Origin of the sequence: Wolbachia pipientis, assembly GCA_023052945.1 — a bacterium.
Classification (GTDB): domain Bacteria; phylum Pseudomonadota; class Alphaproteobacteria; order Rickettsiales; family Anaplasmataceae; genus Wolbachia.
In genome coordinates this window covers 173,015-230,685 of record CP095495.1, presented here as the reverse complement: position 1 = coordinate 230,685, position 57,671 = coordinate 173,015, and the positions used below count along the sequence as shown (strand labels likewise).

At 34.5% G+C, this 57,671-nt stretch carries 46 protein-coding genes, 1 tRNA gene and 8 pseudogenes (2 of these 55 running past the window's edge); 25 read left to right on the top strand and 30 right to left on the bottom strand.

What is annotated here, in order from left to right; translation table 11 throughout:
- From ruvB to smpB, 5 genes and pseudogenes are all read right to left on the bottom strand, one after another.
- Window positions 1-381, bottom strand: partial view of a Holliday junction branch migration DNA helicase RuvB gene (ruvB, locus tag MWH06_01055; GenBank protein ID UPA55280.1) — the 5' end (the start) only. Its footprint begins 600 nt before the window's first position; only the first 381 of its 981 coding nucleotides appear in the window; its start codon is at window positions 379-381; its stop codon lies off the left edge, out of view.
- A pseudogene (ruvA, locus tag MWH06_01050) lies at window positions 378-950 on the bottom strand (Holliday junction branch migration protein RuvA). The gene ruvB and the pseudogene ruvA overlap by 4 nt, the downstream one beginning before the upstream one ends.
- 908 nt (window positions 951-1,858) lie before the next feature.
- Window positions 1,859-2,673, bottom strand: a pseudogene (locus MWH06_01045) (transposase).
- Between the two features lie 218 nt (window positions 2,674-2,891).
- Complete coding sequence (lgt, locus tag MWH06_01040) at window positions 2,892-3,683, bottom strand: prolipoprotein diacylglyceryl transferase (GenBank protein UPA55279.1); 792 nt, start codon at window positions 3,681-3,683, stop codon at window positions 2,892-2,894.
- A 6-nt stretch (window positions 3,684-3,689) separates the two neighbouring features.
- On the bottom strand, window positions 3,690-4,139 hold the full coding sequence (gene smpB, locus MWH06_01035) for an SsrA-binding protein SmpB (GenBank protein ID UPA55278.1): 450 nt from the start codon (window positions 4,137-4,139) through the stop codon (window positions 3,690-3,692).
- A 98-nt stretch (window positions 4,140-4,237) separates the two neighbouring features.
- Here smpB and MWH06_01030 point away from each other — a divergent pair, with 98 nt between their 5' ends.
- Window positions 4,238-4,759, top strand: coding sequence for a Na+/H+ antiporter subunit E (locus MWH06_01030; GenBank protein UPA55277.1), 522 nt, complete (start codon window positions 4,238-4,240; stop codon window positions 4,757-4,759).
- On the opposite strand, the gene MWH06_01025 is transcribed toward MWH06_01030, so the two are convergent.
- Window positions 4,752-5,168 carry a hypothetical protein gene (locus tag MWH06_01025; protein UPA55276.1) on the bottom strand — a complete coding sequence of 139 codons (417 nt, stop codon included), beginning with the start codon at window positions 5,166-5,168 and terminating at the stop codon, window positions 4,752-4,754. The two genes, MWH06_01030 and MWH06_01025, sit on opposite strands and share 8 nt — an antisense overlap.
- Before the next feature lie 373 nt (window positions 5,169-5,541).
- Here MWH06_01025 and MWH06_01020 point away from each other — a divergent pair, with 373 nt between their 5' ends.
- Both MWH06_01020 and purN read left to right on the top strand, forming a co-directional pair.
- A complete protein-coding gene (locus MWH06_01020) occupies window positions 5,542-6,357 on the top strand; it encodes a transposase (GenBank protein ID UPA55275.1) in 816 nt (271 codons plus the stop codon).
- Window positions 6,358-6,557: 200 nt separating this feature from the next.
- Window positions 6,558-7,124, top strand: a complete 567-nt coding sequence (purN, locus tag MWH06_01015; GenBank protein ID UPA55274.1) for a phosphoribosylglycinamide formyltransferase — start codon at window positions 6,558-6,560, stop codon at window positions 7,122-7,124.
- Here the strand turns inward: purN and MWH06_01010 are convergent.
- The 4 genes from MWH06_01010 to ribF are packed head-to-tail and all read right to left on the bottom strand — an operon-like array spanning window position 7,118 to window position 11,199.
- Window positions 7,118-8,437: an insulinase family protein gene (locus tag MWH06_01010; GenBank protein ID UPA55273.1), complete on the bottom strand. Its 1,320-nt coding sequence runs from the start codon at window positions 8,435-8,437 to the stop codon at window positions 7,118-7,120. The two genes, purN and MWH06_01010, sit on opposite strands and share 7 nt — an antisense overlap.
- Entirely contained in the window at window positions 8,424-9,764 is a 1,341-nt protein-coding gene (locus tag MWH06_01005) for an insulinase family protein (GenBank protein UPA55272.1), read from the bottom strand. Before MWH06_01005 ends, MWH06_01010 begins: the two co-directional genes overlap by 14 nt.
- 29 nt (window positions 9,765-9,793) lie before the next feature.
- Window positions 9,794-10,270 carry a signal peptidase II gene (gene lspA, locus MWH06_01000; protein ID UPA55271.1) on the bottom strand — a complete coding sequence of 159 codons (477 nt, stop codon included), beginning with the start codon at window positions 10,268-10,270 and terminating at the stop codon, window positions 9,794-9,796.
- Window positions 10,267-11,199: a riboflavin biosynthesis protein RibF gene (gene ribF, locus MWH06_00995; GenBank protein UPA55270.1), complete on the bottom strand. Its 933-nt coding sequence runs from the start codon at window positions 11,197-11,199 to the stop codon at window positions 10,267-10,269. The genes lspA and ribF overlap by 4 nt, the downstream gene beginning before the upstream one ends.
- Window positions 11,200-11,267: 68 nt before the next feature.
- Between ribF and grxC the strand changes: the two genes are divergently transcribed.
- Both grxC and MWH06_00985 read left to right on the top strand, forming a co-directional pair.
- On the top strand, window positions 11,268-11,618 hold the full coding sequence (gene grxC / locus MWH06_00990; GenBank protein ID UPA55269.1) for a glutaredoxin 3: 351 nt from the start codon (window positions 11,268-11,270) through the stop codon (window positions 11,616-11,618).
- A gap of 115 nt (window positions 11,619-11,733) precedes the next feature.
- On the top strand, window positions 11,734-12,606 hold the full coding sequence (locus MWH06_00985) for a hypothetical protein (protein UPA55268.1): 873 nt from the start codon (window positions 11,734-11,736) through the stop codon (window positions 12,604-12,606).
- A 216-nt stretch (window positions 12,607-12,822) separates the two neighbouring features.
- On the opposite strand, the gene MWH06_00980 is transcribed toward MWH06_00985, so the two are convergent.
- Complete coding sequence (locus MWH06_00980) at window positions 12,823-13,638, bottom strand: transposase (GenBank protein ID UPA55267.1); 816 nt, start codon at window positions 13,636-13,638, stop codon at window positions 12,823-12,825.
- Window positions 13,639-14,397: 759 nt separating this feature from the next.
- Here MWH06_00980 and era point away from each other — a divergent pair.
- Together era and MWH06_00970 are read left to right on the top strand one after the other, a co-directional pair.
- A pseudogene (era, locus tag MWH06_00975) lies at window positions 14,398-15,281 on the top strand (GTPase Era).
- Window positions 15,274-16,093, top strand: a pseudogene (locus tag MWH06_00970) (3'-5' exonuclease). Before era ends, MWH06_00970 begins: the two co-directional pseudogenes overlap by 8 nt.
- Before the next feature lie 43 nt (window positions 16,094-16,136).
- Here the strand turns inward: MWH06_00970 and MWH06_00965 are convergent.
- Complete coding sequence (locus tag MWH06_00965; GenBank protein ID UPA55789.1) at window positions 16,137-16,634, bottom strand: hypothetical protein; 498 nt, start codon at window positions 16,632-16,634, stop codon at window positions 16,137-16,139.
- On the opposite strand from MWH06_00965, the gene MWH06_00960 reads away from it, so the two are divergent.
- Window positions 16,602-17,417: a transposase gene (locus MWH06_00960; protein UPA55266.1), complete on the top strand. Its 816-nt coding sequence runs from the start codon at window positions 16,602-16,604 to the stop codon at window positions 17,415-17,417. The genes MWH06_00965 and MWH06_00960 overlap by 33 nt on opposite strands.
- On the opposite strand, the gene MWH06_00955 is transcribed toward MWH06_00960, so the two are convergent.
- Entirely contained in the window at window positions 17,414-18,127 is a 714-nt protein-coding gene (locus MWH06_00955) for a lipase family protein (GenBank protein UPA55265.1), read from the bottom strand. The genes MWH06_00960 and MWH06_00955 overlap by 4 nt on opposite strands.
- Before the next feature lie 111 nt (window positions 18,128-18,238).
- Window positions 18,239-18,388: a hypothetical protein gene (locus MWH06_00950; protein ID UPA55264.1), complete on the bottom strand. Its 150-nt coding sequence runs from the start codon at window positions 18,386-18,388 to the stop codon at window positions 18,239-18,241.
- Between the two features lie 374 nt (window positions 18,389-18,762).
- Between MWH06_00950 and MWH06_00945 the strand changes: the two genes are divergently transcribed.
- The 4 genes from MWH06_00945 (at window position 18,763) to MWH06_00930 (ending at window position 22,970) form a co-directional block, all read left to right on the top strand.
- On the top strand, window positions 18,763-20,700 hold the full coding sequence (locus tag MWH06_00945; protein UPA55263.1) for a porin: 1,938 nt from the start codon (window positions 18,763-18,765) through the stop codon (window positions 20,698-20,700).
- A gap of 127 nt (window positions 20,701-20,827) precedes the next feature.
- Complete coding sequence (locus MWH06_00940; GenBank protein ID UPA55262.1) at window positions 20,828-21,118, top strand: GIY-YIG nuclease family protein; 291 nt, start codon at window positions 20,828-20,830, stop codon at window positions 21,116-21,118.
- Window positions 21,119-21,285: 167 nt separating this feature from the next.
- Window positions 21,286-22,086, top strand: coding sequence for a DUF2163 domain-containing protein (locus MWH06_00935; GenBank protein ID UPA55261.1), 801 nt, complete (start codon window positions 21,286-21,288; stop codon window positions 22,084-22,086).
- Between the two features lie 68 nt (window positions 22,087-22,154).
- Window positions 22,155-22,970 (top strand): transposase, encoded by an 816-nt coding sequence (locus MWH06_00930; protein ID UPA55260.1) that lies wholly within the window; start codon window positions 22,155-22,157, stop codon window positions 22,968-22,970.
- A gap of 848 nt (window positions 22,971-23,818) precedes the next feature.
- On the opposite strand, the gene MWH06_00925 is transcribed toward MWH06_00930, so the two are convergent.
- Window positions 23,819-24,634, bottom strand: a complete 816-nt coding sequence (locus MWH06_00925; protein ID UPA55259.1) for a transposase — start codon at window positions 24,632-24,634, stop codon at window positions 23,819-23,821.
- Between the two features lie 363 nt (window positions 24,635-24,997).
- Here MWH06_00925 and MWH06_00920 point away from each other — a divergent pair.
- The 6 genes and pseudogenes from MWH06_00920 (at window position 24,998) to MWH06_00895 (ending at window position 31,173) form a co-directional block, all read left to right on the top strand.
- Window positions 24,998-26,313: pseudogene (locus MWH06_00920) on the top strand (IS110 family transposase).
- A 54-nt stretch (window positions 26,314-26,367) separates the two neighbouring features.
- Entirely contained in the window at window positions 26,368-27,456 is a 1,089-nt protein-coding gene (locus MWH06_00915) for an IS481 family transposase (protein ID UPA55258.1), read from the top strand.
- Window positions 27,457-27,677: 221 nt separating this feature from the next.
- Window positions 27,678-28,367: a P44/Msp2 family outer membrane protein gene (locus MWH06_00910; protein UPA55257.1), complete on the top strand. Its 690-nt coding sequence runs from the start codon at window positions 27,678-27,680 to the stop codon at window positions 28,365-28,367.
- 141 nt (window positions 28,368-28,508) lie between these two features.
- On the top strand, window positions 28,509-28,667 hold the full coding sequence (locus MWH06_00905; protein ID UPA55256.1) for a hypothetical protein: 159 nt from the start codon (window positions 28,509-28,511) through the stop codon (window positions 28,665-28,667).
- 271 nt (window positions 28,668-28,938) lie between these two features.
- Window positions 28,939-30,165 (top strand): tRNA (N(6)-L-threonylcarbamoyladenosine(37)-C(2))-methylthiotransferase MtaB, encoded by a 1,227-nt coding sequence (gene mtaB, locus MWH06_00900; GenBank protein ID UPA55255.1) that lies wholly within the window; start codon window positions 28,939-28,941, stop codon window positions 30,163-30,165.
- A 66-nt stretch (window positions 30,166-30,231) separates the two neighbouring features.
- Entirely contained in the window at window positions 30,232-31,173 is a 942-nt protein-coding gene (locus MWH06_00895) for a P44/Msp2 family outer membrane protein (GenBank protein ID UPA55254.1), read from the top strand.
- 7 nt (window positions 31,174-31,180) lie between these two features.
- On the opposite strand, the gene MWH06_00890 is transcribed toward MWH06_00895, so the two are convergent.
- Together MWH06_00890 and MWH06_00885 are read right to left on the bottom strand one after the other, a co-directional pair.
- Window positions 31,181-32,686 carry a secretion system protein gene (locus MWH06_00890; GenBank protein UPA55253.1) on the bottom strand — a complete coding sequence of 502 codons (1,506 nt, stop codon included), beginning with the start codon at window positions 32,684-32,686 and terminating at the stop codon, window positions 31,181-31,183.
- Window positions 32,687-32,819: 133 nt separating this feature from the next.
- Window positions 32,820-34,184, bottom strand: coding sequence for an ankyrin repeat domain-containing protein (locus MWH06_00885; GenBank protein ID UPA55252.1), 1,365 nt, complete (start codon window positions 34,182-34,184; stop codon window positions 32,820-32,822).
- A 1,179-nt stretch (window positions 34,185-35,363) separates the two neighbouring features.
- Here MWH06_00885 and MWH06_00880 point away from each other — a divergent pair.
- Window positions 35,364-36,685: pseudogene (locus MWH06_00880) on the top strand (IS110 family transposase).
- Between the two features lie 81 nt (window positions 36,686-36,766).
- On the top strand, window positions 36,767-38,014 hold the full coding sequence (locus MWH06_00875; GenBank protein UPA55251.1) for an IscS subfamily cysteine desulfurase: 1,248 nt from the start codon (window positions 36,767-36,769) through the stop codon (window positions 38,012-38,014).
- Window positions 38,015-38,478: 464 nt separating this feature from the next.
- Here MWH06_00875 and MWH06_00870 read toward each other — a convergent pair whose 3' ends face one another.
- The 3 genes and pseudogenes from MWH06_00870 to MWH06_00860 form a co-directional block, all read right to left on the bottom strand.
- A complete protein-coding gene (locus MWH06_00870; protein ID UPA55250.1) occupies window positions 38,479-39,456 on the bottom strand; it encodes an LD-carboxypeptidase in 978 nt (325 codons plus the stop codon).
- Window positions 39,456-40,073, bottom strand: coding sequence for a lipoyl(octanoyl) transferase LipB (gene lipB / locus MWH06_00865; GenBank protein ID UPA55249.1), 618 nt, complete (start codon window positions 40,071-40,073; stop codon window positions 39,456-39,458). The genes MWH06_00870 and lipB overlap by 1 nt, the downstream gene beginning before the upstream one ends.
- Before the next feature lie 265 nt (window positions 40,074-40,338).
- Window positions 40,339-41,153 (bottom strand): annotated as a pseudogene (locus MWH06_00860) (transposase).
- A gap of 117 nt (window positions 41,154-41,270) precedes the next feature.
- On the opposite strand from MWH06_00860, the gene MWH06_00855 reads away from it, so the two are divergent.
- Window positions 41,271-42,407 (top strand): phage portal protein, encoded by a 1,137-nt coding sequence (locus tag MWH06_00855; GenBank protein ID UPA55248.1) that lies wholly within the window; start codon window positions 41,271-41,273, stop codon window positions 42,405-42,407.
- Between the two features lie 54 nt (window positions 42,408-42,461).
- On the opposite strand, the gene MWH06_00850 is transcribed toward MWH06_00855, so the two are convergent.
- Window positions 42,462-44,996 carry an AsmA-like C-terminal region-containing protein gene (locus MWH06_00850; protein ID UPA55247.1) on the bottom strand — a complete coding sequence of 845 codons (2,535 nt, stop codon included), beginning with the start codon at window positions 44,994-44,996 and terminating at the stop codon, window positions 42,462-42,464.
- 391 nt (window positions 44,997-45,387) lie between these two features.
- Window positions 45,388-46,875 carry a murein biosynthesis integral membrane protein MurJ gene (murJ, locus tag MWH06_00845; GenBank protein ID UPA55246.1) on the bottom strand — a complete coding sequence of 496 codons (1,488 nt, stop codon included), beginning with the start codon at window positions 46,873-46,875 and terminating at the stop codon, window positions 45,388-45,390.
- A 150-nt stretch (window positions 46,876-47,025) separates the two neighbouring features.
- On the opposite strand from murJ, the gene MWH06_00840 reads away from it, so the two are divergent.
- Both MWH06_00840 and MWH06_00835 read left to right on the top strand, forming a co-directional pair.
- Window positions 47,026-47,101, top strand: a tRNA-His gene (locus MWH06_00840).
- A 73-nt stretch (window positions 47,102-47,174) separates the two neighbouring features.
- Entirely contained in the window at window positions 47,175-47,549 is a 375-nt protein-coding gene (locus MWH06_00835; protein UPA55245.1) for a hypothetical protein, read from the top strand.
- Window positions 47,550-47,848: 299 nt separating this feature from the next.
- Here MWH06_00835 and MWH06_00830 read toward each other — a convergent pair whose 3' ends face one another.
- From MWH06_00830 to MWH06_00810, 5 genes are all read right to left on the bottom strand, one after another.
- Window positions 47,849-50,155, bottom strand: a complete 2,307-nt coding sequence (locus tag MWH06_00830) for a hypothetical protein (GenBank protein ID UPA55244.1) — start codon at window positions 50,153-50,155, stop codon at window positions 47,849-47,851.
- 110 nt (window positions 50,156-50,265) lie between these two features.
- Entirely contained in the window at window positions 50,266-51,600 is a 1,335-nt protein-coding gene (locus MWH06_00825; GenBank protein UPA55243.1) for an alanine:cation symporter family protein, read from the bottom strand.
- Window positions 51,601-51,875: 275 nt separating this feature from the next.
- Complete coding sequence (locus MWH06_00820) at window positions 51,876-52,379, bottom strand: hypothetical protein (GenBank protein UPA55242.1); 504 nt, start codon at window positions 52,377-52,379, stop codon at window positions 51,876-51,878.
- Between the two features lie 307 nt (window positions 52,380-52,686).
- Window positions 52,687-54,336 carry a chaperonin GroEL gene (groL, locus tag MWH06_00815; GenBank protein UPA55241.1) on the bottom strand — a complete coding sequence of 550 codons (1,650 nt, stop codon included), beginning with the start codon at window positions 54,334-54,336 and terminating at the stop codon, window positions 52,687-52,689.
- Between the two features lie 100 nt (window positions 54,337-54,436).
- Window positions 54,437-54,718 (bottom strand): co-chaperone GroES, encoded by a 282-nt coding sequence (locus tag MWH06_00810; protein ID UPA55711.1) that lies wholly within the window; start codon window positions 54,716-54,718, stop codon window positions 54,437-54,439.
- 182 nt (window positions 54,719-54,900) lie between these two features.
- Between MWH06_00810 and MWH06_00805 the strand changes: the two genes are divergently transcribed.
- Both MWH06_00805 and dut read left to right on the top strand, forming a co-directional pair.
- The gene (locus MWH06_00805; GenBank protein ID UPA55240.1) at window positions 54,901-55,707 is read left to right on the top strand and encodes a folate-binding protein; all 807 of its coding nucleotides are present in this window, start codon (window positions 54,901-54,903) and stop codon (window positions 55,705-55,707) included.
- A gap of 142 nt (window positions 55,708-55,849) precedes the next feature.
- Window positions 55,850-56,311, top strand: coding sequence for a dUTP diphosphatase (gene dut, locus MWH06_00800; protein ID UPA55239.1), 462 nt, complete (start codon window positions 55,850-55,852; stop codon window positions 56,309-56,311).
- Window positions 56,312-56,529: 218 nt separating this feature from the next.
- On the opposite strand, the gene nusB is transcribed toward dut, so the two are convergent.
- The 3 genes and pseudogenes from nusB to yidC all read right to left on the bottom strand — a co-directional run.
- Window positions 56,530-57,012, bottom strand: coding sequence for a transcription antitermination factor NusB (nusB, locus tag MWH06_00795; protein ID UPA55238.1), 483 nt, complete (start codon window positions 57,010-57,012; stop codon window positions 56,530-56,532).
- Window positions 57,012-57,440, bottom strand: a complete 429-nt coding sequence (locus tag MWH06_00790; GenBank protein UPA55237.1) for a 6,7-dimethyl-8-ribityllumazine synthase — start codon at window positions 57,438-57,440, stop codon at window positions 57,012-57,014. The genes nusB and MWH06_00790 overlap by 1 nt, the downstream gene beginning before the upstream one ends.
- Window positions 57,418-57,671 (bottom strand): annotated as a pseudogene (yidC, locus tag MWH06_00785) (membrane protein insertase YidC); it runs 1,437 nt beyond the window's last position. The gene MWH06_00790 and the pseudogene yidC overlap by 23 nt, the downstream one beginning before the upstream one ends.

Here is a 57,671-nt window from a genome sequence, read left to right as displayed (position 1 = left end):
TTCCATAGCAGTATATAAAACTTCTTCGATGCTGCGGTTTAATCTATGGATTTCGTCGATAAATAGAACATCTTTTGCATTTAAAGTGGTAAGCACTGCAGCCAAGTCCCCAGCTTTGCTAAGTAAAGGACCAGAAGTTGCGCGAAAGCTGACCCTTAACTCTTTAGAGACAATTTGCGCTAAAGTTGTTTTGCCAAGTCCTGGAGGACCGTACAATAAGACGTGATCTAAGGCTTCAGTTCTCGTCTGTGCAGCGTTTATAAACACTTTTAAATTTTGTATTAAGTCTTTTTGCCCGACAAAATCATCAAGTTGCTCAGGCCTGATGTTGATATTGCGCACATCTTCAGTATGTTCTTTATCGCACGATATTGATTTCATAGTGTTTTAAGTGCCATACGAATAATATCCTTAGTGTCCAGGTTTGGCGATTCATCTTGTATTTTTTTTATCGTATCACAAGCTTTCATTTTTTCATACCCAAGATTGATCAAAGCTGAAAGGGCATCTTCATTGATTGGATGAAAATTATTGTTATTTATTTCTAATTTACTCACTTTGCCACTTAATTCAGTGATGATTCGATTTATGAGTTTTAGGCTTTAGCCACTCATCTTGAGTGCTACTTTATCTTCATTCATAATTGCCAAAAATAGCTGTTCTGGAGTTAATTTACTCAAAATTGACATTGCAGTTTTGTAGCTAACGCCGCTTACTTTAACAAGCAACCTCAAGCACTGCTGTTCTTCTTTGCTTATGAAACCATATAGCTGAGCAACATTTTCTCTGTTATTTGCATAGGTTTCGATAAGTAATTTAACTCTACTTCCGATGGAACATGCATTTAAAGTTTTGGCTGAGAGATACACTATATAGCCAACATCATTCACATTCAGGATTATGTGATCACTGCGCACTTCATCAACTATTCCGCTTAGATTTCCTATCATTTTTAGTACTGTATAGAGTTCAGTTTAAATACTCTCAGATCTTAGGTCAAGCAAACGAACATTATAACAGAGAGCCAAGTAGCTCATAGAAACGAAAAACTTCCTTGACACATTTTGCCAACATTTGCCGTTTCAAGTCTGTCTGCTATGACTTTTATATACTGATAATCATTATACTCACACCCCGGCACCACCGTTTAAAAGCACAGTTTAATGAATTTTAGAAAGTTCATGATATAATGTTGAAACCAGCGCGTGACGCTGGGATGACAAAAAAAGGAGCACTGGCTGTAGCCCTACGTTATACCGCCGCGGTATCTCTTAACATAGATCCCGCTAACACGTAGCGGGATGACGGTTGTCGGTAGGTCTAAATTACTTTAGCCATAAATATTTAAGAAATTCACCAAACAAAAAAAAGGCAAAAGAAGCCCTAGTCATTGTCTATTTTCAGTATTGGCGTTTTTTAAGTCTTAAACGCTGCAATTTAGCTGCTTTTAAACGGCAACTAACCTTAGCTTTAATATTTAAGAAATTTACTAGGCAGAAAAAAAAGGCATAGAAAACCCGTGGTAGCTAGTTATTACACTCTCTATTTTAAAATTTGACGTTGGGTGATGTCTTGAACGCTTTATAAGCGCGTTTCAGCTTATGTAGGTAAAAACCTAGAAATTTTATAAAGACATACGGTGCACATAGTGCAAAAAATTAAACAATAGTACGCCAAATACAAGTTTTCTTGTCATTTTAATCTGCTGCAGAGATTGCGAAGTTAAATGAAATAGCTTCACTTTCATGATAAGGGGGCTGGTGGAGTTTGTCAAGCAAGTTTTTTGTATCTTAACATAAGACCTGCTGCGAATCAAGCGATAAAAAAAGGAAAGGAGGGTGACTAAAATCAAGGTTAACTAAAAGGCGTGCTTAAGATTTACAATACCAGCAATAATATTGAACCTCAGGTTATATTTTTTCTGAAAATTGCGATAAACATTCGACATAATCTTAAATATCTTTATCTCTCGGATCTTGTTTTCTACTCTCATTCTAAATGATGCTAATCTTCTATTATGCTCTGGAGTTAATGGCTTTTTACGATACTTTTTATATGGAATTATAACATTGCTTTGCAATTTTTGCCAACCTTGATATCCAGAATCGGCATGTTTTATGCTATCAAGTGGTAAATATTTTTCTTGTTTCCTTATGCGGAAATCACTAATTCTACCACGGTATGACTTTGACACTGATAAAATTCTTCCTCCTTCTTCGATAATAATCTCAGTTTTCATAGTGTTGGTTCTTTTTTTCCTGAATATGATTTCTTCCGTTTTTTACTATCTTCTGGTCTCTGTATTTGCTGTTCTGTAACATCAGCCAAAATCTTCAGTATTTTTTCTGGCGTCATACTTCTATCTTTTGTTATAGTCACTTTTTTGGCGAGTAATGGCTCTATTCTCTTAAGTAACCTACATACATTTGCGTTGTGTACATTGAATAGGCATCCTAAAAATCTATGTGTTATGTAAGTGCGATAGTACAAAATTACGCAAAACAACTTATCTTCCAGAGTTGGTAGTTTTGATCTTCTACCATGACACTTTTTCTGTTTTTCCTATCCAGACCTCACTTTTTCCACTACTTTTTCGAACTCCTCTATAGTTAAACCTGTTATATTACGAAAGTTTCTTGGGTATTTTTTCATATTATAGTAACTAAAGCTCATTTTTTTCCCTTACTTGATCTGCTTATTCTTCTTCTACCTCTCTCACATCATTTTTTCAATCACCTTTTTCAGCAGGTCTAAGGAAGTTTTATAGCCTAGCGTCACACGCTGGAATGACACCGGATCTCACATTCATTCTACTGCAACGCAGAAAATTCGTACAATTGTGTATGATGTAGGGTTTCTGGCTACATTTTTCTATTAAACTCACCTTTCCTCTATATAACAGATTTCGTATTAAATTTTAAATTTAATGCGCCTAGATATACAAGCATTCCTAGCAAAACCATAGGTATAGAAAGCAACTGCCCCATAGTTAAATCAAGCCACAAATAGCCAATTTGATAGTCTGGTTCGCGAAAAAACTCAACGAAAAAACGTGCTATTCCATACCACATAACTGCAATACCAGTTAACGCACCGTGATACAGTCTTATTCTAGTCAAGAAAAACAGTGAATTTGCAACTGCAAAAAGTAGCAGTCCTTCAAAAAGTGCCTCATAAAGCTGGCTTGGATGACGCAGCAAATTATCACCACTTTCTGGAAATACCATACCCCATGGCATAGTTGTAACTCTGCCAAATAACTCTCCGTTTATAAAATTGCCTATGCGACCTAAAAATAAACCTATGGGAACTCCGCAAGAAACTAGGTCCAGTGCATAAAATATAGGAATGTTATGTCTTTTACACGAAATTATTACTGCAAGCAAAACTCCTATAGCACCACCATGAAATGACATTCCTCCTTCCCAGGTCTTCAATATCTCGATAGGGTTGCTTATATAAAGAACTGGATCATATATCAATACGTAGCCAAGTCTACCTCCAAGGATAATGCCTACAATAGTGGCTGTTAATAACGAATCGTAAAAATTCTTAGTAAATATTTTTTGGTCGTCTAGCTTGTGTAAATACCAATATGCAGACACTATACCCAAAACGTAAGCTAAGGAATACCAATATATAGAAACAGAACCGATGCTGAAAATTACTGGATTTAAAGACATATTTTGCTATAAATTATTCTTAGACAATCTACTTTTTTCACGATTCCACTCTCTCTGTTTTATGGTTGCTCTCTTATCGTAGAGTTTTTTTCCTTTTACAATGGCAATTTTAGTTTTTGCAAATCCTTTATCATTAAAATAGATCGAAAGCGGCACAACAGTTATCCCAGCGGTTTTGATTTGACCAATTAGTTTGTTTATCTCTTTTTTATGTAAAAGCAGTTTACGTTCCCTTTTTGGTTTATGATTTTTTCGGTTTGCAGCTTTATATTCTGCAATATGCATATTGTGCAGCCATATTTCACTATTTTTTTCGATAACGTAAGCGTCGGAAATATTTACTTTCCTTTCCATTAGTGACTTTACCTCACTGCTTAATAAGACCATACCCGCTTCAAATTCTTCTAAGATGAAATATTCAAACCTTGCTTTCCTATTTTCTGCAATAACTTCCATATCTAAAGATATCTTTAAGCTTCAATATATTACAGAGTTTTTGATTTAATTCATAATATATCTTTCCTTAAAAAATCATTTAAGTTATACTGCAAACCATGAACCTTAGGCAAAAAATCAAGTTTTTTTCTCTATCATTTGTAATTTTATTTTCTCTATGGACTGTATTGTCTGGTTATTTTGAGCCATTTTTTATTTTTTGTGGAGTGTTTTCCTCTATATTCACATTATTTATCTTTAGAAGGTTGATAAACGCTGAAAGAGCTCTTAGCCAGATTTTAAATGGTACGAGTAGACTGTCGTTTTATAAGTTAGTAAGTTATATACCATGGTTAATGTACCAAATCATTTTATCAAGTGTTTATGTAACAAAAAAGGTGCTACGACTCAAATCTAAGCTTGAGCCAATCATTATCCTAAGAAAATGCAAAGGGCATAATGATGAAAGCATTGCGTTATTTGCCAATTCGGTTACAATCACTCCTGGAACTTTAACTATCAATGTTGAAAGTAAGCAGAAAACATATTTCTCTACCATGTATCTGATAGATAAAGATCTTGAAAGCGGCATTTCTGAAATAGAAAATAAAATCTCAAAAATACTACGTTCAGTTAAGTAATTGCTTTAAATAAGTTAACAGCATCCTTATATTCCCTTACAAGACTTTCAAGCATCTCTTTTGGAAGGCTATTGTTAACAATGGAATATAAATAATTATATAAATCTTCTAACCTTAGTATGTTATTTCTCTTCTTGCTGTTGAATTTATATGGAAAAATACCTTCCATAACTTCAATAGTAGTAGCCTTGTTTAAAAATACATTTTCACTTGTCACGCTTATTCTTGCTAAAACAGTGTTAATTTCAGGTTCGTCATTTGTATAAAAATCTGATAGCTGAGTTATTCTAATAACGTATAAAGTTACTATTTTTGATAAGCAATTATCAGCATATTCACAATTTTTTATTACCTCCCACTGAGTAACCTGAGATTTACCTATTTTTGCATTGTTCGGTAATTTACTCATTCAACTTTCTCCATTTAATCCAGTAAATAGATTATACTAATACTTTGTTAAATAAATGATAACGCAATCATAAAAATATATATTCATGATGGCATGTTATGTAAAATAGTACGATATCCAAACATTAAAGTTGATTTAGGCTGGTTTATATTAGGCACCTCTTATTTCTGCATTACCTAAGCAAGCTAAGCTGTAAAATGACAGTTGGACATCAGCTCATAACAGGAGCACTCTGAAATATAGCTAACCCAAGAAAGGTTTCCCCACGTCATACCGCCGTGGTATCTCAACATAAGACCTGCTGAAAAAGGTGATTGAAAAAATGATGTGAGAGAGGTAGAAGAAGAATAAGCAGATCAAGTAAGGAAAAAAAATGAGCTTTAGTTACTATAATATGAAAAAACACCCAAGAAACTTTCGTAATATAACAGGTTTAACTATAGAGGAGTTCGAAAAAGTAGTGGAAAAAGTGAGGTCTGGATGGGAAAAACAGAAAAAGTGTCATGGTAGAAGATCAAAACTACCAACTCTGGAAGATAAGTTGTTTTGCGTAATTTTGTACTATCGCACTTACATAACACATAGATTTTTAGGATGCCTATTCAATGTACACAACGCAAATGTATGTAGGTTACTTAAGAGAATAGAGCCATTACTCGCCAAAAAAGTGACTATAACAAAAGATAGAAGTATGACGCCAGAAAAAATACTGAAGATTTTGGCTGATGTTACAGAACAGCAAATACAGAGACCAGAAGATAGTAAAAAACGGAAGAAATCATATTCAGGAAAAAAAAGAACCAACACTATGAAAACTGAGATTATTATCGAAGAAGGAGGAAGAATTTTATCAGTGTCAAAGTCATACCGTGGTAGAATTAGTGATTTCCGCATAAGGAAACAAGAAAAATATTTACCACTTGATAGCATAAAACATGCCGATTCTGGATATCAAGGTTGGCAAAAATTGCAAAGCAATGTTATAATTCCATATAAAAAGTATCGTAAAAAGCCATTAACTCCAGAGCATAATAGAAGATTAGCATCATTTAGAATGAGAGTAGAAAACAAGATCCGAGAGATAAAGATATTTAAGATTATGTCGAATGTTTATCGCAATTTTCAGAAAAAATATAACCTGAGGTTCAATATTATTGCTGGTATTGTAAATCTTAAGCACGCCTTTTAGTTAACCTTGATTTTAGTCACCCTCCTTTCCTTTTTTTTATCGCTTGATTCGCAGCAGGTCTATAGATTCCGCTAACAAGTAGCGGAATGACGAATTTGTTGTTTTTCAAATCGTTGGTAAACCTAAGTCACTTTAGCTATAGATTTACTTTTTGAGTTATTTTGTTAACATTAATTATTACACCAAATCAATTGCACAAAATGAAAAAGGTGAAACTTGGGATACTAATTTCAGGCAGGGGATCAAATATGCAGGCCTTGATAGAGGCATGTCAAGATCGTAATTTTCCTGCAGAAGTTGTGTGCGCTATCACAAATAATAGCGAAGCTGCTGGCCTAAAAATAGCAGAACAAGCAGGAGTGCCAGCGTTTATTGTTAGAGATAAACCACTTGATGCTGATAAAATTCACGAAATATTTGTTCAACATAAGGTTGATTTAATTTGCCTTGCAGGGTTTATGAGAATCCTGCAAGCTAATTTTCTCAGTAAATGGAATAACAAGGTGATAAATATTCATCCCTCTCTACTTCCGTCCTTTAAGGGCCTAAATGCTCAAGAGCAAGCTCTAAAAGCAGGAGTAAAAATCGCAGGCTGTACTGTACATTACGTCACTCCTGAAATTGATGCTGGAGCCATAATTGCTCAAGTTGCTGTGCCAGTGTTACCAGCTGATGATATTCAAAGCCTCTCAGAACGCATTCTAGCTGAGGAGCATAAGTGTTATGTAGAAGCAGTAAGATCAATAGCAGAAAGTATTAATTATTGACCTTGAGTGTTTTTTCCAACTTCAACAAAAAATAAATTTTCGGGTTCCAGTAAAGAACTTGCCAGTTCGTTTACTTTCTCTGATTTAACGTCATTAATGATATTCGCATAATTATTTATATGGTTAACATCACGATCATTTATTTGCATATCATCAAGCAGCATTGCTATATTTGTGTTATTGGACAGGAAAAAGGTAAAGTTATTTACTAAACTGGTTTTTGCATCCTTGAACAACTGCTCATCAATTCCTTCCTTTTTTATTCTGCTCAATGTATCTTTTACCGCTGATATAGCTTTGCCAGCAGTAGAACTATCAGTATTCATAAATCCATATATAATATTTCCATGTTTATTGGGAATAATACTTGCATAAACACCATAAGTAATACCCAAGTTTTGCCTCAGTTCTGTCATTAATATTGAATTCAGCCTCATGCTACCAAGTGCATCAATTAAGACATCAGCGTTATAATAGTTAGGATCTTCATAAGCTATACCTTTTTGAGCAAAAAGTATCACACTCTGTGGTATATCCATAAAAATATTTTTACTTTCTGCAGAACCAAAATTATTTTTTACAGGTATTTTTCTAACTTTTGATCTTTTTGACGGCAATTTAGATAAATATTTATCTAACAACGTAATAATTTCTTCTTTTTTTGCACAACCAGCAACACTGATAACTATGTTATCTTTAGCAAAATTACGCTTTATGTATGTTAAAACATCGTCTCTAGTAATGCTCACTCTAGTGTCAAGAGTACCGTACATACTTTTTGAGTAAGGGTGTTTTTTAAACAACAACGTTTCCAATTCTTTTCCAGCAACAAAAAAAGGGGTTTTTTCAAGATTATTAAAATCAACTTTGGCTTTTTCGAAAACTCTATTCAACCCTTCAGAGTCAACTTTAGGACGCATTATAGCGTCGCTAAGTAGTGAAATACCTTCTTCTAAATTCTCAGACAGAGTATCCAACGAAACTCCAAACGTTTCTAAATCAGCACTAAAACGTAGACTAATCCCTTTATCTTCAAGCTTTTTCGCAAAATCTTTGGCATCATTTTTTCCTGCCCCTTCTTGAACTATAAGAGAAGTAAACCAAGCAAGCCCTTGTTTTTCTACATTTTCATATGCATAACCTGCATCTTTAAACGATATATTTAGTGAAACTTTTGGTAAATCACAGTTTTCAACAAATAGAAACTTAAACCCTTTACGGGTGGTGATCTCCTCTATATTTAAGTTACCACTTGCTTGTAAATTAAAGCTTAGGCAGAAAAAAAATAGAAGTACAAATTTACTTATTCTCATTATCATCTCCTTTTGGTAATAAACGGCCAATTAACTTATTAGCAGAAAAAATAACACGGATTTTATTATTTACATCCTCTAGATTAACATCATTTACTTTGCTGTACGTAATATCTATTTCATCAAGTGGAATACCAAGTGCTAAGCGTGAGCCATAGAAAAATGCTATATTGCCTAAGCTAGATAGATTATCAAATTGTGCTGCCTTATACCTATATTTTGAGCTTTGCAACTCCTCATCCGTTATTCCTTTAGACATGAAGTTATTAATAGCATTATCTAACTCTCTTTCAACAATATCTAAATTAACGCCACTTTTTGGAATGACCTGAATATCAATGTAGCCATCACTAAAAGTTAAGCTGTCATACTCAGCAAATACAGACACCGCTACGTCTTTGTCTAGAACTAAATCTTTGTATAACTTGCTGGACTTGCCGCCACCTAAAATGTCAACCGCTAAATGAGCAGCAAAAGCTTCATTTATGTGCTCAAATAAGAGAACACGATAACGAAAATATAAAACTGGTTCTTTTACTTCAGTGCTCTCTAAAATCACCGATAAGCCTGCATTATGCACTGGATCCTGATTTGGATAATGCCTAATTACTGCCTTAGACTTAATGTTACCATATTTTTCTTCTGCTAGCTTCACAACTTCATCAAATTCCACATCACCAACAATCAATAATATTGCATTGCCGGGGTGATAATAGTTATTATGAAACCTCACTATGTCATCCTGATTGTAAGTTTTAATATCGCTCTCCCAGCCAATAACAGATCTACCATAGCCATTACGGTAAAATGCACTATTCATTTCTTCCCGTAATAAGTTGTTAGGATGATTATCAAATCTCATCTTCCTCTCTTCCAGTACAATGTTTTTTTCTCTTTCTATTTTATCTTGAGTAACATTAAAATTGCCCATTCTGTCTGCTTCAACTTCCATTGCCAGTGGTAAGTCATTTTTAAGGACTAATTCGTAGTAACAGGTATATTCCTTAGTAGTAAACGCATTAAACTGGGCCCCAATGCTACTCATAGTGGCTTCTATATCTGTGAACTTCCCTGTAGTTTCAAGCATTAAATGTTCAAAGTAGTGAGCCAATCCTGCTTTGCCAATTGGATCATCCATTCCCCCAACTTTGTATATTACTGCATGTAAAACGGCTGGAATCCGATGATTAGGAACAACATAGACATCTAGTCCGTTACTGAGTTTAGCATGTTTTATGTCGTGCTCTATGCTTAAAGCCTTCAAAGAAATTGGGTAAGTAGAAAAGAGTGCAGGTAGTATAAGAAAACTAAAAAACTTATGAAGCATTATTTCGACCTAATATAAAAACAATTATTTTACTCCTCATTTTGTTTAGAAATAAACATATCGTATATATACCACTTATATAACAATGTAAACATTCCACAAACTATAGATAAATCCGCTAAATTAAAAGCTGGCCAATACCAATCATCAATATGAAAATATATGAAATCATATACAGCTCCCCAATAAATCCTATCAACTACGTTTCCGATTGCTCCACCAATCATCAGAGAAAACCCAAGGTAAGTTGACTGATCATCAGACTTGTATATCAAGTATGCAAGTATACCAATTATTAGTATTGAAAGTGCTGAAAAAAAGAAACCGCCATGCGGTAAAGCGCTACACATTCCAAAACTAATGCCTGAATTCCAAACTTCAACTAGCTTTATAAAGCTAGCGATCTCAATTGATTCTCCCTCATCAATCAATGAGTTTATGTACAATTTGCTCGTTTGGTCAATCAATACTATAATTAATATAACAATTAAGCATAACTTTTTCATAAATTTGCCTTTAACCTATAAACTTTAAGTATATCATAATTTATCTGTTTTGTTAACTCCTCAATACTATGGAATTTTTTTTCTGACCTTATGAATTTTAAAAGTTGTATATTAACTTTATGATTATATACGTCTTCATCAAAATCGAATATGTGCATTTCTATTATAGGCTTTTTCAGATCCTTAAATGTAGGTCTCATACCAATATTGACTACTCCATATAACCAATTTGGGTTATTATAAGAAAACATCACTTTAGCGTAATATGTACCAAATTTTGGTTTTATCATGCAATCTTCTATAGGAATATTTATGGTTGGGAATCCTATTTCTCTACCTCTACACGCACCCTTTGTCACAACACCAGAAACTTGATAAGGTCTACCAAGTAATTTATTAGCAATTTCTATTTCGCCCCTTTGTACATACTCTCTGATTGAAGAAGAAGAGCAAATTTTGCCGTCAATTATTAATGGCTCTAATTTAGTCAAAGAGTATCCATATGTTTCAGAATATTTCTCTAGAGTTAATATATCACCCAATCGTTTATGACCAAAAGTGCAATTTTCTCCGACAATTATGTGTTTAACGCCATATTTATCTATTAAAATCTCACTGATAAAGTTATCGCAGCTAACCTCAGAAAAACCTCTACTAAAATTAATAATATACAAGTAATCTATACCATAGCTGCTGATTAGTTCCTTTTTTTGTTCTTGGTCTATTAACCTAAAATTGTTTCTACCAAATAAAACAGTTGATGGGTGAGGCTCAAAAGTTAAAACTGCAGAGGGTAATCCTCTTTCTTGTGCTACCTTCTTTAGAGTGGAAATTGCAAATTCATGTCCTAAATGAATGCCATCGAAATTTCCAAAGGTTAGTGCTATATTATTTTCTATCCCTTGCTCACAATTATAAATAATTTTCATACAATTTGATGTTTTTACATGTTTCTTATATATAATAACTATATTTTAGCAAGCTACGGAGATAAATTGTGAAAAATACTAAAGGAAAAGTTATAATATATGTAAAGCATCACTGCCCATTCTGCAAAAAAGCAAAAGAGTTACTGGATAAAAAAGGTGTGAAATATGAAGAAATCGATGCGCTCAAAAACTCAGATCTATTTAACGACATAAAATCAAAGTATAACGTTAGAACAGTTCCACAGATCTTTATTAACGATAAGCACATTGGGGGGTGTGACAAATTGATGGATCTTGAAAAAGAAGGAAAGTTGGATGATATGCTAAATAATAATGACAATCACACTGATGTCACAACCTACACAAACAGCAATGATGAATGTGGAGAGTGTGTTATACCACATGATGATTTTATGTAACTTTTTATCTTGTTTTGTCGTGTAATACATAAATGAAAACTAGTATGCTCACTTTAAACAATTCTTAATGAATTAAAAATACAATTCATTGAGTGAGTTTTTTTAGTGGGAAAAAATGACAAAAAATATTTCAATTATTAGCAGAAAATTAATTAGTATCGAATTAGTTAACAAACAAGATTTAGAGAATTTCATCAAGATTTTCACAGTGCTTGATAAACATATAGCAGCTAAAACACTTTTTACAGAAGAAGTGAGAATAGAGTATAAACAGCACAACGGCAAAGAAGTTGTTGAATTGCTAAAAGATACAGACTTTACATATTATGAGGTTGAAAATGTATTGAACCACCTGAGTAAACATGGAATGAAGGTGCCCAGCAGTGTTATAGCACACACCCTTTTTGCTGTATACAATCACGCACTTGAATCTAAGAATGTAGCATTTTCTTTTTCTGAAGGCTCTCCACAATTTAACATCAGAGTGAGTAAGAACACCTTCATAATAACTCCTATGAGTGAAGAGAATTTGGAATTGAATTCACAAAGTAGCAAGACATTAATAGAGTCGTTACAGAGCGAAAAAAATATTTATGATTGTATAGTAGAAGAAAATACCATTAAAGTTATAGTGCATTCTGAAATACATCAAGCTATAAATTTGATTGTAAAATCACTGATAAAGTCTCGCCTTTTAGCAAAAGAGGAAGAAGGAAAATTCAAAGAGAAATTAAGACAACTTGCCTTTAAGGATCAAGCTTTTGTTGAGTATTCCAGTATCAAAACCATCAGTAGGTATCCACATAATCATCCTCTGAGAAAGCATGAAAGTATTACTAAGGACATAGAAAATATTTTATGTGATTTCATAACAAACGAGAATAGCGAGTTTGCTATAGAGAGGTTAAATAAGCTGAGCTCAGCAGTTTCTCCGGATACTCCAAGAATCATCACTAAAACTATAGATAAACTTGTTAAATTTCATTAAGGTATACGAGAGCCAATAGACTTCTTGTATTACCTTCTGTCACCCAAGTAGCCCAAGCTACTTGGTTCTTTTTTTGGGTTCCAGCACTATGTACATAGCTGTACAAACATTGTAGCCGTTATTCAAGTAGCCCGCAGAAACGAAAAAACTTACTTAGACCTGCTGCGAATCAAGCGATAAAAAAAAGGAAAGGAGGGTGACTAAAATCAAGGTTAACTAAAAGGCGTGCTTAAGATTTACAATACCAGCAATAATATTGAACCTCAGGTTATATTTTTTCTGAAAATTGCGATAAACATTCGACATAATCTTAAATATCTTTATCTCTCGGATCTTGTTTTCTACTCTCATTCTAAATGATGCTAATCTTCTATTATGCTCTGGAGTTAATGGCTTTTTACGATACTTTTTATATGGAATTATAACATTGCTTTGCAATTTTTGCCAACCTTGATATCCAGAATCGGCATGTTTTATGCTATCAAGTGGTAAATATTTTTCTTGTTTCCTTATGCGGAAATCACTAATTCTACCACGGTATGACTTTGACACTGATAAAATTCTTCCTCCTTCTTCGATAATAATCTCAGTTTTCATAGTGTTGGTTCTTTTTTTTCCTGAATATGATTTCTTCCGTTTTTTACTATCTTCTGGTCTCTGTATTTGCTGTTCTGTAACATCAGCCAAAATCTTCAGTATTTTTTCTGGCGTCATACTTCTATCTTTTGTTATAGTCACTTTTTTGGCGAGTAATGGCTCTATTCTCTTAAGTAACCTACATACATTTGCGTTGTGTACATTGAATAGGCATCCTAAAAATCTATGTGTTATGTAAGTGCGATAGTACAAAATTACGCAAAACAACTTATCTTCCAGAGTTGGTAGTTTTGATCTTCTACCATGACACTTTTTCTGTTTTTCGCATCCAGACCTCACTTTTTCCACTACTTTTTCGAACTTCTCTATAGTTAAACCTGTTATATTACGAAAGTTTCTTGGGTATTTTTTCATATTATAGTAACTAAAGCTCATTTTTTTCCTTACTTGATCTGCTTATTCTTCTTCTACCTCTCTCACATCATTTTTTCAATCACCTTTTTCAGCAGGTCTATAGAAACCTAAAATTAAATGCAAAAAATAGCTTGACACCCTCTGCCAGCCCCCTTATCATGAAAGTGAAGCTATTTTATTTAACTTCGCAATCTCTGCAGCAGATTAAAATGACAAGAAAACTTGTATTTGGCGTACTATTGTTTAATTTTTTGCACTATGTGCACCGTATGTCTTTATAAAATTTCTAGGTTTTTACCTACATAAGCTGAAACGCGCTTATAAAGCGTTCAAGACATCACCCAACGTCAAATTTTAAAATAGAGAGTGTAATAACTAGCTACCACGGGTTTTCTATGCCTTTTTTTTCTGCCTAGTAAATTTCTTAAATATTAAAGCTAAGGTTAGTTGCCGTTTAAAAGCAGCTAAATTGCAGTGTTTAAGACTTAAAAAACGCCAATACTGACAATAAACAGTGACTAGGGCTTCTTTTGCCTTTTTTTTCGTTTGGTGAATTTCTTAATGTTTATAGCTAAACGACAACCGTCATCCCTGTAAAGGTCAAGTATCCCGCTACTTGTTAGCGGCTAAGATACCGCGGCGGTATGACGGTTCGTGGCGGTATATTCGTCATCCCGCTACGTGTTAGCGGGATCTAGAGATACCGCGGCGGTATGACGTAGGGGTTGCCGAGATTCCAGTGCTTGACACTGTCATCCAGTTTTCTTTATAATTTCCTTTGTGAAAGAACAAAAATGCTTATTTGTAACCATAGCTGGCTTACCAAATGCTGGGAAGTCTACATTAATTAACAGCATCATAGGCAGAAAGATTGCAATTGTTACCCCCAAAGTGCAAACAACAAGGACGCAGATAAGGGGTATTGCAATATGCAATAACACACAAATTGTCTTTACTGATTCTCCGGGAATATTTTCAGCAGAAACAAAACTTGAGAAAGCTTTGGTCAAATCTGCATGGTCAGCAATCAAGGGTGATGACATCACTTTGTTGCTTGTTGATGTAAGCAATTATTTGAAAAACATAGAAAGAATTAAGACTATATTTATGCGGCTGCAGCGCACAAAAGGCAGATGCATTTTGGTTATCAATAAAACTGATTTGGTAAAAGGCCAGAACTCAAGATGGCTCATGAGCATCTGAATTTGCTTTATAAATTTGAAAAGGTGTTTACGATATCAGCATTAAAGAATGATGGCCTTTCTGATTTGATGAATTACTTGTCTGAAGTTGCACCGGTGAGCCCCTGGTTTTATGAAGAAGATCAAATAACCGATTCCTCAGCAGATTTTTTATCAGCAGAAATTACGAGAGAAAAATTATTCTTGAACCTGCGTGAAGAATTGCCATACTCTACTGCTGTTATAACTGAACAATTTGAGGAAAAAAAAGATAAGAGTTTAGTCATAAAACAGATCATATTTGTGTTAAAAGATAGTCATAAAAAAATAGTGCTAGGGAAAGATGGCAGTAATATTAAAAAAATTAATATCGAAGCGCGTGCTGAACTAGAAAAATTATTTGAGTGCAAAGTTCATCTCTTTTTGTTTGTAAAAGTGCGACCTTGGATAGACCGTCCGGAGGAGTATATAGGCAATGCTTAATTCTTTATTGGTATTTGATATTGAAACTATACCAGATGTAAATTCCTGCAAGAATTTACTCAATATTAGTGACAATAGTAGTGTAGAAGAGAAGAGGGATGCATTAACAAAATATCATCTCGAAATAACAAACGGGCAAAACTCTTTTCTGCGCCAGCCTTTTCACCAAATTGTAGTTATTAGTTTTTTACTTTGTAATATAAGCTATCAGAGCGGTTACGAAGTGTTTACACTGCAAGAAATAAGATCTGGAGGCACACTAAATTCCAGTGAAAAAGAGCTAGTAAAAGGATTTTTTAACTACATATCAGAGAAAAAGCCAAGATTAGTTTCGTTCAACGGACGCACTTTTGATATACCAGTGCTGAAGTATCGTGCTATGGTCCATGGCATTCAAGCAGAATACTTTCATAAAGCTGGCGATAAGTGGAATAGTTACAATCAGAGATATAGTAGTGATTGGCATTGTGATTTGCTTGAATCTCTCTCTGATTTTGGAGCCTCTGCGAGAGTAAAAATGAACGAAGTTTGTGCAGCATTTAATCTTCCTGGTAAGATTGGAGTTGATGGGTCACAAGTTATGGGCTTATATGATAGCGGCAAGATACAAGAGATTCGAGATTATTGTGAAACAGATGTGATTAACACTTATTTGATTTACTTGAGGTTCATGCATCATCAGGGAAGGATTACTACTGAAAGCTACAACAAAAGCGTGGAAGAGCTGCTTTTAGAGTGCGAAAAAAAAGAACATCTAAAAAAATTTAAAGAGGAATGGTTGTGGTGGAAACTTTTATATTGAATTTAAATGAATAGATATTATGGAGCAATCTAACAATTGCTCCATAATGGCAGCTATCCGCCCATTGCAATAGATGAGGAATTTTCATGTGCTATTTGCTCAACTTCCAATACTTCAAATTTATCATTTTGGTATTCTTTTTTCACTTTCTCAAAGAAGTTTGATCCACCTAAAATATAACCCCCTAATTTTGCAGCATAATATTGAGCATTACCTAGAACTGCACAGTTAATTCGACTTAATATTCTCGAAGGGTAGTAAAAGAGAGAAACATTATTGTTTGACCGGAAGTCATTCTCATCCATTATTTTAATGGCTTCATGATAACCATCTATTTGATGAACAAAATATCCTTCAGGTACTGATATTCTCAATTGTGCACCTACATGAGCATAACCACAAATACCAGGTGATACCGCTGGTACTGGGTCTTGTCTATAGACCTGCTGAAAAAGGTGATTGAAAAAATGATGTGAGAGAGGTAGAAGAAGAATAAGCAGATCAAGTAAGGAAAAAAAATGAGCTTTAGTTACTATAATATGAAAAAACACCCAAGAAACTTTCGTAATATAACAGGTTTAACTATAGAGGAGTTCGAAAAAGTAGTGGAAAAAGTGAGGTCTGGATGGGAAAAACAGAAAAAGTGTCATGGTAGAAGATCAAAACTACCAACTCTGGAAGATAAGTTGTTTTGCGTAATTTTGTACTATCGCACTTACATAACACATAGATTTTTAGGATGCCTATTCAATGTACACAACGCAAATGTATGTAGGTTACTTAAGAGAATAGAGCCATTACTCGCCAAAAAAGTGACTATAACAAAAGATAGAAGTATGACGCCAGAAAAAATACTGAAGATTTTGGCTGATGTTACAGAACAGCAAATACAGAGACCAGAAGATAGTAAAAAACGGAAGAAATCATATTCAGGAAAAAAAAGAACCAACACTATGAAAACTGAGATTATTATCGAAGAAGGAGGAAGAATTTTATCAGTGTCAAAGTCATACCGTGGTAGAATTAGTGATTTCCGCATAAGGAAACAAGAAAAATATTTACCACTTGATAGCATAAAACATGCCGATTCTGGATATCAAGGTTGGCAAAAATTGCAAAGCAATGTTATAATTCCATATAAAAAGTATCGTAAAAAGCCATTAACTCCAGAGCATAATAGAAGATTAGCATCATTTAGAATGAGAGTAGAAAACAAGATCCGAGAGATAAAGATATTTAAGATTATGTCGAATGTTTATCGCAATTTTCAGAAAAAATATAACCTGAGGTTCAATATTATTGCTGGTATTGTAAATCTTAAGCACGTCTTTTAGTTAACCTTGATTTTAGTCACCCTCCTTTCCTTTTTTTTATCGCTTGATTCGCAGCAGGTCTTATGTTGAGTTACTCTAATGGTTTTTTCTTGAAGAACATCATTATAAAATTCACTAGCAGTAAGATCAAAAACTCGTGGATCACCAAAAGTTGCAACATGAACATCTTCAGCTCCTTCTGTTTTATTGAGGCATAAAGCAGCTATCTTAGCAATAGCTCCTCCCATACTGTGACCTGTGAGATTGATTTTAAAATCTTTGATTTCTGATTCTTGTTTTTCAGCATAAGATTTCAAAATGCCATAAAGATTAGGCCATGAATCCGTAAATGAATTATAAAATCCTCTATGCATTCTTCCACCTTCAGGTAAAAGTTCTGAAGTAGTAAAAAGTACATTTGCATCAGTGATTCCATCGTTTACACTATGGCTCAGACGAGTACCATGGTAAGCTATTGTTATTTCTTTACCTTTTATAAAAACGTGACCAGCATCTTTTTCAAAGCTATTACCAAATGGAATAATTTCATAACCTTCGCTGATAAGTTCAGCTCTAGTTTTATACATTTTTTCAGGGGATGGAATAATTTCATAACCTTCCGTAGTAACTTCAAATCCAGTTTTGTATAATTCTTCAGCTAAGGTGTTGCATCTTTTTTCACTTAACTTATTGTCGTCATCACCATAGCTTATTTTAGAGAAATTACTCATTTCTAATAATTTCTCTTTATTAAACCCTGCAATTTCTACAATACTTTCATCTATCTGGTGAGAAGAAGGTAAAGAATGTATTTCATTTGGGTCGCGAGGGTTTATAAATTCTTAATCTTCAATAATCTCAAATGCATCGTCTTTTTCTATGTTGTCCCCTATTAAAGAAGAGTTTGATTGTTCAGCATTGTCTAACTTTGAGCTTACATCACCTACACTAGTGTTTGTGGTAAACCAATTGCGTAAAAAACTAAAATCCATAACTACCTCAATCTACTATCAGCTAAACAATTTATTTAACTATAATGTAGATTGATATTATTTCAATAGTATTTTTCATAATTTATTTTTTTAACATAGCTATAGTTTCTTTTCCTTTCAATTACTATTGTTAGAATAAAAAAATTTTACCTCCATAGAATAAATAGTAGAGTTATAATGCACTAGCAAGCAAAAAATATTAACCTTTGTGCTAAATTTTGGTTAATATAAACGTTAGGCATATTAAAAAAGTTGTTTTTAAGGTGTTGCATTTTACTTTTGTTTTCGCTATAAGATTGCTTTAAGTTGAATTTTCAACATTTTTATATATTTACATTTAAGACAATGATTTCGAAATTTTTTGGGGGCACTTCATGAAAAAATCTATTTATACTAGAACTGCTCTAGTTTCTTTATTAACTTTATGTTCTTTCAGCAGTTTTGCAGCTGACTTTCCTGATGAGAGTATGAAGGAAATAAAAAAGCAAGAGAGCACAAAAACTTCTGGAAAAACAGAAGTTATGAAAACATCAAATAAAAAACTGAAAGAAAAGATGGACAGAATATGTAATGCTGATCCAAGAAAAAAAGCTGAAGAGCTTAAGAAAAAAGAGGAGATTAGGCTAGCAAATGAGAAAAAAGCAAAGCTTATAGAGGATTCAAAAGCGAAAGCTCTAAACGCTAAGAATTCTAATATAGAAAAAGGTAAAGTTTCAAAAACTAAGGTTTCTAAAACTGAGAATGCTAAAATTAAAGCTAAAGATGTAAAGAAGGATGTAAAAGTTGTTAACAAAAATACAGAGGAAAAAGGTAAGGCAAGTCCTGTTGTTTCAGTTGCTGGGGTTGATATTATCGATACCAACCAAGGAAAAGATGGCTTAAGAATAACTTTCGGTGGTGTTGTTGATGCTCAAGGTTATGGTAAAGCAGGGCCAAGTGGTGAAGATTATAAACGCTACAACGTTATGCCAAACAGATCCATAAATTATTATGCAGATGCTAAGGATACAGTAAAAGGAGCAAATCCAGTATTCCCTAGTGGAATAGGAAATATCGGTGATTATAGCGATAATATGGGTATGATTGCAGATGCGATATTACACCTCAGAACAGAAAATAAAAATGAAGATTTAGGTCTTCTTTATGGTGCTGACGTGCAGTTTCATGTTCCAGTGACCGAAGGTAAGGGAGCTTCACAGGGTGTTTATGCTACAAAAGGCAGAAGTGCGCATGTGTTTGTTAACTCAAAATATGGTGACGTGAAGCTTGGTTACCAATTTGGTCCTGAGGCTCTGATGAGACTTGATGCAACGAGAATTGCAACTGTTGATGGAGCTGCAGATAGTGACTGGTTCAGAAAAGTGAACTTAGAAGGAAGCGCTGCAAGCTTCCCATTTTATGTAACACCACGTCTTTACACTGAAAGTTTTTCGAGTGAAAGTGAAAAATTCTCTTTCCGCATGGCAGGGAAATATAACAAAGGCGTTATGACTACACTGCCATTTAGAGTTGCTTACTACTCACCAAATTATATGGGTACAAGATTTGGTGTCAGCTACTCACCTCGTTATGATAGTAGTTTGTTTACTGTAAAGGAGGATAATGGTGATGTAAGACATATAGGTCCAGACTACGAGCATATAGTAAGTGCTGGTGCATCATATGAATATGACTTTAGTAAACATAACATAAAAGTTAAAACTTCTGCAGTTGGTGAGTATGGTCAAGCGAAAAAACGAAGTGAAGATAAGCATCTTTATAGGGAATTTGTAGAGTACAATGGCCTTATGGGTGTTAATTTGGGTGTAAGCGCTAATTATAAGATTAATGAAGATCAAGGCGTAAAATTTGCTGCTTCTTTTGCATATTTGGGCAAATCTGGTCAACCAAAGGATATTAAAATCAAAGATGCTAATAATGGCTATAAACAAATTCCTAAAGAGGATCCTCAAGATAAAAGTAAGAGCAATGCAGAGTATGAAAGAATTGTAGGCTTAGCTCAATTCGATAACAATACCATGTATTGGACTGCAGGGGCTGGTTATCAATATGAGAATGTCTACACAAGCTTGACATACTTTGGCAGTAGAATGAATGATGGAGATATGCTTCATGATGGTGCACTTGGCGTTCAATATGATCTTTCTCCTGCTTGCAGTAAGAGCAAATTTGTTCCTTACGCAGCTCTCCATTATTTTATGACTAACGAGAAACAAAACGCAAATTATAAGATTACAAAAGTAGGTAGTAACAAAGAGGCACCTTCTAACCAAGGAATTCTTCTACTTACTGGTGTGAAGTTTTCTTTCTAATCAACCAGTACACACCACAATTTAATGTGGTGTGTATCTTATTTATTAGTGTTTATTTGTTGATCAAATAAACATATGGTGTCCTCTCTCCTGTCATCCCAGTGCGTGACACTGGGATCTAAGTTATATGCAAAATTATTACGTTTACATACTTGCAAGCAAGAATAATCGAACTTTATATACAGGTATAACATCAAATCTGATTAAACGAATCTGGGAACATAAGAGTAAAGTTATTTCTGGCTTTACATCAAAATACAATGTGCAAAAATTAGTTTATTTCGAAGAATTTCAAGATATAAATTCAGCTTTTAATAGAGAAAAACTTTTAAAAAGTTGGAAAAGAAAATGGAAGGTTGATTTGATCGAAAAGGAAAATCTAAGTTGGATAGATTTATATGATAACATAGTCAGGTAAAATTAGATCCCAGTGTCAGCTACTCGGATGACACCCTACGGTTACTGGAATGACACCCTATGGTTAACTGGGATGACACTCTATAGGCTACTCAGATGACGGGAAAAGAACACACTGACTAGCCGTATAGCTACTTTCAAATTCAATCAATTAAACAGGAGGCAACTATGCAAACTACATTAAAAAATCATTTAGCTCAAGAATTACTTACCATCGCTACGTGCTGGAAATTAACGCTCGCAGGTGGAGAAGTAATGGGATTCACTGACTATGATGAAGATTTAAATATTGATAATATACTCTATAAATCTTCAAGTGGATTTACAGCCAGTAGTATAATATTAAACAGCGATTTAAAAACTGATAATCTAGAAATTGAAGGAATATTAAATAGTGGTGATATTAAAGAAGAAGATGTTTTATCAGGAAAGTACGACTTTGCAAATATTGAAATATTTCTTGTGAATTATAAAGACTTGACCCAGGGAACAATGAATCTACATTCAGGAACTTTTGGTAAAGTGACATTAAGTAGTGGAAGATTTATTGTTGAAATTAGAGGGCTCTCAGCAAAGCTTGAGAGAAGCATAGCAGAATTATACTCTCCTGCATGCAGAGCACAATTTTGCGATGATAAATGCAAAGCCGATACTAAAAAATTTAGTAAAATAAGTACAATCACTAAAGTAATAGACGAAAGAAGATTTGAAGACACGAATTTAACTGAGAGTGATGAATATTATAAGCACGGAGTAGTAAAATTCTTTGGCTCAACAGCATTTGAAGGTGTAGTAAAAGAATATAAAAATAAAGTAGTTACGTTGTTTACTTCGCCTCCATACCAAATTTTTGCTGGAGATAAATATTCAATACTCGCAGGTTGCAATAAAACATTTCCAACTTGCAGAAGCAAGTTTAACAACACTGTGAATTTTCGTGGTGAACCATATATACCAGAGACCTGCTGAAAAAGGTGATTGAAAAAATGATGTGAGAGAGGTAGAAGAAGAATAAGCAGATCAAGTAAGGAAAAAAAATGAGCTTTAGTTACTATAATATGAAAAAACACCCAAGAAACTTTCGTAATATAACAGGTTTAACTATAGAGGAGTTCGAAAAAGTAGTGGAAAAAGTGAGGTCTGGATGGGAAAAACAGAAAAAGTGTCATGGTAGAAGATCAAAACTACCAACTCTGGAAGATAAGTTGTTTTGCGTAATTTTGTACTATCGCACTTACATAACACATAGATTTTTAGGATGCCTATTCAATGTACACAACGCAAATGTATGTAGGTTACTTAAGAGAATAGAGCCATTACTCGCCAAAAAAGTGACTATAACAAAAGATAGAAGTATGACGCCAGAAAAAATACTGAAGATTTTGGCTGATGTTACAGAACAGCAAATACAGAGACCAGAAGATAGTAAAAAACGGAAGAAATCATATTCAGGAAAAAAAAGAACCAACACTATGAAAACTGAGATTATTATCGAAGAAGGAGGAAGAATTTTATCAGTGTCAAAGTCATACCGTGGTAGAATTAGTGATTTCCGCATAAGGAAACAAGAAAAATATTTACCACTTGATAGCATAAAACATGCCGATTCTGGATATCAAGGTTGGCAAAAATTGCAAAGCAATGTTATAATTCCATATAAAAAGTATCGTAAAAAGCCATTAACTCCAGAGCATAATAGAAGATTAGCATCATTTAGAATGAGAGTAGAAAACAAGATCCGAGAGATAAAGATATTTAAGATTATGTCGAATGTTTATCGCAATTTTCAGAAAAAATATAACCTGAGGTTCAATATTATTGCTGGTATTGTAAATCTTAAGCACGCCTTTTAGTTAACCTTGATTTTAGTCACCCTCCTTTCCTTTTTTTATCGCTTGATTCGCAGCAGGTCTTATGTTAAGATACAAAAAACTTGCTTGACAAACTCCACCAGCCCCCTTATCATGAAAGTGAAGCTATTTTATTTAACTTCGCAATCTCTGCAGCAGATTAAAATGACAAGAAAACTTGTATTTGGCGTACTATTGTTTAATTTTTTGCACTATGTGCACCGTATGTCTTTATAAAATTTCTAGGTTTTTACCTACATAAGCTGAAACGCGCTTATAAAGCGTTCAAGACATCACCCAACGTCAAATTTTAAAATAGAGAGTGTAATAACTAGCTACCACGGGTTTTCTATGCCTTTTTTTTCTGCCTAGTAAATTTCTTAAATATTAAAGCTAAGGTTAGTTGCCGTTTAAAAGCAGCTAAATTGCAGCGTTTAAGACTTAAAAAACGCCAATACTGAAAATAGACAATGACTAGGGCTTCTTTTGCCTTTTTTTTGTTTGGTGAATTTCTTAAATATTTATGGCTAAAGTAATTTAGACCTACCGACAACCGTCATCCCGCTACGTGTTAGCGGGATCTATGTTAAGAGATACCGCGGCGGTATGACGTAGGACTGCTGTCATTCCAGTTTGGAATCCAACTTTTTCATAATCATCAAAACGTTATATTTTAACATAAAACGGCTACTTTTATACTTAATAAAATTCCTGGATCCCAGTTCTGGGCGCTGGAATGACACTGTCACAGGGTGAACCAGCGTCATACACACATCCCTTTGGTGACAATAGACCTGCTGCGAATCAAGCGATAAAAAAAAGGAAAGGAGGGTGACTAAAATCAAGGTTAACTAAAAGGCGTGCTTAAGATTTACAATACCAGCAATAATATTGAACCTCAGGTTATATTTTTTCTGAAAATTGCGATAAACATTCGACATAATCTTAAATATCTTTATCTCTCGGATCTTGTTTTCTACTCTCATTCTAAATGATGCTAATCTTCTATTATGCTCTGGAGTTAATGGCTTTTTACGATACTTTTTATATGGAATTATAACATTGCTTTGCAATTTTTGCCAACCTTGATATCCAGAATCGGCATGTTTTATGCTATCAAGTGGTAAATATTTTTCTTGTTTCCTTATGCAGAAATCACTAATTCTACCACGGTATGACTTTGACACTGATAAAATTCTTCCTCCTTCTTCGATAATAATCTCAGTTTTCATAGTGTTGGTTCTTTTTTTTCCTGAATATGATTTCTTCCGTTTTTTACTATCTTCTGGTCTCTGTATTTGCTGTTCTGTAACATCAGCCAAAATCTTCAGTATTTTTTCTGGCGTCATACTTCTATCTTTTGTTATAGTCACTTTTTTGGCGAGTAATGGCTCTATTCTCTTAAGTAACCTACATACATTTGCGTTGTGTACATTGAATAGGCATCCTAAAAATCTATGTGTTATGTAAGTGCGATAGTACAAAATTACGCAAAACAACTTATCTTCCAGAGTTGGTAGTTTTGATCTTCTACCATGACACTTTTTCTGTTTTTCCCATCCAGACCTCACTTTTTCCACTACTTTTTCGAACTCCTCTATAGTTAAACCTGTTATATTACGAAAGTTTCTTGGGTGTTTTTTCATATTATAGTAACTAAAGCTCATTTTTTTTCCTTACTTGATCTGCTTATTCTTCTTCTACCTCTCTCACATCATTTTTTCAATCACCTTTTTCAGCAGGTCTATTGTTTGTTGATGCAAGCATCGAACAGACGAAATCTGTCAAATCAGAAAGAAACACACAAATTTAAGTTTTTAGTAGTTTTCAAGTATAGTTGTACAGGGAGCGCCTTTGCAGTTATGACCGACATTTTCAATGGTGCCTAAGTGCCCGTATGCAAGCATGGTTTTGGAAGGAACGGTCAAATCATTGATGGAGTCATTTAGACTACCTCGGTTAGGAGATTGTACTATCAACCGTTCCAAGCTGAAGCGTTTCCCTATTACAAATTATATGTAGGGGTTACCATGAAAAAAGCAAAAAGTAAATTAGAAATAGTGAATCCTAATGCAGCAGGAATAGACATTGGTTCAGCTGTACACTATGTGTGTGTACCTGAAGGAAGAACGCGTTCAGAAATTTGGCTGCTTTACTGAAGACCTTCATAACTTAGCACAGTGGTTGAAAAAGTGTAAAGTTACAACAGTAGCTATGGAATCAACAGGAGTATATTGGATTCCTTTATTTCAAATACTTGAGTCATACAAATTCGAGGTAAAATGCACGGCATGTAAAGAATGTACCTGGTAGGAAGTCTGACGTTCAAGATTGCCAATGGCTCCAACAACTGCATAGCTACGGACTGCTTCATGGATCGTTTAGGCCAGATAATCAGATGTGTGTATTGCGCAGTTACGTGCGGCAACGCAAAAATCTCACTGAAAGTGCATCTACACATATTCTGCGTATGCAGAAGGCATTAATTCAAATGAATATACAATTACACAAGGTTATTAGTCATATTACTGGGATAACTGGTATGAAAATCATTGAAACTATAATTGAAGGCGAAAGAGATTCTGAAAAATTGGCAGAATTCAGGGACGTGCGAATGAAAAATGATCAGTCTACTATTGCAAAAGCGTTAGCTGGTGACTATAGAGAGGAACACTTATTCACGCTAAAGCAAGAATTTGAACTATATAATATTTATCAAGAAAAAATAGCAGAATGTGATAGAAATATTGAAGCCTATTATAAAACGTTTGAAACAAAGTCTTGTGAAAGCAAACAGCTAAGTAAGCAAAAGAATAAAAATAGCAAAAGTAAGCCAAGCTTTGCTTTGTATGAGGAACTGCACCGAATAACTGGTATGGATTTCACTAAAATTCCTGGATTTGATGTATTAAGTATACAAACCATAATTTCAGAAGTTGGTATAAACCATAGTAAATGGCCAACAGAAAAGCACTTTTCATCGTGGTTGGGACTCAGTCCTGCTAATAAAGTTACAGGGGAAAAAGTGTTTAACACAAGAACACGTAAAGTCATTAACCGTGCTGCAAATGCTTTGCGAATAGCTGCTCATTCTGTAGGAAATAGTAAAAGTGCGTTGGGTGCATACTACAGAAGATTGAGAAAACGACTAGGAGCACCAAAAGCAATAACAGCTACTGCAAGAAAAATGGCATGCATATTTTATAGTATGCTCAAATACGGACAGGAATATGTAGAAAAAGGAATGGAATACTATGAAACACGCTATAAAGATAGAACTGTAAAAAATTTGATCAAAAAAGCGAGCGAATTTGGCTACATATTAGTTGTATTAAATAAGACTTGATCTGACACTTTAAAAAAGCAAGTTATAAAATAATAAAAGAAAGGAGTGTTAGAAATGAGTACAATACAAACAAAAATACTAAAACCAAAGCTAGGGTTATTAGAACTAGCAAAACAACTAGGAAATGTATCTCAAGCATGTAAAGTGATGGGATACTCAAGAGATACATTTTATCGATTTAAGGAGTTATATGAAAATGGAGGAGAGGGAGCATTACATGAAATAAGTAAGAAAAAACCGCTATTAGCGAACAGAGTTTCCGATAATATAGAAAGAACAGTGATTGGTATAGCAACAGAATTTCCAGCATATGGGCAAGAAAGAGCTGCAAATGAACTGAGAAAAAGAGGTATAATAATTTCTCAGGGAGGAGTAAGGTCTGTATGGCTAAGAAATGACCTTGAAACTCTCAAAAAGAGACTTAAAGCACTAGAGACAAAAGTAGCTCAAGACGGAATCATTTTAACTGAAGAACAACTTGCAGCTTTAGAAAAAATGAAAGAACAAAAGGAAGCTCATGGTGAAATTGAGACACAACATCCAGGTTATTTGGGTTCTCAAGATACCTATTATGTGGGCAATATCAAAGGTATAGGGCGAATTTATCAGCAGACTTTTGTTGACACTTATTCCAGGGTTGCAATGGTTAAACTTTACACGGACAGAACAGCTATTACAGCTGAAGATCTTCTCAATGATAGGGTTATTCCATTTTTTGATGAGCAGAAAATTCCATTATTACGCATTCTAACTGATAGGGGTACGGAATATTGTGGCAAGCCAGAAAATCACGCTTATCAGCTATATTTGGGAATCGAAAATATCGACCATTCTAGAACCAAAGCCAACTCTCCACAAACTAATGGCATATGTGAAAGATTTCATAGAACTATGCAAGATGAGTGTTACAATATTATCTTTAGAAAGAAAATCTACAATTCTTTGGAAGATCTACAGATTGATGTTGATTGTTGGTTGCATTCTTATAATGATACAAGACCTCACTCTGGTAAGTACTGCTATGGAAAAACACCTATGCAGACTTTTCTTGATAGCAAACATATTGCTTTTCAGAAAAATATTAGTAGCATTAAACAAGAGACTGATATTAGTTTTAACTACCTCAATTCTTCTGTCAGTTAATTCTTGTCTGTCAGATTAAGTCTTATCTTTTACACATTAGTTCAACAAGAAGAGTTAGTTGAGTGAGTTTCTTAGGAGAAGTCTATTAATAAAATCTTTGTCTTCTCCTAAAAATTAGTTAAAATGTAGAGTATTTTGTGTTATTAAGTTAGCACTTGACTTAACTTTAGTTGTTACTTAGACTGCTAAAGTGGAATTTTAATTTTTTTACGAGGACAATTATGCATTATAAAAAGTTTTTTTCAGCAGCCGCTTTAGCAACGTTGCTAAGTTTATCAAACTCTGCTTTTTCAGATCCTGTTGGTCCAATAAGTGATGAAGAAACTAGCTACTACGTTCGTTTGCAATACAACGGTGAAATTTTACCTCTTTTCACAAAAATTGATGGTATTGATTATAAAAAGGGCACAGACATTTATAGTCCTTTAAAAGCATCTTTTATAGCTGGTGGTGGTGCATTTGGTTACAAAATGGACGACATCAGGGTTGATGTTGAAGGAGTTTATTCATACCTAAACAAAAATGATGTTAAAGATGTAGTATTTACCCCAGCAGATACTATTGCGAACAGTTTAACAGCAATTTCAGGATTAGTTAACGTTTATTACGATATAGCAATTGAAGATATGCCTATCACTCCATACATTGGTGGTGGTGTTGGTGCAGCGTATATCAGCACTCCTTTGAAAACTGCTGTGAATGGTCAAAACAGTAAATTTGGTTTTGCTGGTCAAGTAAAAGCTGGTGTTAGTTATGATGTAACTCCGGAAGTCAAACTTTATGCTGGAGCTCGTTATTTTGGTTCTTATGGTGCTAATTTCGATAAAAGCGGTGGTGAGAAAGACAAAGGAGGACATACAGTTCTTTACAGCACTGTTGGTGCAGAAGCTGGAGTAGCGTTTAATTTCTAGTCTATCTTCAGTCTTGTTATCCCAGTGGGTTTTTTCTTGTCATTCAAGTAGCATGACACTGGGGTGGCTTTGTTGCATAGCAGCAGAAAAACTAGTGATTACTGACTAAATTCATTATAAAATGATGATTTAAGGATAAATATGCCACAAAAAATGAGAGTCAGTAACCATAGAGAATATAACAAATTTCTAGAAAAAAGAGGAAATATTTTTCATGATATCAACGAAGCCATAGAAAATTGGTATGAAATTGGGCCAAAATGCAGGGTGGCAACAATATTTACAGCAACAAAGTGGTAATTTTGATACATATAATAACCCATCTGTTCAGAATAGGTTTGAGACAAACAGTCGGGTTTATAAAATGATATTTGCAACGTAATTGGTATGCCTAAATTTGAAATAGTCGCATAAAATTATTTACTCTGGAAAAAACTTACGTTGCTATGCAACAAAGCCATCCCAGTGTCTGCTGCTTGCATAGCATTTATCTACCAAAACAATGGTCATGCAAGAGACTTTGCTTGGATGTGTGATATAATTTAAATTGTAAGGTCTAAAAAATACTAGCATGAATGAAGTGATAACATTTGGTTGTCGTCTAAATTTTTACGAGAGTGAGTTAATCAAAGAAGCATTAAAAAAAGCAGAAAGAAAAAATGTTGTTGTGGTGCATAGCTGTGCAGTGACAAACGAAGCAGAACGCCAAGTAAAGCAAAAAATACGTAAGATCTATAAAAACGACCCAAGTAAAGAAATTATCGTAGTTGGTTGTGCTGTTCAGTTGGATCCTGAATCATATAGTGATATTCCTGGTGTGAGTAAAGTGCTGGGTAATCAAGATAAGCTAAAAGCTGAAAATTACTTATTAAATGACGATAAAATCTTAGTCAGTGATAACCAAGTAGAACCTGTTCTCATTAATGGATTTGAAGATAAATCAAGGGCATTTATTGAAATTCAAAATGGTTGTAATCATAGCTGCACATTTTGCTCAATTACTGAGGCAAGAGGGAATAATCAATCTGTGCCAATAAACAGTATTATAGAGCAAATTAGGATCTTTGTAGAAAATGGATATCAAGAAGTAGTGTTTACAGGTGTTGATATTACTGACTTTGGTACAGATTTGTTTGCTAAGCCGTCACTTGGTTCAATGATTAGGAGAGTTTTAAAAGATATACCAGAGTTGAAGAGGCTAAGACTTTCCTCTATCGATGTTGCTGAAGTTGACGACGAATTGATGGATTTAATAGCTAATGAGTCAAGACTTATGCCTCATTTACATTTGAGTCTACAATCTGGTAACAATTTAATACTAAAGAGAATGAAGCGTCGTCACAACAGGGAACAAGTGATAGAATTTTGTCATAAAATGAAGAGTTTGAGGCCTAATATAGCATTTGGCGCTGATATTATTGCTGGATTTCCAACAGAAACTGACGAAATGTTTCAGGATACAGTTGATTTACTGAAAAAAACAAATATAGTTTACCTGCATGCTTTTCCATATTCAGAGCGGAAGAATACACCTGCTGCACGAATGCCACAAGTACCAGAGAATGTGCGTAAAGAACGAGTAAAAAATTTAAGAGAAATGAATAAAGAAATGATGAGTAGCTTTTATCAGTCTTTGATAGGCACTGAACAAAGTGTTCTGGTTGAGCAAAATAATGTCGGTAGAACAGAAAATTTTGCATTAGTAAAGCTTGAATCAAAAGCTCAAGCCAAGAGTATTGTGAAAGTTAATGTTAAAGGAGTGGAAAATAATTATTTAATTGGAAATATTCTTTCTTAATTTTTGTACATTGAAGAAATATACGATATAGTAATTATACTGTAAATGATAATTGTGAATTCATTTATGATAACTAGAATATCTATTACTTTATTTTTGATTTTCATTTCATGTGTCTATTTTTTTATTACTTATATTAGTAATGATACACACATTGAGCAAGTACAACCCTTAAAATTAGAAACAGACAATAATAAAAGTATGATACGTTCTGAGGAGGTTACTGCAAAAGAGATACCAATAAAATATCAAGAACTTGAAAGTAGTCCACCTTCTGTTTTCCAAGCAGATGATCAGAAAAATATGTGGCCACGCATTCCAGATCAAGCTGAGCCTACAAAAGAAAAATCAAAAAAACTTGGTTTCTATTTTAATGCTAACGGCGGTAAGATATATAATGATAATTCAAAAACATTTATAAAGGGCATTAAAGAAATAGGGCAATGGTTTATTGATTTAATTAATACAGCTGATCCTGATCTTTCTTGGGAATACAAATTAGGATTAATACTTGTCAAAGCGGGATTAGTAGATAAAATTGAGAATATACTGAAGTTTAAGGGTGAAATTGATTTTCAGTGGCTTGGAAGTGTGTCTTTAGGTTACTATGCTGGGAAAAATGGCCGAGTTGATTTTGAAGCCATGTATTCTATAGCCAATATTGAAGATAGTAATTCTCCTCCGATATTTGATAAATCAGCAAGCGTGTTTGCATTTTTATTAAACCTTTATTATAACCCCAACATTCAAAATACGCAATTTGCTCCGTACATTGGTCTTGGTATAGGACCAACAGTTTTTAGATTAAAAAAGATTAATGGGTCACCCCAAAATTCAATGCCACTGAATGTTCCTTGGTTTGCTTATCAAATAAAGCTTGGTATTAACTATTCAATAATCCCAGAAGTAAAAACCTTTCTCGGCTATCGTTACTTTAGCGTTCCGATGCCTGTTGCAGATGACATATCCACTCATAATATTGAAGTTGGTTTGATATTTAATTTTTAGTAGTGATTTAATATATATATAAATTCTTATCTTTTCTATCTAACAAACCAAATGTTGGTACGATTGTTGCTTTTAAAAAAATGACAGTTTCTACTGTTCTAATGTTATTCGCTAGCCTTTTTGACTTCTGATGTAATGTAGCTTTAAAGCTTTGCTTATCTTCTCTATGTTCTATAAGCCCTCCGATTACCATAATTTCACCGCTCTTAATTTTTAACATAGAGTTCATTTCTCTGATTTCAACAATTGGAATGTCGCTATTTAATTTCATTTTACTCTGCTGTGCGATGTACTCTATATCTGGATCTTTAATGTAGCCGTTAATTCTTGATAAAGTTGGATGTATATCCATGAATATTTCACTAGTATCAATATTAATGCTTGGGTGGATTATTAGCACAACACCTATTGGAACACTATTCATCTTGGTAATTAAGGTCTGATTAGAGTTTCTAGTATCTTTTTGTATACCGGAAGTAAAATAAATATGGTTTTTGGTAAATGAAATCATCGCTTGCTGATTATTTATAGCATGTACTCTAGGGCTTGAAATTACAGTTGAAGCGCCAAATTTGTCTAAATTTTTTACTAAATCTCCTAGATCATTCGCACCAAAGTTCATTGCTAGGTTAATAATGGAGTTATCTTGATTTATTATAGACTTAGTTCCATCGTGTAAGTCATTTAAGTTCATACCAGAAAGGTATTTGTCATCTAGCACAACTTCAACTATTTTTGCCTCTATCATTACTTGAGAAGACGCTAATTTCTTAACCTTATTAATATATTCTTCAACAGCTTTATGGATATCTTTTCTAGCATTCAAAATAATAACACCAGCTTCTCTGTTGGATGAAAGGAATTCGCCATCATCCACCCCGTTAACATCCATTATTGCATTCAAGCCTTTTTCTAATGAATTCCATAAGTCACTACTGTATTGAGACTTCATAACATTGTTATAGTCCCTATCAGCATCACTGTTAGTAATATTGTTACTAATGGCGAAACTGCTTTGAGCAGAATGTTGAATATTAATGAAGTCTGCGTAATAATTTTGCGCGTATGGCAAGTCCTGCTCAATTCTAATTACACCATTGCTTGTTGAGTAACGCAATTTGGCGCTATTTGCTATACTCTGAATTACTTTATTTATATTCTTATCTTTTAGCTTTAAAATAATATTACCTGATATTTTTGGGTCTATATCCAAGTTAACGTCAGAAAGTTTTCCTATCTCAATCAGCAAATCTTTTACTGATACTTCTTCACTAACATTAATAGAAATAAGCTGATTACTGATTGTGAGATCGGGAAACTCTATTGGTAAAGGCATAATTTCTGGTATTGCCGGTTCATTAATCTCCAAAGAGGTGTTGTATTGCTGCAACGAATAATCGTGCTCACCTATATCATTATGATCTTCGTTGCCTATATTAGTGAGATGTTGCTTAGTAGGCAGGTGTGTGCAAGAAATAATGAAGAGGAGTATTAAGCATTTAAAAATAGCCATTAGAACAGCATATAGATCTATACTAATAGATTTCTATAAAAATATTAAAAATGTATTTAATTTCGTTTTCATCCAACAGATAATTGTCATATATTAGCTTTGGCTATGTATTTTTTGTATACTCTTTTTGTACTTAAATGTAGACCAGCATAGCCCTAATTTTTTTATATGTTTTACTTCTTTCTCTGTATTTAATAATAGGCTTAAAAATAAATGGTAAGCCTATAATTGTTAAGCTTAGAGCTAGGGTTGAAAGTATACAACAGGCTTTGTGTTTACTATGTAGCTCTTTTAAGTAAAGCATCAAAAATCTACAAAATTTTTTGTAATTTTCGTCGATGTTTTTTTTGCTATGAGCCTTGCTAATGAACATATCTATTGCGGTATGACCATTATTACACTTAATGTTAAGGTCTGCACCTTTTTCTGTTAACAGCTGAGCTATATCAAAATAATCCTTTTGAACAGCAAGATGTAGAGGTGCAAAACCTTGTTGCTCACAAATGTTCATATTGGCTCTAACTTCCAATAACATTTTCACAATTTTTGTATGGCCTTTTTTAACTGCCAGCAGCAAGGGAGTTCTGTTACATTTAGTAACAGCATTAATGTTTACCTTAAGCTTCAATAAGAGCTTAACTGTTTTAGTGTTACCATTATGGCTAGCTTTATGCAGCCTGGCGTTGCCATTAAAATCTTGATCATTTGCATCTATTCCTTTTGATACAAGAAATGTTACCATTTTTCTATTATTATGCTCAATAGCGCAATCTAATGCATCAAAACCATGGTTGTTTTTTGTGCAAAAAAACTCTTTAAGTTTAATTTCATCGTTACTTGCTTGCTGTCTTTTTGCAATAAGTTTAACTATTTGCATTTTGTTGTTATACGCTGCTAGGAAAAGCGTAGTGTTATTTTCTGCATCTTTGGCTTCTATATTTGCACCTTTCTTTATCAGATATTCTATAATTTCTGCTCTGCTGTCATAATGTGCAGTGCATTGATAGATAGTTAAAAACAAAGGAGTGCGAAAATTGTTATCTTCACATTCGAGATTTGCTCCGCTATCAATTAAAATTTGGACGCTTTTTTTAGAACCGTATAGTGAAGCTATATGAAGAGGAGTATAGCCCTCTTTAGCGTCTTTTTCATTAATTTTTGCGCCTTTTGTTATCAAAAAATCTATTAATTCAGTGTCATCTTGTAGTGCAGCAAGGTGCAGTGGAGTAAACTCGTTTTTATCCTTGGAATTGATTGTCAGTTGATTAACAAAAAGTTTAGCAATTTTCTTGTGTCCATGCATAATGGCGTAATGCAGTGGGTTTCTATTTTCGTTGTCTACGACATTAAAATCAGCTTCGTGCTCTAGCAATGATTTTACTCCAACTAAATCACCTTCTTTTGTGAACTTATGCAAGAGAGTGGTTCCACTTGCATCTTTTGAGTTAATATCAAATCCATTTTCTACTAATTGGTTTATATCTTCCTCACGCGCCATATCACTTAAGTCTCTAATTGAACCCTTTTTGCGTTAATAATACTCCTACTTGATTAAGTTTGAGTGAATCTGTGAGAAATGGCTAGGATACCTTGCATAACAAACTTTTGGCAGCGCGTTGGATGAAACAAAAAAACCACTTGACAAACTCCGCCAGCCCCCTTATCATGAAACTGAAGGTATTCAGTTATCTTCATCTGTGCAGATTAAACAGCAAGAAAACAACGTAGTTGGCGTCTTATTTTTAATTTTTTGCACTACGTGCACCTTATGTCTTCACAATATTTCTAGCTATATAAGCTGAAACGCGCTTATAAGTTGTTTAAGACAGTATAGTACGCCAATTTGCAGGATTAGAGTGACAACTAGCTAACACGGGGTTTCTTTTGTCTTTATTTTCTGCTTAGTAAATTTCTTAGCATTTAGCTAAGGGTCTGTTGCAGTTTAAAAGTCGCTAAATTGCAGCGTTTAAGACTTAAAAAACGCCAAATACTGAAAATAGACAATGACCAGGGCTTCTTTTGCCTTTTTTTCGTTTGGTAAATTTCTTAAATATTTGTAGCTAAAAGAGCCCAAGAGAGGTCAGTGCCCCTGTGATGTCATTCCAGTCTGGAATCCAGTTCTTATTGCCTGGTGTAAAGTTAAGTTTCCTGGATCCCAGTGTCAGCTGCTCGGATGATACCCTACTTAACCGTCATACTGCCGCGGTATCTCTAGATCCCGCTAACAAGCAGCGGGATGACGATTGTCAGGGTGTCATCCCAGTGCGTGACACTGGACTCTTGTTTCAATGTTAAACAAAATACCATAGAATTCAAGAAGACAATTCCTAGAAAATTTCTACATCCAAAAAAAGGCAAGTCATGCTAATGCTGTTTGAATAAACTAATGTAAGAGATAAGCTGGATGCAAGCATCGAACAGACGAAATCTGTCAAATCAGAAAGAAACACACAAATTTAAGTTTTTAGTAGTTTTCAAGTATAGTTGTACAGGGAGCGCCTTTGCAGTTATGACCGACATTTTCAATGGTGCCTAAGTGCCCGTATGCAAGCATGGTTTTGGAAGGAACGGTCAAATCATTGATGGAGTCATTTAGACTACCTCGGTTAGGAGATTGTACTATCAACCGTTCCAAGCTGAAGCGTTTCCCTATTACAAATTATATGTAGGGGTTACCATGAAAAAAGCAAAAAGTAAATTAGAAATAGTGAATCCTAATGCAGCAGGAATAGACATTGGTTCAGCTGTACACTATGTGTGTGTACCTGAAGGAAGAACGCGTTCAGAAATTTGGCTGCTTTACTGAAGACCTTCATAACTTAGCACAGTGGTTGAAAAAGTGTAAAGTTACAACAGTAGCTATGGAATCAACAGGAGTATATTGGATTCCTTTATTTCAAATACTTGAGTCATACAAATTCGAGGTAAAATGCACGGCATGTAAAGAATGTACCTGGTAGGAAGTCTGACGTTCAAGATTGCCAATGGCTCCAACAACTGCATAGCTACGGACTGCTTCATGGATCGTTTAGGCCAGATAATCAGATGTGTGTATTGCGCAGTTACGTGCGGCAACGCAAAAATCTCACTGAAAGTGCATCTACACATATTCTGCGTATGCAGAAGGCATTAATTCAAATGAATATACAATTACACAAGGTTATTAGTCATATTACTGGGATAACTGGTATGAAAATCATTGAAACTATAATTGAAGGCGAAAGAGATTCTGAAAAATTGGCAGAATTCAGGGACGTGCGAATGAAAAATGATCAGTCTACTATTGCAAAAGCGTTAGCTGGTGACTATAGAGAGGAACACTTATTCACGCTAAAGCAAGAATTTGAACTATATAATATTTATCAAGAAAAAATAGCAGAATGTGATAGAAATATTGAAGCCTATTATAAAACGTTTGAAACAAAGTCTTGTGAAAGCAAACAGCTAAGTAAGCAAAAGAATAAAAATAGCAAAAGTAAGCCAAGCTTTGCTTTGTATGAGGAACTGCACCGAATAACTGGTATGGATTTCACTAAAATTCCTGGATTTGATGTATTAAGTATACAAACCATAATTTCAGAAGTTGGTATAAACCATAGTAAATGGCCAACAGAAAAGCACTTTTCATCGTGGTTGGGACTCAGTCCTGCTAATAAAGTTACAGGGGAAAAAGTGTTTAACACAAGAACACGTAAAGTCATTAACCGTGCTGCAAATGCTTTGCGAATAGCTGCTCATTCTGTAGGAAATAGTAAAAGTGCGTTGGGTGCATACTACAGAAGATTGAGAAAACGACTAGGAGCACCAAAAGCAATAACAGCTACTGCAAGAAAAATGGCATGCATATTTTATAGTATGCTCAAATACGGACAGGAATATGTAGAAAAAGGAATGGAATACTATGAAACACGCTATAAAGATAGAACTGTAAAAAATTTGATCAAAAAAGCGAGCGAATTTGGCTACATATTAGTTCAACAAGAAGAGTTAGTTGAGTGAGTTTCTTAGGAGATTATACCTTGAAAAAATTAAGTTTTAGTGCTATTAAATAGTTGTAAATTTTGTCTCTGTGGTAGCTTTATGAATGTTAAAAGTAAGAAAATACATGATACTAAAATAAAATTACCAATATTTCTTGATTATCAATCTACTACTAAAGTGGATCCCCGTGTTTTGGAGGTAATGATACCTTATTTTGGTGAATTCAGTAATGCACACTCTCGCAGCCATTCATTTGGTTGGACTGCTGAAGAAGCAGTGGAAAAAGCAAGGAAACACATCGCTGATCTGGTGAACGCAGATAGCAAAGAAATTATCTTTACCTCAGGTGCAACTGAGTCAAATAATACAGCAATCAAGGGCGTTGCTCACTTTTACAAAAATAAAGGAAATCATATAATAACTGTCTGCACGGAGCATAAGTGTGTTCTGGATTCTTGTCGGCATCTGGAAAATGAAGGCTTTAAAGTTACATGTTTGCCTGTTAAGCAAAACGGAATTATAGATTTATTAAAGCTTGAGGAAGCAATTACTGATAAAACAATCCTGGTTTCAGTGATGATGGTAAATAATGAAATCGGAGTAATTCAGCCTGTAAAGGAGATTGGTAAAATATGCAGAAAGCATAATATATTTTTCCATACAGATGCAGCTCAAAGTTTTGGAAAAGTTTCAATTGATGTTAATGAGATGTGCATCGATCTTATGAGTCTCTCTAGCCACAAAATTTATGGACCTATGGGAATGGGCGCATTATATGTCCGTAGAAAGAATCCTCGTGTTAGGCTGATACCATTGATTAGTGGTGGTGGACAAGAAAGAGGTATGCGTTCTGGAACAATTCCAACACCTCTTGCAGTTGGTTTTGGTGAAGCGGCACGTATTGCTAAAGAAGAAATGGGAACAGAAGCAAGCAAATTGGAAGGACTGAGAGATATTTTGTACAATAAGATAAAAGAAGCATTTCCTGATATCGTTTTAAATGGTGATTATGAAAATAGAGTTCCTGGCAACCTAAACTTGAGCTTTCCCTATGTTGAGGGTGAGTCTCTCATCATGGCAATCAAGGATTTAGCAGTAAGTTCTGGTTCTGCGTGCACGTCTGCGTCTCTTGAGCCTTCCTATGTCATACGGTCGCTAAATAATGGCCATGACCTTGAGCATTCATCAATTAGATTTGGCCTAGGCCGATTTACAACTAAAGAAGAAGTTTTGTACGCAGCAGATCTTGTTGCTAAAAATATTGGCCGACTGAGAGAAATGAGCCCACTTTGGGAGATGGTACAAGAAGGAGTAGATTTGAACACCGTGAAATGGGACTTTCATTAAATATATCCATTCAGCGAGTCCAACTGCAAATGCACTTTGAAATTACTCTGTAACCATTCACACTTAATTCTGCAATTCTTTGATCTCACTCATAGCTGTACGAACATTCGTTTTTGAAGGTAAATTGCACAGCAAATGGTGTCATCCCAGTCTGGGATCCAGAAATTTTGCTTATAACTGAGCTGATGAGCTAAAGGTAGTTGTCTTACGCTAAAACAAACGTTTTTAATTAAGTTGCATAGAAGCTGGATCCCAGTGTCTGGGCACTGGGATGACACCCTCCTGATGGGCCAAAATCACAACGTTCGTACAGTTGTGGATACCGTGACGGTATGACGGTTCGCGGCGGTATAATGACTCGTCATCCCGCTTTGTTAGCGCCGCGGCGGTATGACGGTTAAGTACGTGTTAGCGGCTAATAGATACCGCGGCGGCATGACGTAGAGCTCGCATTAGCTATAAGATTAGCTAACATTCTGCACATCCATAAAAAACAAACCTTCTTTTTCGTCTTGAACGCTAATAATAGCGTGAGTGTTAAGAGGTAAAGGGTCATTTGTATGTCCATGGCCTACCCCTTTCATTGTAAATACAGGAAAGTTAACACTTTTTGCAAACCTTTCTTTTACAACTTCAACAAGATTATCATTATAACAGTTAACGAAATCCCCAAAGATTACTGCATGCACTCCATCAAAAATGTGAGCTTGTTTTAGGTGATCTAAACTGCGCTCTATTGCGTATGGGTAAACTCTTATGTCCTCTAAAAATAGAATTTTACCTTTTGCATTTATTTGCCAAGTAGTTCCTATACTATTTTCAACTAAAGTCATATTACCACCGATGACTTTAGACTCTAATTTGCCATCTTTTAGTCTAATGCCATTGTTTATCATCTTTAGGTTATCAAATCTGATAGAATCCCGCTTGTTAAGAATTAACTCTTTCAATTTTTCAACAGAGCTTTTAGAAACGGAGCTATTTACTATCATTTCCAACATGGTGCCGTGAAGAGTTTGCCAATCATATTTAGCTTGTAGATAGATGTGCAAGGCAGTTATATCGCTATAGCCTATGAGGATTTTTTTGTTTTGAGCAATCCTTTCTTTTTTATCATTGGGTAACTTTTCTAGATAGGGAATTAACCGAGAAGCCCCTTCTCCTCCTCTGATACACCAAATTATTTTACTATCATTAGTTAGTGCACTAACCAGATCATTTGCTCTGAATTCATCAGAGTTGGAATAAAATGGATTGTCATTACTATATATTTTTTCTGAAATATGGGGATTAAAATCCGAAGCTTCTACATATTCTTTTATAGTAGTCAGATCTGATTCTTTTCCCTTGGAAGAAGGAGCAATAATATCAACTTGGTCGATTGCATGAATACCTGTGTTAGCACATAAAGTGAAAATAAAATATAAAAGGTAAATGATCATTAGAATATCTTATAAAACTCTTTCTTTAGTATATCATCGAGTTCAGAAAGTAGAACTTTAACTCTTAATTCTTCCATTGATGTAACGCCATAACCTTGCAGTCCACAAGGAATAATACCCTTATAGTGAGAGAGGTCTGGAAAGACGTTAAGCGCTATGCCATGATAAGTTACCCATTTTCTTAAGCGAATACCAAAAGCTGCAATTTTTTTTTCTACTCCATTGTTATTCACCCAAACACCTATTCTATCCTCTTTAAATTCTCCAAGTATATTAAATTGCTTTAAAACATTTATTATCCATTTACTTAGGTCTCTAATATATAGCTTTATGTCGCATTTATTTCTTTTTTTAAGGTTTAACATTAAATATATAACACGTTGTCCTGGCCCATGATATGTGTATTTGCCACCCCTGCCTGTTTTATATATAGGAAATAGTTTTTTAACAATATCATCATCTGTTGCACTGATTCCTGCAGTATAAAGTGGAGGGTGCTGGAGTAGCCATACCAATTCGTCTGCTGAATTATTGTAAATCTGTTGAATTTTTTCTTCCATAGATTTTACGGCACAGTTATAATCAATAAGCTGATTAGATATTAGCCATTCTGTCATGTTCAATTTCTTTTCTTTTTAGTATAGCAGTGCATTCTTTTCCTGTCATCCAAGTGCCCTCTTCTTGTCATTCCAGTGCCCCCTATGATGTCATCCCAGTGCGTGACACTGGGATCTATGTCTTAGTTTAACTACAGAATCTAAAACACTTTTAACTTTTAAACATCTTTCATGAGGCACATATGAATTTCAATATTTTTCAAAAGACCTGCTGCGAATCAAGCGATAAAAAAAAGGAAAGGAGGGTGACTAAAATCAAGGTTAACTAAAAGACGTGCTTAAGATTTACAATACCAGCAATAATATTGAACCTCAGGTTATATTTTTTCTGAAAATTGCGATAAACATTCGACATAATCTTAAATATCTTTATCTCTCGGATCTTGTTTTCTACTCTCATTCTAAATGATGCTAATCTTCTATTATGCTCTGGAGTTAATGGCTTTTTACGATACTTTTTATATGGAATTATAACATTGCTTTGCAATTTTTGCCAACCTTGATATCCAGAATCGGCATGTTTTATGCTATCAAGTGGTAAATATTTTTCTTGTTTCCTTATGCGGAAATCACTAATTCTACCACGGTATGACTTTGACACTGATAAAATTCTTCCTCCTTCTTCGATAATAATCTCAGTTTTCATAGTGTTGGTTCTTTTTTTCCTGAATATGATTTCTTCCGTTTTTTACTATCTTCTGGTCTCTGTATTTGCTGTTCTGTAACATCAGCCAAAATCTTCAGTATTTTTTCTGGCGTCATACTTCTATCTTTTGTTATAGTCACTTTTTTGGCGAGTAATGGCTCTATTCTCTTAAGTAACCTACATACATTTGCGTTGTGTACATTGAATAGGCATCCTAAAAATCTATGTGTTATGTAAGTGCGATAGTACAAAATTACGCAAAACAACTTATCTTCCAGAGTTGGTAGTTTTGATCTTCTACCATGACACTTTTTCTGTTTTTCCCATCCAGACCTCACTTTTTCCACTACTTTTTCGAACTCCTCTATAGTTAAACCTGTTATATTACGAAAGTTTCTTGGGTGTTTTTTCATATTATAGTAACTAAAGCTCATTTTTTTTCCTTACTTGATCTGCTTATTCTTCTTCTACCTCTCTCACATCATTTTTTCAATCACCTTTTTCAGCAGGTCTAAAGAAAAAAAAGTGCAGTATTTACTAAATATTCTGCTTTGCAGCTAATGATGGAACCAAGTTGGAGTAAGCGTGATTATGTAAGTTTTGCTGAGGAAGGTTACATAAAAAATGTTATTGCCTTTCGAGCAATCAATATGATTGCAAGTGCTGCATCTTCGGTACCTTTTACTCTCTGCCGGCTTACTGATCAGGGAAAATCACAATTAAAAGTTCATCCATTACTGAAATTACTTTATTCTCCTAATCCAATGACATCAAAATCGGAATTTATTGAGGGGATTGTAACTTATCGGTTAGTTAACGGCAATTCTTATATATTGATGGTTGAGTCGCAGAACAATAGAAAACCACCAACAGAGCTTTATCTTCTGCGCCCTGATAGGGTTGAAATTGTTCCAGGGAGAAATAACGTTCCTTATATCTATCGTTATACCATAAATAACAACGGTTATGACTTTAAAGTTGATAAACTAACCGGACGTTCAGCAGTGTTGCACTTAAAGACCTTTAACCCTTTGAATGATTGGTATGGGTTATCACCAATTGAAGCAGCCGCGTACAGTATAGATCAACATAATCAGGCGGGTGCTTGGAATCAAGCTATGCTACAAAATGGAGCAAGACCAAGTGGTGCAATAGTTATGAAATCAGCGAAGGACGGGAGTGGTGGAAGTTTAAGTCAAGAGCAGTACCAACGCTTAAAAGCGCAGATAAATGATCATTATTCAGGTCCTGTTAATGCTGGAAGACCGATATTACTTGAAGGAGGCTTGGAGTGGAAGGAGATGAGCCTATTGCCAAGAGATATGGATTTCATTGAGTCCAAACACAGTTCAGCTCGTGATATTGCGCTAGCTTTTGGCGTTCCACCGCAATTGCTTGGCATACCGGGTGATAACACTTATAGCAATTTAGTCGAAGCACGCTTATCCCTCTGGGAGCAGACGGTTTTACCGATGCTAGAAAATATTATCTGTCACCTGAATTCTTGGCTGACACCAAGATTTGGTGAAGATCTGTGCTTGTCATACGACAAAGACGCAATAGAGATTCTCATGGAAAAGAGACAAAAGTTGTGGAAATACGTAGAAAATGCAAGCTTTATGACACTCAATGAAAAAAGAGAAGCATTTGGCTTGCCACCACTGCCAGGTGGTGATGAGTTAGGTTAAGTTTGTATCCGTTCAGATGAGTTCATTGTCTCCTAAACCGTACACCTAAGTAAATTAACTATTCCTCTTGCCAACCAGAGCGATGAAGATTTGGTCTACATCAAAACTCACCTTAGGACGCCAAATAGGGCCATCCAAGTGCATATCGATATAGATTGGATTACTATAGTTTGGTGGTATGAAAAAGAACCTGAATATAGAAGCTAAAGCGAAGTTAGATAAGGTTAAATTAGAAGAGATCGACCCTGATGCTTGATCAATCCCGAATTGTAAACTAGTTGAACATATACCACTCTTAATACTTGCTTTTCCGCTGATATTTTCAAAAAATGTACTGCCATTATATATATCAACATAAGCAAATGTGGAAATTTCAGACTTATTCTTACTGCTTAACAAATTAGTGATAAATGAATTGAAATCTGCATTAGTAACTTCTATTCCCTGCGCTTGTAGGTTTACATCTCCTGATAAGTTACTAGCCCAATCATGAAAACTTTTTCCTTGAGTTTTGATTTCACCATTTAAGCTTACCTGACCATTTACATTGTCAATTCCTATAACCTTACCAATCTTTTTAGTGTCCAAATTTACAATAGAAAATCTTGTATTCATTGAGTCTGATCTTAAATAACCCTGAAAAGACACTTGCCCGTGTTCTAATACGTAACTTGCCTGCTTGATAGTGATAACGTTGTTTCTCATTGCCGCATCCAAATTAAAATCTTTCAAAACATTCTGCTCGGTTTTAAATTCTGCAGTATTGATTTGCACATTTGCATCAAAGCCTTCTTTATCATCCAAGAAATTAAGCTGCTTTGTTGACCATTGAATTTGATCTATCTCATTTCTTGAATTTCTTTTTACCTCTACTAAATTTGGTAATTTAAAGATATTTCCATTAAATTTATTGCCCGTAAGGTTCACATCTAATAAAGGTTTGGCGTATTTTTGATCTACTAATATTTTTGCATTACCGGTAATATCGAAATCTTCTCCAGATAGTTTTATTTTATCTGCAACTAGCTTACCTTTTTCCATTTTTAGCAAAAAATCCAAATTTTTAATTTTCGTATCATTCAATGTAAGGTTATTAACACTGGCCTTTATATTTGCATCATACTGAAAATTTTTCAGCCGTTGCATTTTAGATAAACTGCTAAATAATGAAGGATCATATTTATCTGCATCAAGATTATGCATGCTAAATTTACCATCAATCACACTGCGTTTTTTTGTGTGGCTTACTCTAATTGACCCTTGCAAGGATTCCTTATTATTTAGCAATCTAATGTCTGAGATAGATAATATTCTTGGTGCAAGGTGCAGTTTAGAACTTAGTGTAAATTGATTTTTCTGTTTTTCTTTCATCTTTATAGAAGGAAAAAAACATGAAATGAATGACTCAAAATCATTTCCTTCTACTAACAAATCACCGTTAAATTCAGATAGGGCATTATTATTTGAAATCTCTCCTGATAAGTAAGATATATTATTGATTCCAGGAAATTTAAGAAGCGTATTAACTTTTACTTTGCCATCAGTGGATTTTAGTACAGCACGGAAATTGTCCAATATTTTGTTTTGATATTGAATATTAGAAGCTTCCATATTAAAATTTAAGCTCAAGTTCTTTGGCACAACTGCTCTAAAGCATTCCAGAAGGTCTTTCATATTCGTTGTTCTTTGTAAATCGTCTTGTATGGAATCTAAGTCAACTTTGCTGAAGCTAATATTGAGATTAGTGTGATCGCCTTTTCTATCATTTTGTATTGTACCACTGGCTTGCATGCTTTTGGAATCAATTTTCAAGTCAGTTACCGTAAACTCATTTTCATCGAGGTTAATATTAGATGATATCTCAATATTTTCACTAGGAATAACACAAGAGAGAAAGCTAGGATTAATAATTTTTGCTAAATCACTTACAGAATTGGAACTGTTATTAATTGTTAATGTTAAATTACCCTGGAGTTCTTCTTGATTTCTATTACCTGTAAATAGCAAATTTACAAAATTTGATTCAACACTAATGTATACATTCTTTTTTGTGATATTAACCTTTCCTGAAAAATCGTAATTATTATCACCTACCTTTACTTCACCAAAAAACTGCTTATTTTTTTTTACAGCAACTTCCTTTATGTTAATAATATCAGCGTTAAAACTTACTTGGCTGTCTTTTATTACTGTATCAACTATGTTACCACTGGCTTTTGTATTTATAATATTAATTAAATTTTCTTTATTGCTTTTCATGCCAAACAATGTGATTGACTTTGGTTGCAACGAGAATAAAAGCAACGATAGGAACGATGGCCTTATTTCAATTTTTCTTACACTAATTAAATCTGATAGCTTTTGCTCTTTATTTTCGTTGTATTGTATATATACATTATGAATAGTGAGCTTTGGAGTAATGAGTGAAACTTCAACTTTCCCTCCAATATGCACTTTAGCATCATATGTCCTCTCCAACTCTTTTATGATATATTTCCTGTAGCCACTCCAATCCTTAAAAGTTGCAGCAACGTGCATGAGAATGAGTAGCAGCGAGATTGATAATATGGCGTATATTGAGAGCTTCATAATATGCCTCTTAATTGCAATGGAGTTACTCTATTTCCTACCTTTGTCATTTCAATGTCTATCTTTGTCATCCCAGCAGCCACTCCTGTCATCCCAGTGCTTGGCACTGGGATCCAGAAAATTTATTAAGTTGATTAGCAAAAAAGTAGCTAGTCTTATGTTAAAACACAACATTTTTGATGAGGTTGCATGAGAAGCTGGATCTAAGTAGTCAAGCACTGGCTTCCCGGTGGAAATTGCTTTCAAATCACAACACTCATGCAGTTGTATGTGTGACACTAAAATCCAGTGTGACTTAAACAAGGTTTTCCAGATCATACAATCAACAAAATTTCTGGATCCCAGTGTCAAGCACTGGGATGACACCATTTGTTTTACTTTCAGATTACATTTATACATGTTTTAAATTCCCTATAAATGTTAGGTAAAGAATACCAAAATAAACAATAACACTCAAAGCTATTAAAGTCGTTAAATAAACAATACGAGCCAACATTTTATCAAAAAATAATCCTGCCAACAAAGAATTAAAAATATAAAGGGCTATTGACATGACTACCGTTGCTACAAAAATTTTCATGATATTTAACAATAACGCTTGGCTAACCTTATACATTTTATTTATTGTTAAATAACTAATTAATAGAAAGGAGTTTATCCAAGTGGAAACAGAAGTAGCAATAGCAATTCCCGTATGCTGATATTTGTTCATTAACAAAAGGTTTAGCACTACATTAATTCCAAGGCACATTAGTGAAAACATAGTTGGTATTTTCAGATTGCCTTTAGCAAAAAATGTGGGTAGCAATACTTTATTTATAATAAATGCAGGTAAAGAAAGAGAAAATGCTATTAACGTGGGAGCAGTTTGCTGCACTGCATAATGATCAAACTTACCGTAAGAAAAAAGCGTAAGTAAAATTATGTCGGGAATAATGATAAAGGCAGCAGTTGTTGGCATAATTAACATTAATCCTATGTTGAGAGCCTTGCTTTGTATTTTGACTATATTTTCAGTATTATTCACCTGTTTTGAAATTAAAGGAAGAAGCACTGTACCGATTGCAGTACCGATTATTCCCTGCGGTAGTTGATTTAGTCTATCGGCATAATATATATAGGACACCGCATTTGGTATAAAACTCGCCATGATTGTATCAATCCATAAGCTTATTTGAGTTACACAATTGTTGATAGTTGCAGGTATTACACGCTTAAAAAACAACCTTACTTCATTGCTTAATTCAAGGCTAAAAGAAAAAGCTGCCTTTAACTTATATGCACTAAACAGTATCAGAAGTAACTGTAAAATCCCTCCGATCAGCACAGCTATAGAAAGGTTGTGCGCTGGAGTTTTTACGTAAGGCACAAATAAACTGATGATTAAACAGAGATTCAAAACGATTGGTGCAATAGCTGTTGAAGCAAAATGCTGCTTTACTTGCAGCATTCCACCAATAAGTGATGCAATTGAAACAAAGATTATGTAGGGCATCATAATTCTTGATAAAGTAACAGTAAGGGTAAACTTACTTTGGTCAAATCCAGGAGCAAAAATTTGAATCATATAAGGAGAGAAAGTTTGCATGATAAGGCAAAAAATTACTAAGATAATAAACGTAATGGATATTACACTACTTGCAAAATTAAATGCCTTCTTATTATCATGTGATTCTGCCGAGTATAACGGTATGAATGAGGTAGTGAATGCTCCTTCTGCAAAAAATGCGCGAAATAGATTGGCAAAGCGAAACGAAGAAAAAAATATGTCTGCAAGAGAGTTTGCGCCAATAACCGTAGCAATCAATACATCTCTTATTAACCCTGAGATCCTTGAAATAGCTGTAAAAAAACTAAATGTGAAAATACTTTTAAACATACCACTACTTCATTAGTGTCAATACAATTAACTATAATAGTAAAAGTATCAATGAAAATATTTATTGGCTAAACTTAAAACCCTCTGCAAAAGGAGAGTTAAATAATCAATTGACTATTTGCGCTCGTATGTTAGATATTTTATATCTTGGCGGGCGTAGCTCAGTTGGTAGAGCGTCAGTTTGTGGTACTGAATGTCGCCAGTTCAATCCTGGTCGCTCGCCCCACTAAAATTTTCTGCTTGACGGAGATATGAACAAATGGTAATATTATTATTTATTGATTAATTAGGGAGTTTGTATGAATGAAGAAGATTTAGAACTTTTAGGTGTATCATCAGTAATAGGAGCACTTACAGGTTTAGGATTAAGTTTCACAGCTTTGTCACCTTTGGTTATAGGTGGAATTGTTGCTGCCGTTCCTGCAGTATTATTCGCTGCATCTATGACATACGAATTCTCCAAACAAGATCTTTTCATGATGGCCGTTTTCGCTGCAAGCGCTGCTGCAATTGGAGTTGGCCTTGCTGCAGCCGCAACTGCTATTTTTCCTGGTGCAATGCTTGGAATGGGCTCTGCAGCTTTAACAGGTGCGGCAATAGGAGCAATAGCGCCAATTGCAGGGTTATCTGTAGCTGTTGAAGTGGGCAATTATGTTATATCACCTAGAAGTTGAGCACTTTTCTTCAAAAGGGAAGGGGTATGAGCCAGTTTAAGCTAATCAAGTAAGGTTTCTGCTTTCTGTTATTCTAGTGTGCAGCATATAGCTGCACGAACATTTGTTTGCAAAGGCAGTGTGTTAAGTGTTATAGCCGGTTTTGCCTCAAACACAAAGGCAGTGCCTGGACTCTTGCTTCAATGTTAAACAAAATACCATAGAATTCAAAATGCAAAAAAAATGTTCAACATTGTATCAGGATGGTGCTATATTGGGCCTTAACTTGACGTGTATGCTTTTTTGAACATTCCCTAACCTCAAATACTTTTATTAGTATCTTTTTCTTGTGACTCAGCAATACGTTTAGCCCAATCCAGTGGCCTTTTATTTCTGTTACCTAATGCAATTCTATTGCGATCATAACTATCAGTGTGTTCCGTTAAAGTATCTTTTCTTTCTTCTTCTATTACTCCGACTTTCAATTGTGCTGCATCTTTCTCTAGCAATTTATATAGATTACTATTTTTATCTACAATTGAGTTAGTGTCATTGTTTTCTTGTTCTGCCACTGTTTTTATGTCTGTTGAATTGTCTTTCAGCAGTCCAGCTTCTATTAGGTGTTTTTTAGTTTGTGGACTAACATAACGTGTTTCAGGGTTGATTTGTTTTAACCCATAGTTCTTTTGATTTAATCTTTGTGCAAGCTCCTTAAGTGGAGTTAGATCACTTTGTTTAACATATTCTTTTAATTTCTCCTCTAATTGCCCAAAATTTGTTTGAGATTTACTGTGGTCAGTGTGAGTTGGAGATGAATAGCCCGAATCGTTTGTTTTTATGTCTGTTGAGCTGTCTTTTAGCAACCCGACTTCTCTCAAGCGTTTTTTAGTTTCTTCGCTAATCTGACTCTGATCAGCCGGTTTTAACCCGAGATTTTCTTGACCTAATGTATTTTTAAGTTCTTCAAATGGAGTTAGATTAATATGTTCTTCTAATTTCCTTCCTACCTGTTTTAAATCTGTTTGAGATTTACTATCACCATTAGTTGGAGATATATAGCCTGAATCACTTATACTATTTGGTGTTGAAGCAGAGACACTAACAGTTGGACCTTCTAATGTTTTTACATCTGCTAAATCGTCTTTTTGCAATTCAGACTGAATTTTCTCTGGTGTGTTAAAACTAGTCTCTTTAACATCTTCGTTAATTCCGTATTTCTTTAGCCGTTTTTCCTTCCAACTTTCTAATGCTTCACGTGCGTTTTGGTAATTTAATCTTTCTTCTTCAGACTCTTGTCCACTCCTGCGAGAGCTTTCTGGAACTACTACTGCTTTCATATCTGTTAAACTATCATTTTCTCTACTGCGGTCTATTGATACTTTCTTATCATCAACACCAGTGCGCCGTAAGCTGTTTCTCTTGAAATTTCTGATGTCTTGTAATAGATCGCCTTTGTTATTTCCTTCTTGTTGCTGGGTTTTAGGTTGTTGCTGATTATTAGGTGTTTGCTCACTTCTATCTGGTTTTTGGCTTCCAGGTACAGCATGTCCAAATGTAGGATTGTCATACCGTTCATCTTTTTGCCTATTATCTTGATTGTGGCTTACAGACTTGGTGAAAGTAGAACCATCTGAAGGATCAGAAGTTGCACCTTTTTGCTGATTATTAGGTATGTGCTCACTTCTATCTGGTTTTCGGCTTCCAAGTTTGCTTTCCACTTGCTCATCGAAAACATCTTTTTTAGGTGGAAGTGAACTAGTTCTAAGTGGTGGCAGCGGAGGGGTCTGAGACCCAATTTCTCGATTCATATGAGTAGCTTGGTGTTTTTGAACAGGTTTTTTGATCTCTTGCTCAATATCTCTACTGTTACTTTTTATTGCGATTTCAGATGATTTGTTAAGGACTTGATTGTCTTTTCCGTCATGTTGCACCTCATTCACTTTTCCTTTTTCCCTGAATTTTATTTCATGTAAGAATAAACCACCTATTTTTACGTCTTTGTTTACTTCTAATTGCTTCTTTAATTGCTCCGTAACACTGTTAGGTTCAATAAGGTTTACACCTTCTTTATCAATATTGACTTTAATAGTACACTTTTCCCCATTCACATACCAATTTAGCGTCATTTCATATGAACCATCAGTTACGACATAATGTCTTATTTTTTTCCCTCCTTCCTCGGCAACAAAACCATGCATTCCGCTCTTTCCATCGCTATGCAATGTTGAAAACCCCGAGATTCCATTCTTCTGACAAAAATCACTATTTAAAAATTCGCTGATTTTAAACTCTTTTTTGTCATCTCCCAGCGTAATACTTGCGTGATTACCGTATATTGAAACTCCTGCAACATCATCAACATACTCTTTCAACCTTTTTTGAACTTCACTTTCGAGCTTTTGTTCGGCTTTCTTTATCTTGTTGCATTCCTGAAGAATAACTCCACATGCTTTATTTTTGTCTTTATCTTCGTTCCAATCCCAATCGGCGTGTTCTGTTAAAAACTTTACTGTGTTAAAATCAACTCTAGCATTATAAATTGGGTCGTCCTTTTTATCAAATAAAGGAAAAAACTCTTGAATGCGCTCATTATAAATGTGTTCTTGTTGTGTATCGTTAGTGTTCATATACCCCTCACTAATAACCCTCTGCCTAGCTAATACTAGCTAATACGATTATCACAGGCATTGGTTGAATTTTTATTAAGGAGGTTGTGTTGTTACTCAGATGGCAACTTTTAGCTGGCGCCTAATTTTAAATATCTGCTACTCACAGTAAACACTTCTGGATCTTGAGAAGTTAGCTTGAGTATAGCGAGTATGTTGATAAACAACAAAATAGCGATCGAAATATCAGCGATATCCCATAGCAATTGAACTTTACCTATCGCACCAAGCGGAATGATTATGGTAAAAATTACAATCCAGATTTTAGTGTATTTATTATCCATAGACACATAGCGTATTGTTTGTTTTGAGCAAAAAAACCAAGTAAAAATAGTAGTAAAGGCAAAACAAAACATTATGGCCATAATTAAATAGTCAATATAGGGCCAATTCATAGCTTTTCTAAAAGCAAATATGCACATGTTAGTACTCTCTAAATCAGTGACCCAAGAATCTGTGACAAGCAGTACCATTGTTGTAATAAACACTACGAATGCGACTATAAAAGGCGATATTATTGTAATTAGACTCTGCTCAATAATAAATTTATTATTATTTTTCTTAGGAACAATTGAAGAATGTACAATTCCTTCGAGGCCAAGCCCTATATCTGTTGCAAAAATACCTCGCAAAGTTCCGACTTGAATAATAGTCAATATTTCTAAAATCAAACCTAGAGATAAACCAGAGTTAAAGCTACTAGTTGTAAAAAAACTGCTTGTTATTAGTTTTAGAGAAGGAAGGATATTTTCACTAAACTTAAATAATATGATACCACAAAGTATGAGGTAACTTACCGTCATTATCGGTATCATAGCCGATATAAAAATTTTAATTTTTTTTAAGCTGAGAACTGCAACAACAAAAAATATTATGGCCATCGTAATGCCACCAATGACTACAGGCACATCTATTATGTTAAGTGGTATTGATAGAGAATTTACCTGAACAAGGTTACCAACTGTTATTGAAACCATCATCATAACAACCAGAAACACAATTGTAGCTTTTCTAGAGTTAAATGCATCAGCCATGTAGGCTACAGGGCCACCTATAAACCGTCCGTTCTTTTCCTTTCTGGTTTTTATACTTAGATAACAAGTAACGTATTTTATCACAGAAGTGATAACAATAATTATTGCCATCCATAAAATAGAGCCTGGTCCCCCGGTTTTTAGAGCAACAGCAGTTCCTGAAATGTTTCCTACTCCTAAATTTCCCCCTAAGATTGTAAACAGGGCGGCTATAGAAGAAAATTTATTTTCTCCTTTTTTAGCTCCAATGAGTGAAAGGGCGTATGGTAATCTAAATATCTGTAACCATTTTAGTTTAACCGATAGGTAAATACCAGCAACTAGCATGAGTAATATTGTTGGCAGTAATAAAACAAACTTTACTGTATCCATCTGTAAAAGTGAGATTTTTATTTGAGTATACAACAAAAATTGAAAATACCTAACCTATTTTCTATGTATGACTTCGTTCCTGTCATCCTAGCACCACTTTCTGTCATCCTAGCGCTCCTTTCTTGTCATCCCAGTGCGTGACACTGGGATCTAAATTTTTTATGCGAAACCATTATGTTTATATACTTGTAGGCCCAAGTTCCTCACATAGTGAACAAAAAAATAAATGAGATTCCAGTGTCACGCACTGGAATGACACCTACCCCATGAGAACCCTATTTTTCATACCACTCATTTATAAGTTTATTGATATCAGAATCTATAAAATCCTTTAGTGGTTGCCTGATTTTTATCTCAGCATTTTTAGGGATACACCTATCTTTACATATCGCATATTGTATATAAAAATCAAGGTCAATGTACTCTTGATTTAAAAATATATTCATCTTAAAGGGAAATAATACCATATCCTCATACACGTTACTGATAAATACCTCTCTTCCTACTTTATCTCTATGTTCCTTTGGAGTAGGCCAGTAAATATCTATGTTTAATGTGTTACCCTTACAATCAAAAGAAGTGGGAAGACCGAAATCTCCAGGATCTTTATAATATATGTGCCAGCCTGGTTCTACTGTAACCTTTATTGCACCTTTAAGAGTGAGGTTTGCTTCATTTATCTCGCCAATAAGTAAATCAAATTTTGCAATTTCCTCGTCAGCATATAGTTGGGTGCAAGAAAAAAATAAAAACAATATTAAATATATATGTATTTTCATTAAGGCAAATTTCTCCTTTTATAGAGAAGATGATTCAGATTTTAATTATTATATTTAATAGCATTATATAGATTGTTTATTAATATAGCATTATGCTAGTATAAATATACCAGGGGTTATAACTTTCTTATACTACCTTTTTGTTATTAGACAATTGCAGTATAAAGAAGCAAAAAGGATACAAACAGTAGTGTCTTTCTATACAAAGCCACTACACGTATCACCTTTAACACACAGTAAAATATGATCTTTAAGAATTAAAGAGACATAGGTGCCGTGGAGCAATTGCTCCACGGTTTCACTCTATTTAGAATCCACCCATGCCACCCATTTCTCCTGTACCCATAGGAGATGAAGCATTTTCTTTGCTTGGTACATCAACTATCATAGATTCAGTAGTAATCAGCACACTCGCAACAGATATTGCTGTTTCAAAAGCAATACGCACCACTTTTGCTGGATCAATCACACCAGCTGTAAATGCATTAGCGTAATTCATAGCCTCAACATTGTATATAAGCTCTTTATCATTCTGCTTAATCAAATAGTCAATGATAACAGCAGATTCAAGACCAGCATTTTTAACTAACCTTCTAATTGGAGCACTGAGAACTTTCTTGATAATGTTTATGCCTATTTGCTCTTCGTCACTTGCACCTTTTAATTTGTTGAGAACAGATGAAGCATAAAGAAGCGCAACTCCACCACCTGGAACTATGCCTTCTTCAATTGCAGCTCTTGTTGCATGCAGCGCATCTTCAACTCTATCTCTACGTTCTTTAACTTCCACTTCAGTTGCTCCACCAACTTTTAGCACAGCAACGCCACCTGATAATTTCGCTAAACGTTCCCTTAGCTTTTCTTTATCATAATCAGAGGTTGAAGTTTCAATTTGAGATTTGATCTGCTCGATTCTAGCTTTCACACTGTCAGAATCGCTATTTTCGCTGACAACTGTGGTATTATCTTTAGTAATTTTAACATTTTTAGCAGTACCAAGATCATCAAGTGTCAGATCTTCCATCTTGATTCCAAGTTCATCTTTTATGACGTACTTAGCACCAGTCAAAGTTGCTATGTCTTCGAGCATCTCCTTTCTTCTGTCACCAAAACCTGGAGCTTTTACTGCAGCAACTTTTAAACCACCACGCAATTTATTGATAACTAAAGTGCTTAATGCTTCACCTTCGATATCCTCTGCAATAATAACCAAAGGTTTACCAGATTTAACAACAGCTTCAAGAATAGGAAGTAAAGGTTGAATAATATTTAATTTTTTCTCTGTAATTAATAGATAAGGATTATCAAGCTCCACGATCATTTTTTCATTATTTGTAATAAAATACGGAGAGAGATAACCGCGATCAAATTGCATGCCAGTAGTCAGCTCAACTTCTAACTCTTTTGAACCTTTACTTTCTTCAACAGTGATTACACCCTCTTTTCCAACTTTTTTCACGGAATCAGCGATACTGTTACCTATATCCTTATCACCATTTGCAGAGATTATCGCAACTTGCGCTACTTCATCCATTTTCTCTAGAGAAATTGTACGAGACATTGACGTAATTTCCTTTAATATTACATCTTTTGCCTTCTGTATTCCGTTTTTAATACCAACACGATCGTTTCCAGCAGCAATTGACTTTGAAGCTTCCATTATCATATTGCTAGTTAGTATTGAGCACGTTGTTGTACCATCACCAACTTTGTCGTTACATTGAGAACAACTTTGGGCAAAGATGCTTGCTATTGCAGCATTTAGTGGTTTTTCAGGCTTGATACCCTTCATTACCTTATAACCGTCTTTTGTGATTTCCGGTGCACCATAGGGCTTATTAATCCCTACTGTTTTTCCCCTAGGTCCCGCAGTTATTGCCACCGTTGAGTCTACTATTGCTGCGACTTCACGAAAGGCTTCTTGCAACTGCTCACCTGATACTACTACATTAGTCATTTTTATCACCTCTTGTTAATAAAAAATTTAGAAAACTATAATAAAACCATTCACAATGCGCCATGTTGCGCTTTGTTTCAGTTTAGTAAAATAAAGACTGCTATTTAATGACAGCAAGTATATCGGACTCTTTCATCACGATAAGCTTTTCATCATTATGTTCTATTTCTGTACCAGCCCATTGACGATAGAACACTTTATCACCAGCTTTCACAGTTAAAGCTACGCGTTCGCCATTTGAGTTGCGTGAACCTTCACCAGTTGCTACAATTTCACCTTTAGTAGGTTTCTTTTCAGCACTTGATGGAAGCATAATTCCACCTTGCTTTTCCTCGCTAACAGGCTTGATCAGCACGCTATCATCCAATACATTTAAACTTATACTTGACATTTGCTTTTCCTCTCAACAAATTAACCTATAATTTTATATATATACTCGTAAGTTAGATTTCAAGGGCTGGAGCTTGTAAAATATGCACACCATATAAAATATGCACGCCAAAAGCAGTTTCTAAAAGAGCCTAATGTTATATAATAAAATTTAGATTTATTTATAGAGATTTCATGAGTTATATACCATTCTTAAGTCGTGGTGTGATAGTGCTATATGGGCCTGACACTAGAGATTTTCTGCAGGGTATTATAACCAATGATATTAATAAGTTGGATAGCCAAAAAGCTATTTACTCTTTATTGCTTAGCCCTCAGGGAAAATACCTATATGATTTTTTTCTTATTGAATATGGTAGATATATTTTCTTAGAGTGCGAAAATGTGCACTTACAGCAAATAATCGAGAAACTAGATTTACTTAAAACTTATTTGAGAGTGAAAATTAAAGACATTAGTGCACTATATAAGGTTGGAGTTTTGTTTGATACTAAGTTGGCGGAGTGTAGTAGTAAGTCACAAGTTATTTTTCAAGATCCAAGGCACAAGCTGCTAGGAATGAGGATCATACATAAAGATGAAATAAAAGAACCGGTTGGAGATTTTATTCAGTATGAAAAAGTTAGAATTAAAAACCTTGTCCCAGATGGAGCAAAAGATATGGTACAAAATTCATCGTTTCCATTGCAATATTTAATCGATAGGGCAAACGGTATAAGCTTTAATAAGGGGTGTTACGTAGGTCAGGAAGTCGTAAATCGAATGAGCAGACAAGAAACATTCAGAAGAAAACTTTATCTTGTTGAGGGGGATAACGTACTTCCAGATATTGGCACTAAAGTGACAAATGAAAATAATGAGGAAATAGGGGAACTGCGCTCTAGTGTAGACAACATTGGACTTGCATTGCTTAATACTCAAAAAAGTCATGCAAATTTATATGTCGATGGGGTTAAGTGCGTTAAGACGTTGAAGTCTTAAGGTAGTGCATATAGAAACGAAAAACTTATTTTATGGCCTAGCGTCACGCACTAGAATGACATCATTTACGATGTAACATTTATCACTTTTGCAGATACAATTTACATGCTATAATTGAGTCTTCATAAGCTGGTGAATTGGAGTGCAAAGAAGTAAAATTAAAGTAGAAATAAAAAGATTATCACACGGAGAAGACTTGTCTCTTCCATGTTATGCAACTACGCAGAGTGCTGGTATGGATCTTTATGCTGCATTGAATGACTCTGCTGTTTTAAATCCACTTGAGAGATTACTTGTTCCAACTGGAATTGTGATTGCAATACCAAACGGTTTTGAGGGGCAAATTCGCCCACGTTCTGGTCTTGCTGCAAAACATGGAATCACTGTCTTAAATTCTCCGGGCACTATAGACTCTGATTATCGAGGTGAGGTGAAGATTTGCCTAATTAATCTAAGTAATCAGCTATACGAAATAAAAAGAGGAGATAGAATCGCACAAATCCTTATTTCCCCTGTGTCTCAAGTAATTTGGGATGACAGAGAAGAATTCTGCACAGAAGAAACCGGCCGCAATGTAGGGGGCTTTGGCTCAAGTGGTAGGTAATTTGCGAAAAAGCTTGACTATGGTGTCAGCCCAGTCTGGGATCCAGCTAAGTTGGTAAGCATAAAAGCAGCCGTTTTATGTTAAAATACAACGTTTTGATGATTATGAAAAGGCTGGATTCCAGACTGGAATGACACTACCTGCCACACAAATTACAATGTTCATACAGCTATGTGTCAGCTACTCGGATGACACCCTGTGTTTGCTGGCTATAATTGCTAAGGATTTTTATTTAATTTAACTGCATCTTTTGCCTTATCCAATAACCCATTAATAAAACCAATTTCGCTTGGTTTATCAAGTAAATCAGATGCAATGTTAGTATATTCATTAATGACAACTGGAACTGGCGTATCACAATTAGCTAACTCACATATTGCAACACGCAAAATAGATAAGCTTATAAGATTTAACCGTGAGAGGGACCAGCTTGGATGTAAATAAGACTCTATTATTTTATCATATTCTTCACTGCTTTTTATAACCTTATATAACAAGTTTTCTAAGAACTGATGTTCAAATTCTTCACATTCAAATATATCTTTCAACTTATTTATGTAGTCCTTAAGCTCACAATTTTCCAATTTAAAAGTGCTTTTGTTGTAACCTACGAAAATATTTGAATAAGCAATTTGTACAGCAAGAAATCTTGCCGTACTTCTTTTTATGCGCCACTTTTTATCTACTGGTTTTTCCTCCATTATTTTAATTTATTGTGTAAATCTATCATACCCAAAACAGTTGAGGCTGCATGGCCACCAACGTTCTTTTTGTTTTTGTCAGCTCTAACTAGTGCTTTATCTTTGCTGTCAGCGGTAATTACGCCCATACCAAGGGGCATTGCATAATGCATAATGACTTCATTTAAACCTTCGATTACTCCTTTACAAACATATTGATAGTGATCGGTTTCACCGCGAATCACGCACCCAAGAGCTAAATAACCGTCATAATTAGCATTCTTGCTTTTTACTGCAAAGAGAATTGTAGCTGGTATCTCAAATGCACCAGGAACTTCAATTATGTCATAGCTTGCATGACTTTCTTTTAATCTATCGATTGCACCTTCAAGCAAAAGGTTCGCTATTTCAGTGTGGTAAATTGAATTAACTATTAGTATTTTCGACATTCATCCCCACTTTTCTTGTTAAAAGCAACTTTATTAATGATTGTTGAATTAGAGTTATAATATTACTAAATATCCAATATGTTACCAAGCCGGCAGGAAAAGAAGAAAAAATAAAGACAGAAATGTAAGGTAAAAACTTCATAACATTTACTTGAATATCATCTTTACTTTTCTCACTTAGCTTCTGCTGAATTATCATGGTGGCACCGAAAATTATAGGTAAAATGCCTA

What these genes read in the sequence shown, in the direction of transcription:
- lgt (UPA55279.1), bottom strand. Translation starts at nt 3,683, where the DNA reads ATGTCTTTAAATCCAGTAATTTTCAGCATCGGTTCTGTTTCTATATAT.
- smpB (UPA55278.1), bottom strand. Translation starts at nt 4,139, where the DNA reads ATGGAAGTTATTGCAGAAAATAGGAAAGCAAGGTTTGAATATTTCATC.
- MWH06_01030 (UPA55277.1), top strand. Translation starts at nt 4,238, where the DNA reads ATGAACCTTAGGCAAAAAATCAAGTTTTTTTCTCTATCATTTGTAATT.
- MWH06_01025 (UPA55276.1), bottom strand. Translation starts at nt 5,168, where the DNA reads ATGAGTAAATTACCGAACAATGCAAAAATAGGTAAATCTCAGGTTACT.
- MWH06_01020 (UPA55275.1), top strand. Translation starts at nt 5,542, where the DNA reads ATGAGCTTTAGTTACTATAATATGAAAAAACACCCAAGAAACTTTCGT.
- purN (UPA55274.1), top strand. Translation starts at nt 6,558, where the DNA reads ATGAAAAAGGTGAAACTTGGGATACTAATTTCAGGCAGGGGATCAAAT.
- MWH06_01010 (UPA55273.1), bottom strand. Translation starts at nt 8,437, where the DNA reads ATGAGAATAAGTAAATTTGTACTTCTATTTTTTTTCTGCCTAAGCTTT.
- MWH06_01005 (UPA55272.1), bottom strand. Translation starts at nt 9,764, where the DNA reads ATGCTTCATAAGTTTTTTAGTTTTCTTATACTACCTGCACTCTTTTCT.
- lspA (UPA55271.1), bottom strand. Translation starts at nt 10,270, where the DNA reads ATGAAAAAGTTATGCTTAATTGTTATATTAATTATAGTATTGATTGAC.
- ribF (UPA55270.1), bottom strand. Translation starts at nt 11,199, where the DNA reads ATGAAAATTATTTATAATTGTGAGCAAGGGATAGAAAATAATATAGCA.
- MWH06_00985 (UPA55268.1), top strand. Translation starts at nt 11,734, where the DNA reads ATGACAAAAAATATTTCAATTATTAGCAGAAAATTAATTAGTATCGAA.
- MWH06_00980 (UPA55267.1), bottom strand. Translation starts at nt 13,638, where the DNA reads ATGAGCTTTAGTTACTATAATATGAAAAAATACCCAAGAAACTTTCGT.
- MWH06_00960 (UPA55266.1), top strand. Translation starts at nt 16,602, where the DNA reads ATGAGCTTTAGTTACTATAATATGAAAAAACACCCAAGAAACTTTCGT.
- MWH06_00955 (UPA55265.1), bottom strand. Translation starts at nt 18,127, where the DNA reads ATGAGTAATTTCTCTAAAATAAGCTATGGTGATGACGACAATAAGTTA.
- MWH06_00950 (UPA55264.1), bottom strand. Translation starts at nt 18,388, where the DNA reads ATGGATTTTAGTTTTTTACGCAATTGGTTTACCACAAACACTAGTGTA.
- MWH06_00945 (UPA55263.1), top strand. Translation starts at nt 18,763, where the DNA reads ATGAAAAAATCTATTTATACTAGAACTGCTCTAGTTTCTTTATTAACT.
- MWH06_00940 (UPA55262.1), top strand. Translation starts at nt 20,828, where the DNA reads ATGCAAAATTATTACGTTTACATACTTGCAAGCAAGAATAATCGAACT.
- MWH06_00935 (UPA55261.1), top strand. Translation starts at nt 21,286, where the DNA reads ATGCAAACTACATTAAAAAATCATTTAGCTCAAGAATTACTTACCATC.
- MWH06_00930 (UPA55260.1), top strand. Translation starts at nt 22,155, where the DNA reads ATGAGCTTTAGTTACTATAATATGAAAAAACACCCAAGAAACTTTCGT.
- MWH06_00925 (UPA55259.1), bottom strand. Translation starts at nt 24,634, where the DNA reads ATGAGCTTTAGTTACTATAATATGAAAAAACACCCAAGAAACTTTCGT.
- MWH06_00915 (UPA55258.1), top strand. Translation starts at nt 26,368, where the DNA reads ATGAGTACAATACAAACAAAAATACTAAAACCAAAGCTAGGGTTATTA.
- MWH06_00910 (UPA55257.1), top strand. Translation starts at nt 27,678, where the DNA reads ATGCATTATAAAAAGTTTTTTTCAGCAGCCGCTTTAGCAACGTTGCTA.
- MWH06_00905 (UPA55256.1), top strand. Translation starts at nt 28,509, where the DNA reads ATGCCACAAAAAATGAGAGTCAGTAACCATAGAGAATATAACAAATTT.
- mtaB (UPA55255.1), top strand. Translation starts at nt 28,939, where the DNA reads ATGAATGAAGTGATAACATTTGGTTGTCGTCTAAATTTTTACGAGAGT.
- MWH06_00895 (UPA55254.1), top strand. Translation starts at nt 30,232, where the DNA reads ATGATAACTAGAATATCTATTACTTTATTTTTGATTTTCATTTCATGT.
- MWH06_00890 (UPA55253.1), bottom strand. Translation starts at nt 32,686, where the DNA reads ATGGCTATTTTTAAATGCTTAATACTCCTCTTCATTATTTCTTGCACA.
- MWH06_00885 (UPA55252.1), bottom strand. Translation starts at nt 34,184, where the DNA reads ATGGCGCGTGAGGAAGATATAAACCAATTAGTAGAAAATGGATTTGAT.
- MWH06_00875 (UPA55251.1), top strand. Translation starts at nt 36,767, where the DNA reads ATGAATGTTAAAAGTAAGAAAATACATGATACTAAAATAAAATTACCA.
- MWH06_00870 (UPA55250.1), bottom strand. Translation starts at nt 39,456, where the DNA reads ATGATCATTTACCTTTTATATTTTATTTTCACTTTATGTGCTAACACA.
- lipB (UPA55249.1), bottom strand. Translation starts at nt 40,073, where the DNA reads ATGACAGAATGGCTAATATCTAATCAGCTTATTGATTATAACTGTGCC.
- MWH06_00850 (UPA55247.1), bottom strand. Translation starts at nt 44,996, where the DNA reads ATGAAGCTCTCAATATACGCCATATTATCAATCTCGCTGCTACTCATT.
- murJ (UPA55246.1), bottom strand. Translation starts at nt 46,875, where the DNA reads ATGTTTAAAAGTATTTTCACATTTAGTTTTTTTACAGCTATTTCAAGG.
- MWH06_00835 (UPA55245.1), top strand. Translation starts at nt 47,175, where the DNA reads ATGAATGAAGAAGATTTAGAACTTTTAGGTGTATCATCAGTAATAGGA.
- MWH06_00830 (UPA55244.1), bottom strand. Translation starts at nt 50,155, where the DNA reads ATGAACACTAACGATACACAACAAGAACACATTTATAATGAGCGCATT.
- MWH06_00825 (UPA55243.1), bottom strand. Translation starts at nt 51,600, where the DNA reads ATGGATACAGTAAAGTTTGTTTTATTACTGCCAACAATATTACTCATG.
- MWH06_00820 (UPA55242.1), bottom strand. Translation starts at nt 52,379, where the DNA reads ATGAAAATACATATATATTTAATATTGTTTTTATTTTTTTCTTGCACC.
- groL (UPA55241.1), bottom strand. Translation starts at nt 54,336, where the DNA reads ATGACTAATGTAGTAGTATCAGGTGAGCAGTTGCAAGAAGCCTTTCGT.
- MWH06_00805 (UPA55240.1), top strand. Translation starts at nt 54,901, where the DNA reads ATGAGTTATATACCATTCTTAAGTCGTGGTGTGATAGTGCTATATGGG.
- nusB (UPA55238.1), bottom strand. Translation starts at nt 57,012, where the DNA reads ATGGAGGAAAAACCAGTAGATAAAAAGTGGCGCATAAAAAGAAGTACG.
- MWH06_00790 (UPA55237.1), bottom strand. Translation starts at nt 57,440, where the DNA reads ATGTCGAAAATACTAATAGTTAATTCAATTTACCACACTGAAATAGCG.